Below are 47,025 nucleotides of genomic sequence, written 5' to 3' on the forward strand. Positions count from 1 at the left end.
ATCAAGCCCCTCGCGCAGCGCCCGCACCCGTTCGAGTACGAGCTCTATTACGGCGTCTGAGATGTCGGCCGCCGCCACGACTTCTGCCGCAGCGCCGGCAGAACACGAACGCTCCCGCGCCGTCATGGGTTCGTCCACGGGCCCGGTGCGGGAGCCAGAGGGGGAACGTCCTTCGCCGAGGCGTTCCCCCTCGACCTGACACTTTCGGAGGATACGCCGATGAGCGAACCACGTGGAACGGGCAAAGACCCGAACGAGCCCTGGATCACACCCGGCGTCGTCTCGATCGGGGCGGCGAGCTTCTTCTCCGATTCCGGGCACGAGATCGCCACCAGTTTGATGCCAGCGTTCCTGACCAGTGTGCTCGGAGGTTCCGCGGCGCCGCTCGGTGTCATCGAAGGGATCAGCGATGCTCTCACGGGTGTGACGAAAGTGGTGGGAGGCCCGCTCGCGAACGACCCGGGCCGCCGTCGCTCGCTCGCGACCGGCGGGTACATCTTCACCGCCGTCGCGACGGCGGCGATCGGGCTGGCGACCACGGTGTGGCAGGTCGGCGTCCTCCGAGCATTCGCGTGGGCGGCACGCGGAGTGCGCTCACCGGCCCGCGACTCTGTTCTCGGTTCGCTAGCGAACCCGAACGCGTACGGCAGATCGTTTGGTATCGAGCGGGTCGGGGATAATCTTGGCGCTGTCGTCGGCCCGCTGCTGGCTGCCGGTTTGGTCGCCTGGGTTGGTATTCGTCCCGCGATCTGGTTTTCGTTCATCCCCGGCATCCTCGCTGCGGTTGCGATCATCGTCGCGGCCAGGGAAGCGAAACGTCGCTTCGGCGACCAGGCGAAGGAGCGTGTCCGACTCAACATTGCAGGACTGCGGTCGGCGGGGCTCGGACGGCCGCTGGTGCCTATCCTGCTGTTCGAGTGCGGCAATTTGGCCACCACGATGCTGATCCTCCGCGCGACCGACCAGCTCACCGCGCTCGGGTTCGCGTCCGCCGCGTCGCTGGCGATCCTGTTCTACGCCGGCCACAACGCCATCGCAGCCGCGATCTCCTTCATCGGTGGGGTCTGGCTCGATCGCGCCGGGCCACGCATCGTGTTCGCCGCCGGCGCCGCCGCCTACGTGCTCGGGTACGCAGCGTTCTCCGTCCCCAGCGTCGGGTGGGTTCTTCTGCTAGTCGGGTTCGTTCTGGCCGGGGCAGGCATCGGTCTCGCAGAGACGGCGGAGTCTGCGCTTGTTGCGCGTACCCTTCCTGACCGTGTGCGAGGCAGCGGCTTCGGAGTTCTCGGCGGCATTCAAGCGGTCCGCAACATCGTCGGAACCGTCGTCGCGGGAATCCTCTACACGACTCTGTCGCCGACCGCAGCATTCGTCTACGCGGCCGCGTGGATGCTGCTGTCGCTGGCCGCCTCGGTCTTCTTCACCCATCCCAGTTCGGAAAGGACATCCTGATGCAGTTTGACGTCACTATCGAAATCCCGGCCGGCAGCAGCAACAAGTACGAGATCGACCACAACACCGGCCGGTTACGGCTGGATCGGACGCTCTTCTCCTCGATGGTGTACCCCGTCGACTACGGCTTCATCCCCGACACCCTTGGTGAGGACGGTGACCCGCTGGACGCGTTCGTCCTCCTCGAAGCGCCGGTAGTTCCGAACGTCGATGTCGCGTCGCGTCCTGTCGGTGTGCTGCGGATGACCGACGAGGCGGGCATCGACTGGAAGATCATCTGTGTACCCGACGGTGATCCCCGCTGGGTCAGCATTCAGGATGTTTCGGACGTCCCTCAGGGACTCCTTGCGAAGATCGAGCACTTCTTCGCTCAGTACAAGGAGTTGGAGCCCGGAAAGCATGCGGAGCTCGCGGGATGGGGTGACAGGGTTGAGGCCGAACGGATCGTCGGCGACGCATTGGCTCGCGAACGAGGTCGCGGCGGCCACTGATTACTCGTACCGTCATGCCAGAGCGGTCACCACGACGATGACCGCCAGCAGCGCGATCAGCATGTATGCCATGTACGCGTCCAGCCGACCGGACTGCAGCCTCCGGGCAGCGGCGACAACGGCACGCACGATCGGAAGCAGCGGGCGGTACAGGTAGCGCTGCACCACGTCGGTGACGTCTACGACGTAGCCGAGCCGGGCCGATGCCGCGGCGGGTCGTCCCGTCGATGTCTCGGGATCCGGGTTCAGCTCACGGAGCTCATGCCGTGTCATCAGCAGCGCGGCGAGCACCTTGCGGATCGGGTTGGCGAACCCGTAGGACGTGTACCCGGTGCGCCCTGGCGCGCCTTCCGAACCGGAGGTCCAGGCGGTCGTGCGTCGCACCCGCCAGAACCGGCGACCGGAGAACAGCACCGCCAAGATGATGGTGAGCACAGCGTAGGCGGGGATCACGATCCACAGCCAGGTCGGCGACAGGGCGGAGAAGTCCGAGAACACCGGTTGGAGGATCCACCCGCCGACCAGAGCCCCCTCGGTCGCCGTCCCGACGAGCGGCCGGACGCCGGCAGCGATCATCGCGACCACCAACGGTGCGAGTGCGGCGACCCCGAGGCAGACGGCGGCCAGGAGGATCGTCGCCACCCGGTGACTCCATGACCGTTCGATCGCGTCGCGGGCGGGATGCGAATTCGCCGGCTTGCCGAACGCGGTGAGCCCGACGAGGCGGACGAACGCGATCCCGGAGACGCCGATCGTGAGCGCGACGAGGATGCCGCACACCGCCATGCACAGTTGCAGCGGCAGCTCGTCGACCCGGAACTGCTGCATCAGCGCCTCCAACGTCATCCACTCGGAGGCGAACCCTGCCGTCAACGGCATGCCGGCAAGTGTGAGCCCGCCGATAACGAGGCCGACACCGGCGAACGGCAAGGTTCGGGCGACCCCGCGAAGCTGACCGAGGTCGGTGGTCCCGAGCCCGGCCTCGACCGCATTCGCACTGATGAACAGCAGCGACTTCGCTGCGGCGTGGGTGATCACCTGGAGGGTTCCCGCCAACAGGCCGACGGCGACGAGCCGTTTCGAGCCGACCGCCTCGCCGACCATCGCGACCGCGAATCCGGCTCCGATCACGCCGGCGTTCTCCACGCTCGACCAGGCGATCAGGCCGCGCAGATCGGCGTGGACGGCAGCATGGGCGATCCCGAGGATGGCCGACGCCCCGGCGAGCAGGAGGACGACGCAGGTGAGCCAGATCGGTCGTGCGCCGAGGACCTCCAGGGTTCGCCACAATCCGTAGAAGCCGGCGTTGACGGCCATGCCGGCCAGGAGGGCGCGGACCGGTCCGGGAGCGGCCGAGTAGCTGGGCGGCAGCCAGACATGGGCAGGCACGAGGCCGACCTTCACCGCGAACCCGGCGAGGAGGAGTGTGTAGCCGAGCGCCGTCCACGGGCCAGGATGCCTGCCGAGGTCGGAGAGGGCTATCGAACCGGACTGTGCTGCGAGGACGCCGCCGCCGAGCAGCAGCAGAGCGCCGCTGGTCTTGCTGAACCCGGCGGCGAGAACCGCTGCTCGCCCCCGTCCTGCTCGAGCCCGGTCGTAGCCAACGGCCAGGTAAAAGGAGAAGCCGAGCAACTCCCAACCGGCAAGCAGCAGGAACAGGTCGTTCGCGGTCAGCACCATCCCGACGGCGAGGCCGACGAGCGCGGCGGCCGAGCCGAGCCGTGGGCGGGTCGACCTGCCCCGGGTCAGCCCGGCCAGGAACGCCGGGACGGCGACACCGAAGGTGATGACCAGGAAGAGCCCGGTCAACGCGTCCACGCGCAGCCCGATCGCGCCGAGGGGCGAGGAGGACTCCAGCGTCACGAGCTCGCCGGCACCGGCGAGTGCGCGAGCGCCGACGAAGACGAGGAGGACCGATGCGAGCACGGAGAGCGTCCACGATGTCGCTGCCGCGACCCTCGACCAACGCTGTGCTGACGCATCCGCCCGCAGCGCTGCCCAGCCGATGCCGCCGGCCGCAACGAAGAGGAGGAGCCCGACCACGGTCATCAATTCGTCTCCTTCCGGTCAGGCAGCCGGTCGAGCGCCAGCAGGATCCCTTGCAGGATCGCGAACGGGGTGGCCGGTGAGCCGGGCACCCACACGTCGACGTCGAGAAGGCCGCCGATGCCGCCGGAGACGGCATAGCCGGCGCCGACGATGCCTCCGCTGATCGCATCCACTCCGGTGGCGATCACGACGGTCGGTTCGGGCATCGCGTCGAGGGTTGCTCGAAGCGCCGCCGTCATGCCGTGCGCACCCACCCCGGTGACGAGCAGGATGTCGGCGTGCCGTGGGCTGGCGGTGAAGAACAGGCCGAGGCGGTGGAGGTCGTAGACGGGGTTGGTCAGCGCCTGCACCTCCCACTCGTCGGATCCGTCCGAGCCGGTGTCGATGTGCCGCAGGTGGACGGATCGCCGCAAACGCCGGACGCGGGCACCGAGTTCGGCGCGGAGGGCGCGAAGCGTCTCGTCGGTCTCGACGGGTTCGCCGACCACGATGCTGCGGCGGGTCAGCCCGGCGATGTCGGATCCGTCGCGCCACGTGAAGGTGTGCGGAGCGATCAGCGGGCAGCGTCCACAGAGGACGCACCGGCCGCGGTCGAGCCGCAGTCGTCCGTCGTCTCCGCGATAGATCGCCTGCGTGGGGCAAGCGTCGATGGCGTGCTCGGTGTCTCGGTCGGCTGCCCCTGGCGCGGTGACGTCGATGCTGCCCGGGAACGCGTCGCCGTACTCGTCGGGTCGTTTGGGCCACTGGGTGGTGATCACCCCGTCGCGGAGTCCTCGTGTCGCCCACGGCATCTACATCGCCACCCCTGCTGCGCTGAGTCCGAAGCTGAACTCGATGAAGGCGAAGTCGGTGAGGACGTCGCCGATGAACACGTCGTGGAAGAGGACGAGGTTGTGCAGGGACGGCGTCCGAGCGAAGCAGCGCACGATCCGGCCGTCCTCCACCTCGGTGACGTAGACGATCTCGCCATGCGGCCCTTCCGCCCAGCCGATCGCGCTCCCCGATGCGGCGGAGACATGCGCGCGGGAGCTCTCGCCGGCTGTGTCCCGCAGCGCGGCACACGCGCGTTCGATGAGCAGCATCGAGGTCTCGACCTCCGTCCAGCGAACCCGGGTGCGGGCCAGAACGTCAGCGGTCTCCTCGACGGCGGGCTCCAACCCGTCCACCAGCAGCGGGTACGCATCGGTCGGTCGGGACCACCGGTTGTCGTCGACCGTCCCGCTGCCGCGGCCGACGGGGCCGAGCGCGCCCCACTCGGCGGCATGGGCCGGATCGAGCCTGCCCGTCCCGCGAAGCCGGTCGAGGAACGACGGGGTCTTCATCGCCAACACCGCATCCGGCCGGATCCGGTCGGCCAGGTCGTGGACAGCGTCCCTGACCTCGTCCGGGCTGAGCCGCAGCGGTCGTGTGATTCCGCCGGGGGCGACGAAGGAGCGACCGAACCGGCTTCCGGTCAGGGCGCTCATCAGCCGCAGCGTGGACTCCTTGTGCCAGGAGAACCGGGTGTTCGCCACTGCCAGACCGGCAGCCTCCGTGAGCTTCATGGCCACGTCGAGGTGGTTGGCGATTCGTTCGACCTCGGCGACGACGACCCGCGACAGCTGCGCCCGCAGCGGCGGGACGGTGCCGGTGAGCGCTTCGATGGAGTGGGCGTACGCCGTCGCGTGGGAGACCGAAGCGATTCCTTCGACCCGTTCGGCGACCAGCGCGCCGTCCTCGACGCTGCGGCCTTCGAACGCTTTGGCGATGCCGCGGTGTTTGTAGTGCGGGCGGATGTTCAGCCGGGGGATGTCCTCGCCAGGGGTCTCGACGAGGTACTCGATCGATTCGGCGACGCCGGAACGTACCGGCCCGTAGGCGATCGTGAACAGCCCGCGGCCCTCCACGTCGATCGGTCCTGGCGGTGTTGCGGTGCGCACTGCAGACGACGCCGACCCGGTGCCGTTCTGACCGGGTCGGGGGCGAACGGAACCGTCGACGACCGGCAGCAGGAGCGGGTCGAGGCGGGGATGCCCGACCGGCACGACGCCGGACAGATCCGCGGCAGCGCGTTCGTACCAGAACGCACTCGGGATCAACGGCGTCAGCGACGGATAACGCAGCCCGTCACCGTCGTCGGCGACGTCCGTCGCCAGCAGTTCGAAGCCTCCGTTGACGGCGAGCAGTGCCGTCAGCCGGCAGCCTGCGGCCGTCGCGGTGCCGTAGAGTCCGGCGAACCGTGCCCCGTCCGCGACGCTGTCGCGGATCGTCTCCCGCCACTGCTCCGCCAGCTGGATCTCGCTCATCGCCCCACCCCCAGCTGTTGGGCGCCTGCGTTCAGCAGGGCGGTCAGCGCGTCCGGTGGATGCACCCCGAGCCAGAACAGTGCGGCGATCGCTACGACGACAGGGACCACCATCCACACGCTCGGCTCGCCGCGGGTCGGAAGGGGTTCCCCATCGTCTGCCGGCCGGAACAGCATCCGGGGTGACCGCCATCGACAGGCCGAAGAACGCGAAGGTCACCAGTACGACCAGGGCGGCGGCCCCGGCGGTCTTCGCCCCTTGGAGGCCGCCGATGACGATCTGGAACTCGCTGCGGAAGATGCTGAACGGTGGCAGCGCGCACAGCGCGAAGATCGCCAGCAGGAACAGCGTCGCCGACCACGGCAGCACGTCGAGCCCGTCGCGTATCCGTCGGAGCTCTTTCGTCCGGTAGTTGTGGACGAACACACCCGCGCCCATGAACGCGGCGCCCTTGCCGAGCGCGTGGCCGAGCACGTGGAGAAGGACACCGGCGAAGGCGAGGGGGGTTCCGAAGCTGACACCGATCGCGAGGATGCCCATGTGCTCGATGCTGGAGTACGCGAGCATCCGTTTGAGGTTCTTCTGGTCGAACAGGTAGAGCGCCGCCAGCAGCAGGGAAAGCACGCCGAAGATCAGCAGCATGGTCTGCGGGAAGGTCGGGCCGAGCGCGGCGACGGCGACCTGGAAATAGCGGACGATGGCGTAGAAGCTGGTCGCCAGCAAAGCCCCGGACAGCAGCGCCGAAACCGGGGTCGGCGCCTCGGAGTGCGCGTCAGGCAACCAGGTGTGCACGGGGAAGAGACCGACCTTCGTCCCGTATCCGACAACTGCAAGAGCGAACGCGAGCTGCACCGGCGTCGACGGAAGGTGCTTCGCAGCATCCAGCAGCGGCGCGAAAGCCAGGTCGTAGGAGGAGCCGAGCGCCGTGGCTCCGGCGTAGTAGAGCATGATCGTGGCTAACAGTGCGATGCCGAGCCCTGAGGAGGCGATGAGGACGTACTTCCAGGCGGCTTCCGCCGCTTCGTCCGTGTTGTCGAGGGCGACGAGGAGGGCGGAGACGACGGTCGTGATCTCCACGGCGATCCAGAGCAGCGCGAGCCCGTTGACCAGAGGTGCGCAGATCATCGACCAGGCGAAGATGTTGAAGCCTGCGTAGAACCGGGCGGAGTAACACCGGAAGCTGCGATCGACGCTGACGCTCGAACCGGCTGCCGCGCGGGCACGGTCACCGAAGTAGCCGACGGCGTAGATGCTGGTCAGCGCAAACAGGGACGTCGTCGCCAGGAGGAACACGCAGCCGACCGCATCCAGACGGAGATAGCCGGTCACCTCCACGGTGCCGGTGGTGGCTGCCGGGATGAGCACGATCGAGAAGGCGACGCAGGCGATGGAGACGACCACTGTCAGGGCGCGGGCGACCCGGTACGGAGTGACGAAGGAGATGATCGCGGCGACGAGCGGCAGGGTGATGAGGAGGATCAGCAGTGTCGACATCTCAGCCTCGCAACCGGTCGAGCGGGACGGTGGAGAGCGTGTTGGAGCGGCCGTGGTGGATGCGGATGAGCACACCGAAGACCACGACGGCGACCAGCAGGTCGAACAGGAACGCGACCTCGAGGATGAGCGGAAGCCCGGCGGCCACGACCAGGCTCGCCATCGAGACACCGTTCTCCAGCGAGAAGAACCCGATCGCCTGACTGACCACGTCGCGGCGCAGGATCATCAGCACGAACGAGACCAGGACCACCGCCATCGACAGGCTCAGTGCGGTCGAAGGGAGGACAGGGGAGTCGATGTGCAGGGCGCCGACGGCGAAGAACCCGAACGCGGCGACGATCAGGGCGATCACGACCTCGCTGGCCACGCCGACCGCGCCGCTGCCGGCGATCTCGGTTCCGGAGCGGCGCAACTGTCGCAGTATGACCAGCGGGACGATCACCACCTTGAGGGCGAAGGAGATCGCAGCCAATGCGTAGAGCTCGGGGATGCCACGGCCGGCGCCCACCACGAAGGCGAGAACACTGACCGCCGCGGATTGCATCGCGTACAGCCCCACCTGGGAGCGCAGCATCGCCGCACGCAGCATCCCGAACTCGAGCAGCAGGACGATCACGGCGACCGTGTTCGCGGTGCCCTCGTAGACGGTCAGCACGTTCTGGGTCGCGGTCGCGACGCCTCTCACGATCGCAGACACAGGGGGCATCAGCCACCTCCGAGGTAGAGGGTGAGGATGGCGAGCACGGCGAGCAGGAAGGCGGCCGCGACGAACTCGGTGATCTTGAACAGCCGGAGCTTGGCGAAGGTGTTGTCGATCACCGCGACGACGACACCGAGGGCAGTGGCCTTCGCGAGCAGCGCGATGATTGCGAGCACCACCAGGTCGAGGCGTCCGCTCGGGGCGAGACCCCACGGGGCGACGAAGACGTTGAGCAGGATCGTGTAGAAGATCAGCTGCTTCGCCGCCGAACCCAACTTCAGCAGAGCGAGGTACGGGCCCGAGTGCTCGAAGGACCGGGCCTCCTCGATCATCCCGAACTCGATGGTGCCGGTGTGAGTTTCGACGGGGATGCGCGCGGTCTCGAACAGGATCACCATGAACAGCGCCGCCGAGGCGAGCAGGTGCGCCGGCCGCACGATCTGCTCCGGCCCGCTGGTGACGGTCGCGCCCAGCACGTACGGCAGATCCGTGGTCGTGAGGATCGCGACCGTGAAGACGACCAGCAGCACGACCGGCTCGGTGATCGCCCCGAAGGTCTTCGCGCGGCTGGAGCCGAGCTGCGCGTACGGGTCCCCCGTGGAGGCTGCGGCGACGGCGACCACGAAGCTCGCGAGCGCGAGGATGAAGCCGCCGCCGAGGATGTCGCCCATGTTACCCAGCGGCAGCCCGAAGGTGGTCAGCACGGGGATCAGCAACGGGACGGTCAGGTAGCAGGCGAAGGCGATCACCGGTCCGGCGAGGAAGAACCAGCCCGCCCCGGAGGGGGCGAGCGCCTCTTTGCCGAACAGCTTCGCGAGATCGTAGTAGGGCTGCAGGATCTTCGGGCCGCGCCGGCCCTGCATCCGGGCTTCGACGCGCGCGATGATCCCGCTCACGCCCGGCGCGGCGCCGGCGATCGTGAGGACTTGGAGGAACTGGATGACGGGTGCGGAAAGCGCGATCACGGTGCCTCCGCCGCGGTCGTCGCAGCCACGGTCGGAGGTGGATCGGAGCGGGGGCTCTGCCCGGTGCTCTCGTCCTCGTCCCAGTGCGCGTGCATGCCTGTTCCCATCTCTGGTCACAGGGGCTATCAGCGCGTAGGCGGTTCGGACGAGGGTCGTCCCGGCGAGCTCCATCGCCGGATGCTCAGTGAATCACGGCTCTTCGAATGCGGTCAAGGACATCCGTTCGGCGGGTTGCGGATCCTCCTGCTCGCCGAATACGCGTCGGTAGACGTCCCAGCCGAAGCTGGTGGAGAGCGGCTCGCCTTCGGCCAAGGTGAAGTCGCGGCCGCCGTGCTCGCCCCGGTGGGCACGGAGGAACAGGATGTCGTCGCGGTTCTCTTCACGCAACCGGTGGGCGAAGTCGAACAGGTGCGTGACGAAGGCGACGGTCACGTCACAGTCTCGGAACGCATGGACGACGTGGCGGGCGATCTCCGACCCCTCGCGTTCGTTCGTGGAGGCGAACGACTCGTTGAAGAGGACCATTGCGCCGGGTGCGACAGCGTCGACGACCCGGCTCATCCGGCTGAGCTCCTCATCCAGCTTGCCGCTGACGAGCTGTTTGTCCTCCTCCCGCTTGAAATGGGTGAGGATGCCGGTGCGGACGCCGGTGCTGAACGCCGCGGCCGGGGCGAAGAGCCCGCACTGGGTGAGCAGCTGCGCCTGGCCGAGGCTGCGCAGGAAGGTCGACTTGCCTCCACGGTTCGCACCGGTGATGACTACCAGCGGGGTCTGTGGGGCGTCGATCGTGTAGCCGACCGCAGGGCGTCCGCTGATGAGCACGAGCGCGACATCGTAGAGTTCGTCGCTTGTGAACCCGTGCGTCTCGGTCAACGTCGGAATCGCTGTCGGTTCACCGTGCGCGGTCAGAGCATCGTGCAGGTTGATGGCGCCGAGGTAGAACGCGAGCTCGCGTTGCAGCATGGTCAGGAAACTCTTGATGTGGTCCGTGGACTGGATCAGCGCGTTCGCGACCAGGTCGACACCGCGGTCCTGCAGCTCGTGGAGGGCGCTGAAGCCCGCCTCGTCCCGGTCCGGGATGGTCATCGTGTGGGCGGGATGGGTGAAGCCGAGCCGCTGCAGCAGCGGGATGCGCTTGCCGGAAGGGCGGCGGAGGGTGATCTTGGTCGCCGTGTTCGCCTCCCCGAGGTGCGCGCTGCTGAGCACGCCGTGCCGGAATCGCAGCTGGGCGAGGTGCTCGTCGATCTCCTCGAAGTACTCGTCCGTCAGCTCGGCTTGCAGCATCTGGAACAGAGTCGTGAACGCCGGCGACTGGAACGTGGGCGCGTTCTCGTCGGCGAGCAGCCGAAGACTGCGCAGGTAGCGGATGTAGACCTCCATCAGCTGCGTGCCGTGATGGACCATCCCAGTGGGGGAAGACAGTCCCCAGCTGTAGATCCGCTTCGCCTCGGCTAGCGCCTGGACGGGCAGGGCGTAGAACGCGCGGATCGCGTCCGGGTTCGAAAGCGCGTCGGTGAGCGCCTGCTGACGGTGCCGGATCTGCTCCGCGTCGGTCAACGGCTGGTGGAGGGCTGCGGTCGCCGTTTCCGCGAGGAACGCGTCATCGGCTGCCATTGCGTGCACGAGGGCGCCGAGTTCGAGGTCGGCGAACCGGTCGTGCTGGTTGTCGTCGGGGTGGTCGAGGAGTGCGAAATCGGCGTTGGTGAACAGCAGGTGTGCTCTCATGATCCGATCCGTTCGGTGATGCGAGTGGTGGAGAGCCCGTACCGGTCGGCCAGCGCGGTCGCGTGCGCCAGCCCGTCGGCGGGGCGACGTTCGATGTGGAACGTGCGTCTGGTCACGTCGTCCGGGTCGACTTCGGCGACCATGCTGACCGTCTCCGGGCCGAGGTCGGTCAGCTCGTCGATGAACGTCACGTAGACACCCATCGCGCCCTCGTCGATCAGCGTGCGCAGGATCCGTTCCCCCAGCTCCAGCGCGTCCTGGGCGGTGGTGGAGGTAAACGTCTCGTTCATGATCACGATGCTGCGATCGTCTGCGGCGGCGATGATCGCGTGCGCGCGAATCAGGTCGTCTTCGAGTTTGCCGGCCAGGTTGGTGAGGTCCTCCTGCCGTTCGAAATGGGTGTAGAGCCGGTCGAACAACGGAAGGGCTGCTTGGCGAGCGGGGACGGGCAGCCCCAACGCGGCAAGATAGTGCAACTGTCCGAAAGACCGCGCGAACGTGGTCTTTCCGCCTTGGTTGGCGCCGGTGATGACGAGGAACTGTTCACCGCGGCGCAGCTGGAAGCCGTTGGCCACCAGCGGCTTCGCGTCGGTCTGCCGCTTGTACGCCAGCGCCAGGTCATAGCCTTCGACAGCTTCAATCAGACGTTCGTCCGTAACTCGCGGAACGCACACCGGTAGGCGAGTGCCTGAGGCGCGGGCGAGGTAGTCCTGGTAGGTGAAATAGAACTGCAGCTCGTGATCGAATCGGGCGAGGGAAGCGGATTGGAACGTGGCGTGCTCAGTGCAGAACTCCGCCAACGCTGCGAACGGCTCGGGAAACACGTCAGCGACGAGGCCGAGGATGCCTGCCTCGACATGGTTCATATCGACCGAGTCGATGAACTTGGTCCGATGCGAGCCGGCGTCGGACTGGCGGAACTTCGCGAACGTCGCTGCGACGTCGGCGCTGAAGTCCGTCTCCCCTCCGAAAGGAATCACGGTCACGCTGTTGCCTTCGATGTGGAACTCGTACTCGATGTCATCCAGCTGCTCGGTGACACGTTCGGCGTCTTCGGCCAACCGGGTGAACCCTTCGGAGGCGACGTAGCGGTCCAGATGATCCTGGAACGCCAGCATTCCCGCCGACTCGAGTGGAGCATCCATGAGGCCGCGGGCGAGGTTGCCGGTAATGGTGACATAGTGGCTGACGGCGTCCAGGAACACTCGTTGCCGCTGCAGCACGTAACGGAGTTTGTCGACGAGAGCGAGCTGAGCGCGCAGACCCCGCATCCCTTCAGCGAAGGCGCGCCCGGACTGTTGCACCCGCTCATGCGCCAGGTCGGCCAGGACGGCGTGACGGAACTCAACCTGTTCCAACGTGGACAGCGGAGTCCAGAAAACGGGCCCGAGTTCGTACTCGTCGGTGCCGAGGACACGGTCGACCACCTGGTCGAGGGCGAGATCGGGGAAACAGTCCGGTTGCGTCGTCGCTAGTTCGACTGTCGCCGCGTCTGCGGCGGGGAACAGGATGCTCGTCAGTTGTGCGCGGTTCTCTTCCACGTGGTCCTCCTACCTGGACGCGATGCAAAGCAAGGGTGTTCAGGTAGAAGCCATCAGCGGGGACCCCGCGGTTTCGGTGAGCTTCATCACCGTGTTGAGAGCACCACGATACACCCGTGGCCGGTGTGGTTGAACTCATCGAACCTTCTGGCACACTGTGAGGTGACGATGAACTCGTCGCGGTGGTGGGGCTCACCGTGAACAACCTCGGCGCCGCCGACAACAGTCCCTATCTCGCCAGAAGCGCGCGCCCGCCGCCGAGATAGGAGACGTTCAATGTCCGATCCGCAGACCCCGGACCACAATCGTTCCGTCATCCTCGTGGGTGTCGAGCACGGACTCGCCGACGCCGTCCTGCTGGAAGCTGCCCACATCGCCCGCGATCTGGGCTGCGAACTGATCTGCGCCCATGTGGACCTTGGCCGCTACACAGTCGATGAGAATCCCGACGGGTCCGTCCACTCGCTTCCGTTCGATCCGGACCTGCCTGAGCTTGACGAGGACGTCTTCGACGCCGACCTGGCCGCTCACATCGAGAAGACCCTCGCGAAGACCGGGGTCAGCTGGAGTAAGCGGGAACTCGCCGGAGACCCGGCCCATGCGCTTGGTGACCTCGCTGAGACGCTCGACGCTCGCATGATCGTCGTCGGCACGCACGAAGCCGGCCTTCGCGCCGGTCTGCGCGAGTTCTTCCGGTCCTCCGTTGCCGTCCACTTGGCGCACCGACAGCACCGCCCGGTGCTTGTCGTGCCTTTGTCGCCGGTGACGGACGGTCGGGCGCTGCCGTGGGAATGACGCCCAGCCACAATCTGTACCTACTCCGACACGGGGAAAGCACTGCCAACGCACAGGGCCTCTTCACCGGATTGCTCAACCCGCCGCTGACCGAACGCGTCCGCGCTGAAGCCCAAGGGGCCGGCCGCCTCTTGCGCGAGGAGAGAATCCAGCCCGCTGCGATCTTCGCTTCGGTGCTGGAACGGACAATCACCACCGCGCTTGAGGTGAAGGATCTTCTGCACAATCCTGCGGAAATCCGGACCGATCGGCGGCTGAACGAACGCAACTACGGTGCGCTGACCGGTCAGTCGAAAATTGCGGTCGCCCACCGTTACGGTGTCAGCCAGTTTCTCGCCTGGCGGCGTTCGTTCCTGACCGCTCCGCCGCCGATGAGCGACGAACAGCTCGCAGCTTTCCGCCGCCAGGAACCGTTCCGATCCCTGCCCTCGGGCGCGCTGACACCAACCGAGTCACTGCACGACGTGGTCCGCCGGATCCTGCCGTTCGTCACCGAGCAGCTCTTCCCCGCGCTGGTCGATGAGCCCCCCGTCCTCGTGGTCGGTCATGGGAACTCGCTGCGAGCACTGAGCATGGTCATCGAAGGGCTGACACCTCGGCAGGTTGAAGAGCTGGCGATTCCGACCGGGCAACCGTTGCGGTATCGTTTCGTTCTCCGGTCGGGAACGCCCACCCTAATAGCGCGCGACTACCTCGACCCCGACGCCGCTGTCGAAGCCACCGAACTCCTCAACCGGCAAGGGGGCACCTAGGTGTCACCCGCGCGAACAGAACCGACCATGAACCCAGACTCCAACGACATCCTCCCCATCGACCCGGACATCGAAGTCGATAACATCCGCACCCGCGTCCCCCGGCCGGTTCACTTGCGATGGCGATACATTGCGCTCGTCTTCGTCGGCGGCGCGATCGGCACCGCCGCGCGGTACCTGATTTCGCTGGGCATCGCCGCCTGGAACGGCCTGCCAGTGGCCACCTTCGGGATCAATGTGACGGGTGCATTCGTGCTCGGCTTGCTGCTGGAGAGCCTCTCCCGTGGCGGACCCGACGAGGGCAAGCGTCGAGCGATCCGGCTGTTCGCCGGGACCGGGATCATGGGCGGCTACACCACCTACAGCTCCTTCGCCGTCGACACCGATGGGCTCATTGCCACCGCTCACCTGGGCGACAGCGTCCTCTACGCCCTGGCCACCGTGCTCGTGGGCGCGGCCGCATCGGTCGGCGGGATCGCGCTCGGCGCAGCAATCCACCGGTCCCGCGCACGCAAAGGGCAGACCCGATGATCGCCCTCCTGGTACTCGGCGTCGCCCTAGCCGGCGGGCTCGGCGCCAGCTGCCGGCTCATCGTCGACGGGATCCTGAAGGCGTGGGTCCGTGTCGCGTACCCGCTCGGCACCACGGTGATCAACATCACCGGCTCTTTCCTGCTCGGCCTGGTGACCGGCCTCGCGGTCACCCACCTGCTCCCACCGGAGTGGCGGGCGATCATCGGAGTCGGCTTCATCGGCGGTTACACCACCTTCAGCACCGCCAGCTTCGAGACAGTCCGACTCGCCCAAGAAGGCCGCTACGGCGCCGCTGTCTCCAACGGATTCGGGATGCTCGCCGGAGCTCTACTCGCTGCCGGGCTCGGGTTGTGGCTCGGCGGCCTGTTCTGACAGGTCACTGAGAATCACCACGCGAAACACTTTCGCTGTGGAGATTTCTCTGGCACACTCCTAATCAGCGCTTCGGCGCTTCGGCGGTGGGGCTCGCCGACACCAACCTCGATGCCGACAACGGTCCCTATCTCACGTGATAACGCATGCCCGTGGGCATGCCCTGAGATAGGAGAAACCGATGCACGCCCACGGCTACACCGGTCACATCGACAACGCCCACCAGGGCCACTATGTGAGCCACCCCGAAGGCCACCCTGTCGTCATCGACAAGGTGACCGCCCGCCAAATCCTCGACTCTCGCGGTTACCCGACCGTCGCTGTCGCCCTGCACCTCGATGACGGCACCACCGTCGAAGCCTCGGCACCCGCTGGCGCATCCACTGGGGTGTTCGAAGCGGTCGAGCTGCGTGATGACGGTCCGTCGTACTCCGGCCGCAGCGTCCACAAGGCCGTCTCGTCCGTCACGGACGAGATCTCGCACGCCCTTGTCGGCAAGCACTGGCGCACCATCCGCGACCTCGACACCGCCATGCGGGAGCTCGACGGCACCGACAACCTCGCCCGCCTCGGCGCGAACGCGGTCGTCGCGGTTTCCATCGCGGCCTCCCGCGCCTTCGCCCACGCCGCCGAAGTGCCGCTGCACGTCTGGCTGGCCCGAGTCACCGACAGCGCCGAACGGATGCCCGTCCCGCACTTCAACGTGCTCAACGGCGGCGCGCACGCCGCGAACCCGCTGGAGTTCCAGGAGTTCATGATCGCCCCCGTCGGCGCGGCTGACGAGGCCGCAGCAGTCGAGGAAGGAGCCGAGATCTACCACGCGCTCGCTGCCCGGGTGAAGGCCCGCTTCCACACCGCGGGACTCGGCGACGAGGGAGGGTTCGCGCCCGACATCGCCAGCCCGGAGGACGCGATGGACCTGCTCGTCCAAGCTATTCAGGACGCCGGGTACACGCCCGGCGTCGACGAAGTCGCGATCGCAATCGACCCGGCCGCGAACGGCTTCTACGAGCGCGAGGGCCAGTACAAGATCGCCGGTCGCCTGATCGGACGCGACCAGCTCGTCGACTACTACGTCAAGCTGCTCGACGAGTACCCGCTGCGCAGCATCGAAGACGGATTCGCCGAGGACGACCACGCCGGCTGGAGGCTCCTGTACGACGCGGTCGGTGACCGGACCCAGCTCGTCGGGGACGACCTGTATGTGACCGACATGCGCCGTATCGCTGACGGGGCACGCAACCATTACTCCAACGCCGCGCTGATCAAGCCCAACCAGATCGGCACGGTGTCGGCGACCCTCGATGCGATCGAGACGGCGCGCCGGCTCGGGATGGCGTCGATGGTCTCCCACCGCTCAGGCGAGACCACCGACACGTTCATCGCCGACCTCGTCGTCGGTATGGGCGTCGGCCAGATCAAGACGGGTGCGCCGGCCCGAGGGGAACGGGTGGCGAAGTACAACCGGCTCCTGGAGATCGCCGACGAGAACCCCAGCCTGCCGTACGGGCTCGCGCTCGCAAGCGCAGAGGAGCTCGCCGCGATCGAACACTGAGCTGACCAGACGTGGGGCGGAGGCTTGTGCGAGCTGCCGGCCCACCGGTTCGTGGACACGTATCGGAGCGCCGCCACAACCGTAGTGGTGGCGGCCCCGACCACCTTCCTTGGGGCCGTCACCGCATCATCCGGCTAGTGTTCGCCTCGCTCGATGAAGCCGAACCGCAAGTTGCTGAAATAATAAATAGTATGAGTGATCGCCCGCTCTCTTCCGATGCCACGTATCCTCCGTTACACTAGGGCGTAGGAATTGGAGGATGGTATGACGACTCTCGACCACAAGCCGGGGCGTAAGGGACGGAAGGGCTACTCGCGCGTGCGCGAGGCGCTCCTGCAGGACGCCGGCGTGAATCTGACGGCTGACGAGGTGAGCGTTGTGGTGGAGCTCGCACGTGAACGCAGCGCTTTGGACGCGTTGTCGGCGGCGATGACGCGCATTGGTTTCTTGTCGCCGGCGACTGCCCGTGCAGCGCAGGCTGGTGAGAACGCGGTGAAGGCAGTTGAGGATGAATTCGGACTGCTGTCGAGTGTCGAGGTGGCGAACCTTCTCGGGTCCAGCTCGAGCGCGGAGTCTAAGCGTTCTCTTGCGAAGGACATGCGGGATCAGGGCCGCCTGCTCTATGTGCGCCGGCTGAATAAGTTCCTCTACCCGGGCTTCCAGTTCGACACGGCTCGGGGGCGGGTGGCGCCTCTGGTGGCCGACCTGATGGCGCTGGCAGTCGACAGTGGCTGGGCGGCCGAGGATGTCGTGTTGTGGCTGTGCTCGCCGACCACGTACTTCGCGGACGGCTCGCGTCCGGTCGACCACTTCGTTGCGGACCCTGCACGGGTGCTCGAGGTGGCCAGGCGCGCTTGGAACGTGGAGTGGTAGTCCCCGACCCGCCCCACCCGTTCGACCCTGAGCTGCTCGAGCTGCCCGCTGGACAGACGCTGTACCGCGTTCACGGCAAGGACCGTGAGGGGCACGCCTTCAACCCGGGGATGGGGACGCCGACACGGTTCGCGTTCTTCGGCGACCCGGTCGTCCCGATCCTCTACGCGGCCGAGACCTGGCAGGCCGCGATCGCCGAATCGCTGTTGCACGACGTACCGGTCACGGGTGGCCAACTCACCGCATCGGCCTACACGAACCGGCGGATGTCGCGCCTGAAAACGACCCGCGGTCTCCGCCTCGCTTCGTTCATGGGCCTGGGGCTGCGCAAGCTCGGTGTGACCGCCGACCAGGTCACGACCACCCCGGCCGCGGAGTACGAACGCACGGTGCTCTGGGCTGAAGCCGCCCACCAGGCCGGATACGACGGCGTCGTCTACATGAGCAACAAGTGCAACTCGGACCGCGCCTGTGCATTCTTCGGCGACCGCTGCCAGGACGCCTTCGATCTGGATTCCGGATACCGGTGGAACTTCTCGGACCCGCTCGATGGCCGACCGGAGCTCATCACCTTCTGCGGTCGCTTCGGTGTCGAGGTCCTTCTCCGCTGACCCAGTCGTGGACCGGGCGCACCCGATCCGCTGGGGCCACTCGGCGGGCGCGAGCCGTCGCGCTGCTGTTCTCCACTGGCCCTCCAACTTGTCTGCTGCAGTTACGATACCACCGGTATCGGTTCTATGGCCGAGTTCTGCGGGAGCGGTCACGTACTCAGCGACGGACACGGTCCAGTGCACGCGCCCGGTACACTTCCCAGCGCTCCAGCAGCGGCTGTGACTGCAGATCCTCGGCCGCCGCGGCGCCGGCCTCGGTGGCCACGGTCAAGGCCTCGGCGGGATGGACGCCCCCGGCCAGTGCGACTGTCAGGGCTGCGCAGAACGCGTCCCCGGCGCCGACCGTGTTCGTCGCGATCGCGCGCCGGGCGGGAGCCTCTGCAATCTTGACACCGTTCCGATACAGAGTGGCTCCGGCTGCACCGTGTGTGATCGCCAGCATCGTCGCGCCGAGCACTTCGGGGAGCTGGCGCGCTTCGGAGTCGTTGACGATCACGAGGTCGGCCCGAGATAGAAGCTCGGCCGACATGACAGTCGCGGGTGCCGCGTTGATGGCGACAAAACCGTTCGTCGATGCGCACGCCGCGTGCACCACGTGCTGGGGGATCTCGAACTGCAGGAGGACACAGGTGGTGTCTTGGAGGTCTTCGCGGGTGACGGTGACTTCGTCGTTCGCTCCGGCGCAGACGGCGATCTGGTTCTCGCCGTCGCGAGCGACAGTGATGAGGGCGGTCCCGGTGGGCGAGGCGTCCGTCGTTCTGATGCCTGTCGTGTCTACGCCCGCGTCCGTGAGCGTCTTGACCAGGAACGACCCCGCGTCGTCTCGACCGACTGCCCCGATCATCCGCACGGATGCTCCTAGTCGTGCCGCGGCTGCGGCCTGGTTGGCGCCCTTGCCTCCGGCTTCTCTGCTGAGGACCCCGCCGCCGATCGTCTCGCCCGGCCGGGGAAGGGTCTCGACTCGGGCCGTAAGGTCGACGTTGAGGCTTCCGACGACGGTCAGTCGAACATGTGAGAACGCGGCGGCCCGACCGGCGGTCATCGAATCGCCGCCGTGTGCTGGCGGCGGCCGGGTGCGTCCGAGCGGCACGACATGAGCCGCTCCATCAGTCTGGGTCCGGCCGGTTCGATCGTCTCGAGGACCACGCGTCTTGGCGGGCCGCTGCTGTCGATGCTGTGCTGCGTGCGACCTCGGCATGCTCCTGCGACCTCGACGGTGATGGAGCCGCCGACGAGTTCGTGTCCGGTCGCGATCGCTTCCACGGCGATCATCGCTGCGAGCGGGTCGTGAAGGGCGCATCGTCGATCGCCGTAGCGCGTCTCGTAGAAGCGGAAGTACACGTCCAGGATCTCGCCCAGTGCTCTGATCAATCCGTCGGGAGAGCCGAGAAGTTCCTGACGGTCCGCTTCGGTCAGCGCGTTCTCCATCGTGACGTCGAGTGGCACGAAGGTCAGCGGCCACGCGGCCTGGGCCACCAGCGCTGCGGCGCGCGGGTCGTTCCAGATGTTCGCCTCCGCGCTCTCCGTGACGTTGCCGGGCACCAGGAACGCTCCGCCCATGACGGTGAGAGAATGCACCAGCTGCGGGAGTTCCGGCGCCGACGTGATCGCGATGGCCAGGTTCGTGAGTGGGCCGATCGCGATCACGCGGAGCTCGCCGTGGTACTTCTGTGCCATGGTCAGGAGCAGCTCGGGCCCGCTGAGCAGACTCGGAACAGCCCCTGACCGCGGAAGGGTGACGTCTCCGATCCCGTTCTCACCGTGGATGTGCGGCACGGCCCCGGTGTAGCCGCCGACTAACGGGCCGGGTTCGCCGACCGCGACCGGGATGTCGCTGCGACCGGCTAGCTCCAACAAATCGAGGGTGTTGCGTGCACCCTGCGTGGCGGTGATGTTCCCGCTGACCGTCGAGATCCCCACGAGATTCACGCTCGGGTCGGCTAGGCGGTAGGCGATGGCGAGGGAGTCGTCGATGCCTGTGTCGCAGTCGAGGAAAACGGGGACAGGGTAGGTCACGAGTGCGAGTCCTTTCTCGGTCAAACGACCGTGTCTTCGGCGGCCGGCTCGGGCCGCTTAAGGAACAGGGTGGCGACTCCGGCGAGGATCGAAACGCCGACCCAGATGAGCAGGCTCACGGTGTATCCGGCATGGGTCCCCATCGAGACGAACTGGGCGACGAGGGCAATGCCAAGGCCGGCGCCGATGCCGAAGCAGGCTCCGTCGAGTCCGGCCAGCACACCAGGCGCCTCCTTCGGGGAGAGCAGGACGCTCAGGCCGTTGACGATCGTCATGACCATCGCGGTGAGCGTGATGCTGGTAACGGCGGTGAGAGCGAGGACGACCCACATGTTGAAGGTGACCAGGCTGAGCGCGATGAGCACGGCGATGCAGGTCGTTCTCGATGACGGCAACCGTCCACACCAACGGCACCATCTCCGGGGCGGGCGCGAGCGTCGGCTAAGTCCGACTGAAGGCGGCAGGAGCGAAACTGGGGGAAGGTCTCACTTCTGCCACGACTTCCGGGAAGGCCGCTCCCTCGGGTCCGACACGACCCGAGGGAGCGGCCGACTGACATCCTTGCCGCGCCGTGACATTTCCGCCAGCGAAGTGACAGGACTAGGAAAACGGGTCAGGCTCCAAGTAACAGCTCCTCACCGTCCTTGCGAAAATCCTAAAGCTGTCGCCCTTGTCCTCACCATCGTTTGGATTTGACAGCGTCGAAATCAGGCTCGACGCAGGCGTATCGCCATGTACGGGCGCCCCGGGAGATTGATTGTGAATCGACCAGAATACGTTCCTGGAAGCGTTTCGACCGTCATGTTCCAGGTGTCTATCACATCCGCTCTCCAGGTGAACGCCGGGTCATGCACGAAGTGTCGGAACCGCGGCTGGCTCAGGCCGTAGTACGTGATGAGATATTCGCCCTCGATGCCGGCGCTCTGGGCGTCGAAGTCCTGCGTCAGCGGCTCCCAGAAGCCGCGTGGGCTTTCTTGCACCAGTTTGGCGAGGAAACCAATGCGTGCCGGGCTCGTCCCGCGGAGAACGCCGCCCTTGGCCCAGAACAGTACCTCGTCGTCCTGATAGTAGGTTTCGCCATGGGTGGCGTACCCCCCGCGGATGAAGGCTTCCCAGAATCTCCGTGTCAGCTCCTCACCGGTGATATTGCCCCAGCCCAGGTCAATATCGCCTTCGTAGACAGCTTCATCGACGACCACAGGCTTCCCCCATTGTGCACGCCATTCGGTCACGAGTTCGGTGGATTTGTAATTGTCCGTCCGCTGCACGCTGGCGTGCGTTGCCCAGCTCTCCGAGTAGTCATAGAACCGGAGGCCGTTGTGAATGGAGATGAGGTGATCACTCGGGTCCCAGCGCCGAAGAATGCCTGCCCAGCGCCGCCAGTCGTCAGCGGATTTGGCGAGAACGAAGTCATACTCGTTGGCCAGCGACCACCAAACATTCGCGAAGGACGACAGCCGTGCGGCGACGTAGCGAACATAGCGGTCGTCGATCTCGGCGTCCAACGCGGAGAAACCCCAGCGGTCGTAGCTGTGGAAGAGAATCAGATCAGCTTCGATGCCGAGTGCAGCGAGGTCATCGATGCGCTTTTCGAGGTGAGACCAATATGCGGGATCGAAACGACTGAAGTCGATGCCTTCGTCGTCGGACGCGAACGGGAAGGAATCAGGATCGTTGTGGTTATAGACGTAGGACTTTGGGAAAACGCACATGCGGACCTTGGTAAAGGGGCTCTCAGCGAGCGTGCGCAGCGTCTCCTGCTGAAGTTCTTCGGGTTGGTGTGTCCAGGCGTACGCGGTGGTCCCGACGGCAAGGTACTGGCTACCATCGGCGTAGCGGAAGTGGAAGCGGTCCGCAACGCGAACCGGCCCGCGACGGAGGCTCTCGCCGACGGTGAAGGACCCGACGATTCCGTCCAGCGATCGCGCGTTGCTTCGAGTTTCGAAGGTCCATTCGCCGGGTGTGGGCGGCATGAAACGCAGGAGGAAGCGACCGTCCCCATCATAGAAGCCGAGCGCTTCGGCAGAGTGATGTCCTCGGCGGAAGGTTCCGATCAGTTCGACGTCCAGGTAGGGGTTCCCGTGTGATGGTCCGCTGAATTCGATCTCGAATCGCCCCCAGACCTCAACGAAAGAGACTGCTGTCGTAGCGGCGGATCCGCGGGGGACATCGTCGGTTTCGTAATCGTTGCGGTAGATGGCGGGAGAGGGGGCTGGGCGCGAGCTTTCGGCTCCTTCATCAGGTCCGAAGCCTTCGATGGATGCGATGATCCGGTCTCGATCTTCGTCGCTGAGATCGGGCTCGGTGGCCAGCACCACGCGTAGCGGTTTGTGAAGCATCGCTGCGGCCATAGGCGATGAGAGCAGGTTGGGCAGTTGCATTCCGAGGGTGACGATGGCAGCAGGGCTTGATGTGAATTCGATCAATGTGGTCTCGCCGCTGAAGTGCGGGGCAGATGATGGCATGAGGAAGACTCCTTGGGTGGTTGGAAGGTGGGGAAGGTCAGGGCTCGATGCTGTCGACGCCAAGGTCAATGGTTATAGGCTCACTGCCGTCGGCCTCGACATACAGCGAGGAGGTGCCGGCCATGGACAGGCGGACGATCGCCAGCGCACGTCCACGGAAGAACTTTGTGTGCCCCGCCGAGAGAAAGGTTTCTGGACAGGGATCCGCAGAGCCGAGGGCGAGCAATTCCCCCGGGCCGTCGAGCCGCGCCCGTACGTGGCTCGCTGATTCGTGGAGGAGCGTCCCGGCGGAATCAGTGACGCTGAGCTCGACGAAGGCCAGTTCGTTGCCGTCGAAGGCCGAGAAGTGGCTTGTCAGCTTGGCGCGCAACTCTGGCGCGCCGGAGGCTGTACGTAAGGTGAAGACCTCGCCGGACTCGCCAGCGCGGACGGCTCGCGCGGTGAGCGTTCCTTCGCGATAGACCAGCGTGGTCGTTCCGCGGAAGGCGTTGTTCGGACCGGTCTCCACCACGGCTACCCGCTCGTTCTCGAGCAGTAGCTCGACCTGATCGGCGTCGCTGTAGACCTCCACGCGCAGCTGTTGAGCACAGTGACCCGGCCATGTCCAGCTGGGCAGGCCGTCGGGCCAACTCCACGGAGTCGCGAGCTCGGTAACGTTCGGGTCGGCCTCGGCATGGACCATGACGTAAGGACTGCGTCGCCGCCCGAAGACGATCTCGCGATAGTAGGACTGCGGTCGGCGGTCGCCGATGAGGTCGATGTCTCCGCACCAGGCCGCGATCCACGGATAAGGTGCCGCAAGGACTGCTGTCTCGCCCGGGGTGATTCGCTGGACGCGACCGATGCCGACCTCGCCCAAGTAGTCCCATCCTGTCCACGTGAAATCGCCGATCACATGCGGGAGATCTGTGACCAACTGCCAGTTCTTCGCGATGGTTGCTGGAAACGTTTCGGTACCGAGGATCACACGGTGGGGGAAGGTCTCGGGATCGGTCTCGTAGCGCGCTTCGAGGTAGTTCATCCCTGCGACATCAAGGAGAGCGAACGACTCGGCCGTGCGTTCCGTTGCGGTATCCGATGAGCCGACCATGTTCACCAATTCGCCCATGATCGACATCATGGTGTTGATGTCGGCGGATTCGCCGGCGGCTCCGATACCCATCGCCGCGGCCATCTTGCGCACCTCGTCCATGATCGAGAGCATTGCGTTGATCGAGTTCGTGATCGGGCGTGATTCGTCGAGATCGCGAGTTTTCTCGGCTTGTCGCCGGCCGAGAATGCCACCCCAGGGTGATCCCGTTTCGCCGATCTCATTGCCAATTCCGTAGAGGATCACACTGGGATGGTTGAGGTCTTTGCTGATCATCGCCTCCACATCGGATTCCCACCACTGCAGATAATCTTTCGAGTAGTCGTTGGGCGACTTACCCGTGGTCCACATGTCGAAGGTTTCGTCGAGGACATACATTCCGTGACGATCACATGCGTCCAGAAGGGCCACGCTCATCGGGTGGTGGGCCGAGCGAATCGCGTTGAACCCGGCGTTTTTCAGGCCGATGACCCTGCGCTCTTCGGCAGCCCCGTAGGTCGCTGCCCCGAGCAGGCCGTTGTCGTGATGGATGCACGCACCTCGCAAGTTTACGGGCTCACCATTGATCCGAAGTCCGTTCTTGGCGTCGACGCGGATTGTGCGAATTCCGAACGGCTGGGTCTCCGTGTCTAACTGCTGTGAGCCGTCGTGCACGGAGGCGGTGACCCGGTAGAGCGCGGGCGTGTTTTCGTGCCAGAGCAGAGGTGCATTGATGGTGAACCGGCTTCGCGAGCGTGCAGGTTCACCAGGCAGAACCGTGATGGGAGTGGAACTGCGGGCGACTTCAAATCCGTTTGGATCGGTAACGACGACACGCAACTCCACCGTTCGGATGTTTGAGGCGACGCTCGCGACGTCCACTCGGGTTTCGATCGTGGCGGAGACGGGATTCGCATCCATCGTGCGCACGCTCACTGCTGTTGGCGCTATATAGACCTCACCAGCGGTGAGGAGGCGAACCGGCCGGTAGATCCCCGCACCTGAGTACCAACGCGAGTCTCGTCCGCAGCGGGCCTCAACGATCAGCTCATGCTCGACCCCTGGCGGGCAGAAGCGCCCTAGGTCGGCTGTGAAACCGGTGTAACCGTTGGGGTGCTGGGCCACCAGCGCACCGTCGAGAGTCACACGGGCATCGCGGTAGACACCCTCAAACTCCATGAGGATTACGGAGTCTTCGGCGCTGCGGGTGAGTGGGCGTCGGTACTCCCAGACGCCGCCGGGGAAATAGCCTACGGCTGGATCGCCTTCGGGGTCACGTTCGAGGCTGATGACGGCGTCGTGTGGGACTTCGACGTCACGATACTCCTCCGAGACTGCAAGTGACTCAGCGAACGATTCGCTTCTGGACCGCACCTGCCAGCCCGATTTGAGCAATGTCTTCTTCATCTCATTGTTCCTTTCGCACCCTTCGCGCGTCGGGGGTGGAGTCGGCTATGATCGCGGTCTCAAAGCGCGCCCAACTGAAGGGTCCCAAGTGGAGCTCATGCTCCTGGCCGGACGTCAGGATGCGGATAGGGCGAGCCGAATCGTCGATATTGGCCGCGAGGACATTTGCCCTCCCCGCGTTTGCCGCACCCACCGCCCAGACCTTTCCATCGGGGCTGTCTGCCCAGAGGAGGGTCCCGTTGCCAGCTGACAGCTCTGTTAGGGCATGGAAGGCTTCGTGGGCTGGATGCGATCGCCCCGTCGCATCCATGAAGCCACGCGCACCCCAGCTCTCGAACCAAGCAAGGGACGCTACACCAGGCACGAGGTGTGCCGCCGCCGAGGCGATAAGCCACGCCGCCAGCTCGGGAGACTGGGTGCGCGGGTCTCCTGCATCGTGAAAAGCCGCGCCGTAGCCTTCGACAAGATCGGTTCGAGTCGGCCGGGCCGGTGCGGTGGTGGCCACACTATTGAATCGCGGGCGCAGTGTTACGGGGCCGACTACAACGGGCGAAGGTCCGGCGATCTCGGTCGCCTGCTGAGCAGATAGCCGTTGCATGGCAACGGCCTCAACCAGCTGAGCCGTCGTCTGGTCATGGAAAAGGGGCGTGGAGCTGAATGAAACTTCGTCCAGGAACTCGGGGAGCTCAGCGACGAAGCGGTTCAGCTCGGTGAAATGAGCGCGGCTCCCACCGGCGATCCGCGTCACGAGCTGGTGGGCGGCGAGAGCATCCCGCAGCGCCGTCGCTGCTGCGTCTGTGCTCACATGCGATTCGGCGTCGTACACCCCGATGCGCTCGATCGTCGTTCCTCGCTCGGCAACACGAGCGAGCGCGGCGACTGCGAGATCGATCGCCGCGAACTCGCTCTCGCTGGCCACCAATCGAACATCCAGCACGGTGGCCTCCGCGACTGCCCGGTTGAGCGCAGCCGACCAGTTCATACTCTGGAGGTCCAGTTCCACGAGTTGCCGGCAGAAGGCAGCGGCGGATTGTGGAGCCGGATCTGGATCGTTCGACGCGGTTGCGAATATCGAGGCAAAGGGTGCTCCTGAGAGCCGCAACTTGAGCGACGAAGTGTCGGCGCGGGGCGGTGCTGCGAAACCGTCAGCGGTCGGCTCGACGGACAGCCTCAGGCATTGGCGGATCTTCTCGCCGGCGGCGATTCGGTAAGGAAAGGGATCGGCAAGCGGACGTGAGTAGGTTTTGAACGACGCGTCCGTCCAGTTGCGCTGATCTTCCATCTCAAAGACCTCGCCCAGCAACGTGAGAGAGAAGTCCGCTGCCCTGCCCCTCCACCGGTACCCTGAGACGTCCGTCGCGGGCTGATGCGGCTCGATCCTGGTCGGGAATACTCTGCGGGTGATGGACTTGTCACTGTGTATGACGGTCAGGTCGTTTCCGGACAGCGCGGGGGAGTGCAGAACGACGAGGCCGCTTCGGTTGGTTCGGAGCCCAGCACCTGCTTCGAGTTCGAGCGTCGCACCAAACGTCGGGCCGATCGCCTGAAGCTCGAGCCGGGCGGACACCGGGGAATAGCCGTCGCTGTGAGCCATCAGTGTCAGTACGATCGAGGCATCGCCGCCCGCTCTTTCGGAGACGTTCACCTGTTCCCACTCGAGGGTCTGCCAATCTGCGTCCCTGACGACGACGCGGATCGCGCGCAGCGCAGGAACGTTCTCCCAGAAGAGGTCTGCGATCTCGGCTCCCCGTCGCCGGAACGACCACGCGCCGAGACGGCACTCCACGTCTTCGAGGTGATGCCAAATGGTATTCACGAGACAGGTCACTTTCAGATCGTGGTCATGCCGCCGTCGACGTGGAAGAGGCCCCCCGTTGCGAACGCAGAGTCGTCCCCTGCGAGGTAAACCATGATTCCCGCGACGTCTTCGCCGGTTCCGGGACGTCCCATCGGAATACGCCCGATGATCGCGGCACGCGCCCCCGGATCGGTAACAATTGCATTCACGAGTGAGGTCTCCGTGTAGGCCGGTATAACTGCGTTGACCCGGATAGCGTGTTTTGCGTAGGCGGCTGCCACGGTTCGTGTCAAACCGTGGATTCCGGCCTTGGTAGTGCTGTAAGCCGTGAAGTCCTTTCCCTCGCCGTTGATACCGGTAGGGCTTCCTGTCACGATGATCGAGCCGCCCCCTTCTGCCAGCATTGCCCGGACGGCGTACTTGACGGTGAGGAATGTGCCGGTGAGATTGACGGAGAGGGTGTGCTGCCAGATGTCCAACTCGAGTTCAGCGATCGGGGCGTCCTGCCCGAATAGCTGAACTCCCGCGTTGGCGACCACGACATTCGGGGTCCAGCCGCTTGCTGAAAGTCTCGTGTACGCCGCGGCGACGGACTCCTCTGCGGCGATGTCCATGGCCTCGGCCCGGGCGTGCTCGCCGATCGTTCTGGCGGCGCGCTCTGCCGCCGATGCGTCGCGATCCGCGATAATCACTCGGGCACCCTCGAGTGCGAAACGTTGGGCGACCGCGAGGCCGATTCCCGTTGCCGAACCAGTGATGAGAGCGGTCTTTCCAACCAGTGTCGTCATGACAGCTCCTCAGCGCTCGATCCGGCTCAGATGCAGCATCCTGGCCAGGTTCCTATCGAGCTCATCGTCTCGGAAGATCTTCTTCCAATCTTCTTTAATGATCGACTCGCGTCCATAGTCCATCGCGATCAGGCAGGCGTCGCTGAACGGATTGTCTCCCCGCAGCCCGTTTGCGAGGGCGACCTGGGTGTGCCCGTACAGAATGCTGCGTGCTGCTTCCTCTGGTACGCCCATCGTGTGGACTGCTTCGTGCAGGGCTTCGTTCAGGAGGCGACCGATCATGCATGCGACAGTCTCGACGAGAGTGGGCTCTAGTTGGGCGAGTTGCTTCACGCTCACCCAATGCACGTCGATCACAGGGGCGTAGATCGCTCGGATCGTGGCTTCGGCAATCGCGGTAGCGGCTGGATCCACGCGATCCAGAGCGGCGATGGCGTCCTGGGGGGCAGCAATCCCGCCGAAAGTGTCCGCCCACTCCTCCTTCGTAGTGCGCTCCAAAAAGACGGACGGGTGGCAGGGATGGGCGACTGCCTGGATGACATCGGGACGAGTTGTGAGCAGCCCGGCGTAAGCCGCTGCCGGGTCGAGGGTGAGCACCAGCGCACCTGGGCGAAGTTGAGGCACGAGGTCGGCGGTCACCTCCTTAAGGGCGAGGTCGGGGACCGCCAGCACGAAGATCTCCGCGTTGGCGATGGCTTCCTTTGCTGAGGAGAGCTCGTGACCGGCTGCCGCGACGCGTGCTTGTCCGGCGGGAGATGTCTCGACGTACCAGACGTCGTGCTGGCTGTTTGCGAGGTTGTTGGAAACCCGGATTCCCATCTTTCCCCCGGCGCCGAAGACGGCGATCTTCTGGTTGTAGTGCGCGGTTGCAGTCACGGTAGTCTCCTTAGGTAGTCGATGGTTCTACGCGTCCATTCGCGTTCGATGCCGATGGTGGTCTGAGGGTCGCCGGCCCACGTCACCCAGTGCTCGACGATCTCGTCGATTCCGCGGTCAGCGGGCGAGCATCGGTCGCGTAGCGCAGGATAATCGTGGAGGCCTTCACCCATGCGGGCACCTGAGTAGGTGAACCCGACGAAACCGTTGCGACGCCGGAACGCGAAATCTTTCACATGGATGTTTTTTGTGTGGCCGGCAGCCTGCTCAACGCAATCCTGGGGATTCTCCAGACGAGCCACGACGTTGGCCGGATCGAGGCAGATGCCGAGCCATTCGCTGCCCACGCTGTCGACGAGAGCAACCAGGTCTTCAGTTGCGACCTCCTCGTAGGTCTCCAAAGCCAGCGTTATGCCGGCGGCTTCGAAGTCGGGCATGATGTCTTCCAGGATGCGCGCCGCCGCCTCGATGGCGGGCCTCCCGGCAGAACTGGGCAGCATCGAACGGACCAGGGACGCGTCAAACAGCTCCGCCAGACGCAGGTAACGGGTCAGCCCTTCCGGTTCGATTCCCTTCGTCCCCAGTTGGATCCGTACGCCGAGGTCGCGAGCAAATCGCGCGTGAGCGGCAAGTTCGCTCTTCGAGAAGGTCTCGAGGGGGCGATAGTCGCAGATCTGGAAGAGATCCACTCCCATCGATCGGGTCTGCTCCAGTTCGTCCCGGAGCGTCAGCGGTTCCGGGGCAAGATTCGAATGCTGCCAAAAGAAGGCGTAGCTCCCCAAGCCGATCATGCGTTGGCCTGCGTCTGTCGAAGCGCCTCATCGACCACTTGGATGAGTGCGGTCGGGTCGTGCGCGAAGCGACCGAGAAAGAGACCATTCACGGAGTCCCCAAGACGCCCCAACAACCCTGGACCTGCTGAGCCGCCGTACAGGACGGCTGAGCCCGCGCGCGCCGGATCGGCATTGAGGCAACGCCGGAGCGCGGCGGCGACTTCTGAGATATGGTCCGGTTCCGCTGGCAGAGATGCTCCGATCGCCCAAACCGGTTCGTAGGCCACGACGACGGGCCCAAGTGGCGCACCACGAAGGGATTGCTGCAGTTGCAGGCACACTTCGGTAGCGGCCGCCCCGGTCGATATCTGAGAACTCTCCCCAAGGCACAAGATCGGAGTCAGGTTGTGGCGCAAAGCAGCGGCCACCTTGGCCGCCACGACCTCGTCATCCTCTCCGTAACGGGCTCGACGCTCGGCATGCCCGATCTCTGCGAAGCGAACTCCCAGCTCTGCAAGCTCGGATGCCGTCACCTCGCCGGTTGCCGCTCCCGCTTCTTCTGAGGAAACATCCTGAGCCGCGATCTGGACGCGCGTGCCGGCAAAAGCGGTGAGAGCGGCCGGAATCTGAACGAATGTGGGCGCCACGAAGAGGGACACATCCCCGGAGCGCACAGCGGGGTGCTTCCCGGCCGATCGAGCTACCGCCGAACACCACTCTACGGCGCGCGAGTATCCGAAATAGGCCTTCAGGCTGACACCAACAGTAATGGGCCCATTCAGCACGACCCGGTCTCCTCGTAGCGCGTGATGACGCCGACTTTTGCCGCGCTGGCTGACGAGGGGTCGAAGCGGCAGCTCAACCACTCACGCACAAGACGACGCGCCAATTCGATTCCGATGACCCTCTGCCCCATGGTGAGTATCTGAGCGTCGTTGGAGAGGATCGACCGTTCTACTGAGAAAGAGTCATGCGCGGTGACGGCCCGGATACCGGGCACCTTGTTCGCGCTGATGGCCATTCCGAGTCCGGTTCCACAGATCAGGAGCGCCCGATCTGCGTTTCCGCTCGCGACGGTTTCCGCTGCAGCAATCGCGACCGCCGGGTAGGGGGTCTGACCGTCCGCAGCGACTCCAACGTCTTCGACGCTTGCGACCAGCGGGTTGCTTTCGAGGTCCCGCTTCAGGACTTCTTTATAGTCGTATCCGGCCTCGTCGCACCCGATCACGATACGTAGGGGGTTTTTCATCAGCGAGGTTCTCCTTCTGGGCAGATCGGCAGATGTTCGGCGAGAGTGCCCCCCACCGCCGAGACGATCAGTGCGAAGGAGTGTGCCCCCGCATCAGGCGTCCCGACAGCGCGCTGACCGTGGGTGCGGGCGCGTCCCTTCCGCGGCGTGAGCTCGGCCGTCGCCGCAGCTGCGAGCGTTGCCCGCTCGGCCGCCAAACGCCAGGCTTGAGCGAGCTCGTCGCCGGCCTCTACTCGAGCGTTGAGCTCCTCGGTGAAAGGAACCAGCGCATCGACCATGGTCTTGTCTCCGGGGCGCGCACCACCTTGCCGCATGACCCTTTCGCAGGCATTGCGGACGCCGCGCGCAACCGTGCGTGTGTCGGGTATCCCGTGGTCGGTGACGGCGACTCCGATGGACTCCAGAATCGCACCCCAGAGAATCCCGGAGGTGCCGCCGGCGCGATCTGACCATGCGTGGGCGGCGGCGGTCAAAGTCGATCCTGCTCCCGCTCCTTCAGCGACTGCACGGGTTGCGGCCTCACTGGCCGCAATGGAGCCGCGACGCATGCCGATACCGTGGTCGCCATCACCAGCGATCGCATCGATACGGCCGAGATCATCCGCGTTAGCGTCGATAACCCGGGCGATCGCTGCCATCGTTGCTGCGACCATGTTCGCGCAGACAACGGATTCCTGGTCTCCCGGGGTTGTGGCCTCGGTCATGGCCTCACCAAGAGGCTCGAAAGTTTCTGGCAGCGCATCTCCTCCCCGCCTAGACGGGTTACCTCGCCGGAATGCGGGTGCGTTCACCGGATGCTGCCAGAGGTCCTCAAGTTCGTCGTCCAACCAGAGGAGAGTGAGGGAGAGCCCGCGCATATCAAAGCTCGTGCAGAACTCGCCGATCTGAGGGTCGACAATCCCAACCCCCGCGTTGCGCAGCTTTGCGCTGACGGCGGAGTACACCACGAAAAGCTCTTCGGCTTTGAACGCCCCGAGCCCATTCAGGAATGGAACAGCGCGCATCCCGCTGTCCGGGGGTGCCTCGGCAAGCAGCCGATCCACGAGCATGGTGGCAAGTTCGCTGGCATCCGGGCTGTTTACCAGGTCGATCCCCGGCTCGCCGTGAATGCCGAGCCCGAGCGCCATCTTCCCGGCGGGCACATGAAACAACGGCTCAGTGGCGCCGGGAAGGCTGCAGCCGCTGAACGCCACCCCGATCGAGCGAACCCGGTCGTTTGCGTGACGCGTGAGTCGGGCCACCTCCTCGAGAGAGCCGCCACGCTCGGCGGCGGCGGCGGCGAGGAGGAAAACCGGCAGATCGCCGGCAATCCCACGGCGTTCCTGCCGACGCTCGGGGGGAGCACTGCAGATGTCATCGGTAACGGCCACGGTGATGCAAGGAATCCCCTCGCTACGGAGCTGGTCAGCGGCCGCTTCGAAATTCAGCACGTCTCCGGCGTAATTGCCGTAGCTCAGCAGAACCCCACCGTCCACATGCGCGGCACGCGCCACCGCAGCCACCTGCCGCGCGGAGGGAGATGCGAAGACGTCTCCGAGAGCGGCCCCGTGGGCCAGCCCTTCTCCGACGAGGCCGGCAAAGGCAGGGTAATGCCCGGAGCCTCCACCGACCACAAGTGCGACTTCACCGTGAGGCGCAGGACGTCGTCGAAGAATTCCGCCAGTCGTGCGGCGGACCATTGAGTAGTGTGCCGCGATGAATCCCGATGTCATCTCGTCGACGAAACGATCGGCGCTGGTGAGAGCAGAGTTCATATTCCGTATCTTTCGGTCGGTTTTATCAGCTGCGTCGGGCTGCCAGATCTCGATGGATCTGCGGCAGGCTGCGGTCGAGATCCATGAAGAAGACCACCGCGCCAATCGCCACGGACAGGATCGCCGGGAGGCCTGCGAAAATGAAGATCTGCATGTTCAACGCCTGCGGGCTTTGCTGGGCGGCGTTGGGCATGTATCCGCCAACGGCCAATAGCCACCCGACGGCCGCTGACCCAAGCCCCGCACCGAAGTTCTGCCCGGCTGTCGCGGCAGCGAACGTCATGCCGTCAAGCCGCTTCCCCGTTCGCCACTCTCCGTAGTCGACGGCGTCGGCCACGAATGTCCATGCGGTAATGGACAGTGGCATGAGCGCTAGTGCGCGCACGATGGAGCCGGTGACCAGCAATCCGACGCTGTGTGGATCGATGTAGACGACTCCGGTTCCCAGAAGCGACAGGATGACGCCTGCCAGAACCAGGTTTCGTTTCCCGTAGCGGTTAACCAAGCCCGGCATGAACCACATGGTGGCCATCGCAGGAAGGAGGCCAATCAAGGCGAGGACGCTGAAGAAGCTCGCGTTTCCGATCACGTCGCGCGCGATGTAGATGCCCACGGAGCCGAGACCGTTCTGAGCATAGAAGAGGAAGAACATCACGAAGGCAAGGAAGAAATAGCGATTGGTAAAGAGGTGTCGCATTGACGCGCCAACCTTGACCCGCTCTCGGACGAGAGCGTCGAGAACTCGCTCGCGAGTGCCCCAGAAGGTAACCAGGATCGTAGCTCCCGCGAGGAGGGCATAGCCGATGGCGACGAAGGCCCAGCTAGAGCGTTGGTTCCCGAGAGCTGTGATGAGCGGAATGGTCGCAACCAGCACGAAAATACCGCCGAGGCCAGAACACACTGTTCTGATGACCTCAGAGGAGACTCGCATCTTGGTGTGAGTCGTCATGAGAGACAGCAGGGTGTGGTAGGAGAGGTTCGAGGCCGTGAAGCCCACTCCCAAGCAGAGGAAGTAGAACACGAACACGTAGATGCTTGCCCCTTGCTCGCTCAGCCCCTCCGGTACCGCGAAGAGCAGGACGAAGGAGATCAGCAGCACGGGCATGCTGAAGAGAACCCAAGGACGAGCTTTTCCCCAGCGCGATCGGGTCTTGTCGATGAGGCTTCCGACGACGATGTCCATGGTGCCGTCAAGAACGCGCCCGAACAACAGGAGGGTTCCCGCGATGGCCGCGCCGATGCCGACGTAGTCGGTCAGATAGAACAACACGAATGAGCCGACGTAACTGAAAACGATGTTCGCGCCCATGTCTCCGAGCCCGTACGAGATGCGTTCGCGAACCGTCAGGAGGTGCCCAATGTCCTCCTGGGGTTGTGGTGTTGGCTGCTGTTCGGAATCTGACGTGTTCGGATCGATTGTGGTCGGTGGCATCGAGATCTCCATTGACTCGCGACGGGTGATGCATGGACAATTGGACAAGATTGGACAACCGGTTGGCTGATTTGATCCGATCTTCTCGCGCCGCGGCGTGATTGTCAAAGCCGTTTTTACGTTCAGTCGTCCGCTACGACGACAGAGCGGTCAGTCTCCACCGCGGCACAAGTCATCGGTGGCCGGCGAGAAGAGTGATTTCCGCGATCAAGAGAAGAGGTTCCATGGAATTGGGCCAGTTCGATCCGAGCCTGCAACCGTTGCTTCGTCGGATCCCGAGAGTTCCGGTGGAAAAGCCCTGGGTGCGACGTCTGGCGGCAGGAGTATCGAAAGTGATGCCGGGAGGTCGCACGCCCGGCGTAGACCGCCGCGTTTTCAGGGAAGCGGGCGCGCGTGTTCGGGTCTTCCGCCCGGCTGAACCAAGCGGTGCGGGTCTCCTCTGGATTCACGGCGGCGGCTTGATCGGAGGCGCGGCGTCTCAGGACGACTGGTTCTGTGGTGAGACGGCGTCGTCGCTCGGAGTGACGATTGTCTCGGTGGACTACCGGCTCGCGCCAAGGCATCCCTACCCAGCAGCCATCGATGACTGCGCCGCCGCATTCGCCTGGCTGCGAGAGAAGGCGGATGCTATCGGCATCGATCCGGAGAGGCTGGCCATCGGTGGTCAGAGCGCCGGCGGAGGGCTCGCAGCCTGCCTGGTGCAACGTCTTACCGACCAGGGAACGCTCGTACGAGCCCAGTGGCTCTTTTGCCCCATGCTCGACGACCGCACCGCTCTCGATCGTTCTCTCGACGCCCTCCGGCATCCGGTGTGGGACAACACGGCTAACCGCGCCGCCTGGGCGTGCTACCTCGGTGGTGCGGCTGCGGCCCGCGCTCCTTACGCCGCAGCAGCACGCCGTACGGACGTGAGTGGACTCCCGCCCACTTGGATCGGGTTCGGGGATGTGGAACTTTTCGCGGCGGAGAACGTCGGCTACGCCCGACGACTGATCCAGGCGGGAGTTCCGACAGAGGTGGACTCGGTGCCAGGCGCACCTCACGCATTCGAGACCTGGGCGTTTAGGGTGCCGCTGGCCCGGGCCCTGCGTCAGCGTGCCCGAAGCTGGCTGGGGGCTCAGCTCGCTTCGCGATGATCGTCCTACACCGTCGGCCGCCCGGCCGACCGAAAACTACGCTCGTTGCACGCGAGGATCTCCTGCCTCGATGGCGAGGAAGGCCGATAGGCGTGCGGTCGCCGTATCCATGTGGACCGCCATCGCTGAGGCAGCCGCATCCGGATCCTGTTGGCGCAGGGCCTCGAGAATGGTGCGGTGCTCGAGCGCGGCCACGCGCGCCTGCTCCGAATCCTCCACTGCACGCTCCATCCATACCCTGAGCAGCGAGTGAATTGTGTTGATCTGACCGGTGAGCACGCTGTTCCCTGCGGCGGCAAGCATGCGCCGGTGATAGGAGCGGTCCGCCCTGACGAACGCGTGCAGATCGGTGACGGAGGCCTCCATCGCGTCCACTTCGCGTTCGAGCTCTTCGAGGTCCGCTACGCTTGCCCGTTCGGTCGCTAGGCGTGCGGCGAATATCTCTAGCCCGCAGCGGAGTTCGAGGAGTTCTTTCGTCGGCTGGGAGCTGATGAGTAGTCCCCACGCCATTGTGTTCGGCAGCAGATCGCTTGCACCATTGCGCAAGTAGGTCCCGGATCCTGCCCGAACATCGACGAGGCCGAGGATCTCCAGAGCAGCCATGGCCTCCCGGACCGCTGAACGGCCGACGCCGAGTGACGAGGCGAGCGCACGTTCTGCGGGTAGCCTGGTTCCGGGTCGGATCCCGCCCGACGTGAACAAATCGAGAAGTCGATTTGCGACCGCGCTGACGGGGCTGACCGAATCCAGCTGTGCGAGCGAGGGGAAGGCGTCGGTCTCTTCAGGCGCAACGTGTGCTGGCGAGGACATGGCGCCAGCCTAGTCGAGCATTAGAGACTACTGAAGAAGTGCCCGTCAGGGGTTGAGAAGTTGGCGTGCTGGCGGGGGTTTGTGAGAGCGATCCGCTGACCGTCAGACGTGTTCGATCGGAACCGGTTCGCCTCTCGTGACGCCAGTCTCGCCGAACGCGTCGACCGCTACCCAATACTCGTAACCGGCGTTCAGAGTCGGTAGCCGGAGCTCGGTTTGACCGTAGACTTGCCACGCGTGGTAGAGCCGGTCGGGATTCAAGCCGTACCGAACAGTGTATCCGTGCGCCCTCTCGGCAGTGGGCCAAGCGACCAGAGCAGTCCGTTCATCGAGGCGTCGGGCCCGAGGCAGGACGCAAGCTGGAGCCTCACCTTCCGCCGTTCCGAACACTCGCACTCCGGAGAGTGACAGGGGGGTCTCGAATGGTGTCGAGGCGGCCATCACGCGCACGTAGCGGGCGCGGACCCCGTGCGAGACGACGATGAAGCGGTGTGGGGCGTCCCGCTCGTCACCGCGCGGGTCGGAGAAGGCCTGCCAGGAAACGCCGTCGAGCGAGGTCTCGACGGCGACTTGGGCAGGAGCGTTCGTCGGGAAGATCGAGCGGTGCAATCCTGTCACCCAGGCACCGTCTGAGCGCCGAGGCGCATGGTCGGCGACGCTGTCATCGGCATGATTCACCTGGATAGCCCGGATGTCGTACTCGGCACCGAGGTCTATCCTCAGCCACGGTCCTGCATCGTGCTGGTCAGCGGTCCACCACGTTCGCGCGTTCTCGTCGACCGCGAAGGTCGCCGGATGAGCGGAAGAAGCGGAAGAAGCGGTGACGTCTTTGTTCAACGACAGCAGCATCCAGCCGGCGAAGGTATCTTCCCAGGGGTCGAATTCTCCCTCGGGGACCAGCATCGGATAGTCAGCGAACACTTGATTGCAGAAAAGTGCGCCGTCGTCATCGAATCCAGCGGGGAAGAGACCGACCCGTCGTTCGAACATGTGGTTGATCGAGATGCGGAGCGTTCCGACATGCCACCAGTTGCCGAATTCGTCTTGAAACGTGCTCCCATGGCCGGCGCCTGTGATGAATCCGCCCGGCTTTGACGAGAATGGGCTATGAGGCGAGTACTGGAATGGACCGAGTGGGTTATCGCTCGTGAAGTACCCATCGGCGTAACTGTTGCTTTCTGTTCCAGGGGCGGCGTACTGAAGGTAGTACCTTCCGTCGTGCTTGTTCATCCACGACCCCTCGATAAAGGGAGCGTCCCCAACGACCGCAGCGAGAATCTTCGCACCCAAACCTTTCGGGGGCACGCGCTGATAGTTCTCACCCGTTCGCTCCCATCCCCGGTACTCGGGGTCGGCTCGTCCTGTGACAACCTTTTTGGCGAGCGGAGCGAATGTGGTGCGATCGAGCTGGACGCCGTAGAGCGGTGTCCGGTTCGAGCAGCCCCAGTACAGGTACACCGAGCCATCATCGTCTTGAAACAGATTTGGATCGAAGAACGGGAACGACCCCTCACTAACGAGCTCGAAGTCGTCCTCCAGAGGACTCGTACTCCGGTAGAAGGGCCCGTTCTTGCGCAAGCGCGAGGCGCAGATGATGAGTGCGCCGTCGATGACGCGGGCGTCGGGTGCGTAGTCGAGCGCAGGGAGTTTCTCTGTCGGCTGGTACGTCCATGAGACCAGATCTGTCGAGTGGAAGAACCCTCTCGACATCGATACAAACATGTAATAACGGCCGTTGTAGCGCACGACCGTCGGGTCAGCGCCCTCGCGGTGCACAGATGTCGCACCGATCGGTGGCCGGATCTGCTGATAGCGATAGGGCAGATCGATGGGGTTGCAGATGGTTCGTTCGGGAGACAGCGGACGGGGCATGTGGTACTCGATTCGATGTGGTGAGAGAGGGAGAAGTAACCGGGGATCAAGTGACTTCGGGCGATCACCGGACGTTGCGCAGTGGGAGGACGGCAACGATACCGAGACCGACGATCACGAACGAGACCAACCAGATCCCGACGTAACCGCCTGTGATCGTAACGACAAGGCTCGCAGCGACGGGTCCCAGAGTCTGACCGAGGTTGGTGGCGATCCCTGCCACCCCCAAATCACGGCCGGCTGCTTCCGGATCAGGCAGCACGTCGATGAAAAGCGCCTGGTCTACGGGGAGGTAAATCCCGAAAGCGGCGTAGGCAACAATCGACTGGGCGAACAATCCCGGCAACGTGGGGGCGAAGACGGGGATGAGAAGGGATAGGGCCATCAGCCCGGAAGCAATCATCACAAAAACTACTCGCCGATGAATTCTGTCGGAGAGCCAGCCGGACACGAGCACTGCGACAACAGCCAGCGGAAGCCCGGCCAATTGCAGGAGGGGGACTGTCTCGCTTGCTTCGCGCGCGCTGAGCGCGGGCGTGATGTAGCTCTGCATCATGTACAGCCCGAGAGCTCCGGACACGGTAAAACCGAAGAAAATCAGCACGCGTGCGACCCAGACCCAGCGGAAATTCCACGATCGCAAAGCGATCGCATAGCTCGCGAAGACCGCCCTCCACTTCAGCCGGTCGGTCTGGAGGTCGAGCGAAGAGTTATCGCGGGCGACGAACACGAAGAGACCGCAAAACACGACGACGGCGACCGCAATGACGTAGTAGAGTCCCAGGCCCACGTAAGCGAATGCGAAACCCGCTCCAGCGGCACCGATTATCCCACCGAGGAAATTGGCAAGTCCGGACAGCCCAGAGACGGCTCCCCTCTGACGCTCGACGACCCGGTCGGCCACTGTTGCGCCCAACGGGTTCAGCGCCATGTTGAGTACGGCTTGGGCGAGAACGACAAGAACCGCGAGCAGCGCGAGCGTCGTGGCAAAGCTAGAGAGCACGAGAAAGACTGCTCCGACCAAACTCCCGTAGAGGATCCACGGCGCACGCCTTCCCATCCGGCTGCGCGTTCGATCGGACAAAACCCCAATGATCGGTTGGAGAAGCATTGTCACCAGTGCGCCGATCGAGCTGATAATTGCCAGCCCTTGCGCCTTCGCAACGTCGTAGCCGGAAAGCAGCCCGAGCAACCGAGATTGATCAGCGTCGGCCGTCGCCGTTCCTGCATGGATATTCTGCTGGAGCTGTGAAAGCTGTTGCAGATCCACGAGCGAATCCGCGCCGGTGAACCATTGAGCGTGAGCGATCAGCTGAACCTGATTGGGCAGGATGATGCTGAACAATGCTCCCCAGACTGACGTGATGGCGAGCAACGAAAGTGTGTAGTAGAGACGATAGCGGCGATTGCGGGGGCCCGAGACGTAGCGAGCGGATGTTCCCGGTGCGGTCGGCGGTTCGAAAAGATTCGGACCGTCCGAGACGGTTCCCGCATCCGTAGGGGAGGAGGCTGAGGGAGAGAGAGCAGACATCGACGTTCTCCTTCGATCGTGATGTGGTGTGCGGGGCGGGAGGGGAGACCGCAACGCCGACCCCTCCCGCGTCATGTCAGAGCTCAGCCACCCGGCGGGTGAAAGCTGCTGCGTCCTCTGGCGAGATCTGGCCGCCGGCCATCTTCAAAAGCGCAGGCAGGGGCAGCTTCTTGGCCATTCCCAGCATCGGGTGCGTCAGGATGTCGGGAGCAAGCTCTGCGATGAGCGCGTGGCCGTCGTCATCGGCCAGAAGCTCTCCGAGCGTGACTTTCTCAACGTTGAACTTTCCGGGCATGGTCGTGTCCTTCCTTCTGGGTGTCGTGATGTAGGGGTGAGGGAGCAGGTGTCGAACGCGACCGCATCGATCGCGGCCTTTTCGGCGCTGAGGCGGCGCGTACAGCAACCCCGCGTGTGCCGCGGGTGCTGCACTGTTGTTAGTTCGTCAGCCGAATGTGAGTCGTGACGGCATCGGATGCGCCCGAGTAGGATGCGGCTTCGATTCGGGCGGTTGCGGCGGAGGGCAAAAATTCGGTTCCGGTCCACCGTTGCAGAGGGCGGATGGAGCAGGGGACGGTCACCGCCGCGCTCTGCCCGGGATCGAGCGGTACCGTGGTGAAACCAAGCAGCTGTCGATGAGGAAGGTCATCCACGTCTAGGAGTCCATAGATCTGTACGACCTGTCGGCCCGCCCGCTCGCCGGTGTTCTTGACAACCACGTGAGCCGTGAAGGTGTCGTCGCTGATTTCCGATGCGGTGACACCGCCGAAGGCGAAGGTGGTGTAAGAGAGGCCAAAGCCAAGGGGGAAGGCCGCCGCGTTGCCGTCGCGATCCAATAGTCTCTGGCCGAACCAGCGGTCGTAGCGAATGCTCGTAGCGTCCCGATCGAAGAACGGCAGATGATCCTCCGACGTGGGAATCGCGTACGGCAGCCGTCCGGTAGCATCCACCGTGCCAAGGAGTAGATCCCACAGGGCGTGTCCACCCTCAGCCCCGGAGTACCAGCTCACGACGACCGCGGGTACCTCGGAACGCCATTCTTCGGTTATGACCGCACCGGCAGTCACCACCACCACGACCGTGCGCGGGTTGGCGGCGGCGGTGGCTCGAATCACGGCCACGTCCTCATCCCGCAGGCGGAGGGATGCCCGGTCGCCGCCCAGTGGCTCGCCGCTTTCGGCGAGAGCTTCCAGAGTGGCGCGAAGGGACTCTTCCGTCATGCCGTCGGGGAGTGGAGGGAGGACACCCATCAGAGCTGGGTCGTTGAGCATGTCAGCGATGACGAACTCGCCTTCGTCGGCCGCGGTGTAGCCCACCACCACGACGGCGACGTCTGAGTTCGCGGCAGCCGCGGCGGATTCGCCCGGGTCCCCGTTGTCCACGATGTTCAGCCTGACTCCAGGAAGCGCTGCACGTAATCCATCCGCGGGGGTGACGACTTCGGGCGATCGGACATCTGAGGAGCCGTGATCACCGGTGTTCGCTGTCGATGCGAGCCGACCAACCAAAGCGATCGAAGCAAGGGACGAAGAATCCAGCGGCAGCACAGGGGTGTTTTCCACGAGCTCGTTTTTCAGCAGCACCATGGATCTTTGCGCAACAGTCCTGGCGAGCTCGCGGTGCGCTGGCGAGAAGACGACATCGAGAGAGGTGGCATCTTCCTGAAGAGTGGCGAGGAAGGCTAGCTGTGTGCGGAGAATTCGACGAATAGCGCGATCGACATCAGCATTGCTGGCTTCACCCCTCTGGATATCGTCGGCAAGGTGCTGCGCACGCTGCTGGCGGAAGGGTTCTTCGACGTCCAAGCCGGCCCGCAGGGATCTGCCCGCGTCGCGAAATCCCCACATGAAGTCCGAGACAGTGACTCCTTCAAAGCCCCAGGTTGACCGAAGAACTCCCTCCATCAAGTACTCGTTCTGGCCCGCCCACTCGCCGTTCACCGAGTTGTAGGAGGTCATGACGCCGTCTGCACCAGCTTCCAGTGCGCGGCGGAAGTGTGGAAGGTACACCTCGTGCAGCACGTCGTCGTCCACGTCCACATCGACGGAGAAGCGGGCGTTCTCCATGCTGTTCAGTGCGTAATGCTTGACGACGGCCATCGCATTCTCACGGACACCTCTGATCAACGCTGCACCGAACTCGCCAAGGAGGATGGGATCCTCTGCATACGTTTCCTGAGCTCTGCCCCATGCAGGGTGCCGGGGAAGATTGATGCACACTCCCGCGAAGAAGTTCGCTCCCTGCGCGCGCACTTCTCGACCGATCGCGCGCCCGACCTCCTCCTCCAGGTGGAGGTCCCATGTCGCACCTCGGGCCATCGAAACCGGAAAGGCGGTCGACGCTCCCATCACCACTCCGCGGGGGCCATCGCTGAATCGAAGTCCCGGAATACCCAGACGCTCGATCGCGCCCATGACAATTGGCCGGAAATTGTATCCTTCCACCATCATTTCGCCGAGGCCAGCCCAGAAGTCGGTGTCTCCGTCCAAAAGCCACAGGCGCTCCTTGGCCGTCAAGAGTTGTCGAATGCGTTCTGCCTCGGCCTCAGGGGTGGATAGCCCATCTCGGATTCGTCGGACAGATGTCTCGAACTCGGTCTTCTCGGTACTGTTCACGTTTATTGCCTCTTCTTTGATAGCTGTCCGAACAAAGCCCACGAGCATTTAGTGTCACGTGACACTAATACTTGCACAGTCTGCGACAGAGGGCGACCACACCGAATATTTGCCACAGGTACTCGGCCGATCCGACCGCTCCAGCTCATCTGAAGTCGAGTGCGCGGTCAGGGCCTGGGGGAACTCGTACGACCGTGCGTGGACTGTTCCTGCTCCCGCTCGGAACGTTGAGCCGTCGTCGCAATGGTAGGAGGGCGTTCGGGCGGACGGCCCGTCAGGTGGTTTGCCCGCTCACCAACCGAGCCAGGTCGGCAGGAGGGTGACTGGCGTGGAAATTCCCGATGCGCGGCTTGGGTGATCGAAGATCGCCAAGTTCGAGGATCACGGCTTCAATGAGCTGCGCTAAATCGATCTCTACACTCGTGAGCCGAGGGCTGACCAGCTGGCCGACTTCTGTGTTGTCCACCCCGATCACGGAGATATCCTCCGGAATGCGTCGGCCCAAGCGGCGAGCGGCAGCGATCACTGCTAGAGCGACTTCGTCCTTATAACAGCACACCCCGATCGCGTGCGTTCCGGTTGTGGCGAGCGTTTCCGCGAGAATGTCCGCTGCTCGTTCCGCAGAAAGAGGCACGCGGATTTCGAGAGGATCTTCGACTCCTCGCTCTCGGGCTTCGCGGCGAACCCCCTCGAGACGGTACGGTCCGAAAGGATCTAGTCGTTTATCTGCAAGCCCGGCATACACCAGCCGCCGAGATCCGTTGCGGAGGATCTCCCGAGCCTGTAGCCGTCCGATCCAGATGTCGAGACCCTCGTCTTCCCCCTCCTCGTCGCTGGGGGGCACACTTGGAATGATTCGGGTACCGAGCTTGCGGATTCGACTCCGTTGAGATTCATTGAAAACGCCGAGGTCGACGATCGCGATAGGGCGCACGTCCAGGACCGAGCTGAGGGCCGACTCGTCTTCGAAGCCGGCGAAACGTAAAACCACGCTCAGCTTGGCGAGCGAAGTCGCCTGGGTGATTCGGTCGACCGAGTCTTGAAGGCCGGGGCCGAATGTCACATTCGGAACAATCACGATGACGATGTCGCTGAGCCCACTGACCAACGCTCGTCCAGCGTGAGATGGTCGGTAGTCGAGTTCGGAGGCTGCAGCCAGCACGCGGGCCCTGGTCCTTTCAGGGAAGCGATCATCGCCGTTCAGTATCTGACTCACGGTCGAGCGTGAGACACGAGCTCGTTCCGCAACGTCCGCACTCGTTGCTGGTCGGGTGCGCGGGACCGGAGTACTCATTGATACAGTTTCGCATGGACGGCGCGCACTTAGCGGGGCCGCACGTAGGCTTGCTCGGAATCGTCGATTGGTTAATGCTGGAGTTAGGTGTCGCGTGTCACTCAAGCGCCACCCGGGGTTGCACTTCTCACTTCTGGCGACGAGAGGGGTTGGTTCATTCTGCGAGGAGGAACAAGACGATGTTAGCCATTTCCGTACGATCGAAACCTCGGTCGTTGAGTCGATCGGACGTGCTCGAGTGGGTCTTGGCTGGGGTGGTCTTGCTCTCGTTCGGATTTTCGAACTTCTGGGGTCCCGGGATGAATGCCGAGCCCCTTATCGGCCTCGTAACGTTGATTTGCGGGTACGGTTTGGTCATCTCGCATGGCGTGCGACGCTATGGGTGGCGTATGCTGCTCTTCTTCTTCGTGGCCACGTGGGTTGTGAGTAACCTCTTCGAGAACCTCTCCATCCTGACGGGTTTCCCGTTCGGGCACTATTTCTATACGGGTGGGCCCAAGATTCTTCTCGTGCCATGGTACATAGGTCTGGCCTATTTCCTGTTCGGCTACGGCGCCTGGGTACTAGCCAACACGTTGCTCGATCGAGCCGATACCGATCTTGATCTTCGTACTCGCCGTGGACGTTTGAATCTTGTGCTTTTGCCTTTCTTCTCAGCGGTCGTGATGACGTTGTGGGATTTGGGTATGGACTCTCGCAGTTCGACCATCGAAGGCGGGTGGATTTGGCGCGACGGCGGAGGCTTCTTCGGGGTTGCGCCGCAAAACTACTACGGGTGGGTCTTCGTCACGTGGCTTTTTTATCAGCTAGTGGCGTTCGTTCTGGCGATCCGGCAGACTCGCGGTGAGCTGAAGGATGTAGTCGTCCGCACCACCCAGTCCGGTCCGCCGATCCTGCTGTATATGAGCACGGGAGTTGCTGCAATCGGAACTGCTGTGAGCGCGCGCACAGACCCCTCGACGGTCGTGGACAGCGCGGGATCGGTCTGGCGCGTAGCCGATATCGATGGTTCCCTCATGCTGGTGAGCACTCTGACGGTTGTGTCGCTGTCGCTCGTAGGTTTGGGCAAGATTCTCCGAGGAGACGAGCGGCGCAAATCGCGTGAGTCTACCGACGATGCTCTGGAGCGCTATCGCCGGAAATGAGGCAGCTGCCGGGAACCCGCGCTGTACCGAGAATCACCCGAAGGTTCTCGGCACAGCGCGCACTCGCCACGCTGCCCGACTTACGTGCCGCAGTCGCCGATGCAGGGTTCAGCGGAAGTGATAGAGGAGCCACTGCGTCGCAAGAGCGAACTAGGTCGCAGCGCGGCTATAGCAAACGTCAAAGCTTGGTGATGCCATCTGTGCAAGAGATTCGCAACTGGCCCGATAGCCCGCTCTAGATGTACTGACCTCGACCGAATCAACAACGGTCGAGGTCAGTACAGCTAGGGCACTGGTACCGGGAATCTTCGCGGGCGGGTCTTGCGACTTGTAGTCGTCAGCGATAAATGTCCGGTACTCGAACGTCGTCATCTCGACAATCGCGTGATTGACCGACGGTCAGTCATGTGAGAAGGTTGCCACATGACTGAGGTGAGCGATGGGGTGAAGCCCGCGGTGTTGGGCGTGATCGTGGGGAGCCTGCGTGGTGAGTCGGTGACTCGCCGACTGGCTCAGAGGCTGATGGAGGTGGCTCCGGCATCGTTGTCGCCGCGGTTCATCGAGATTGGTGATTTGCCGCTGTACAACGAGGACTTGGATATCGAGGTCTCGGCGGAGCCACCTGCCCAGTGGGCTCGGTTCCGTGACCAGGTGAGGACGTCGGACGCAATCTTGTTCGTGACACCGGAGTACAACCGTTCCGTGCCCGCACCGCTGAAGAATGCAATCGATGTTGGCTCAGCACCACACGACCAGAACGCGTTCGACGGACTGCCGGCGGCCATCGTGTCGGCGTCCCCTGGGCGGATGGGCGCGTTCGGAGCAAACCATCACCTCCGACAGTCGCTCGTCTTCCTCGACATGCCCACGATGCAGCAACCGGAGTTGTACCTCGGCGGAAGCTACGGCCTCTTTGGCGAGCGCGGCGAGCTCTCTGACCCGAAGGTCGCGGACATGCTTACGGCTTACATGTCCCGCTTCGGGCTGTGGGTGCATCGGCACTCGAGGGTCGCGGCGTGAATGCAGGAATGAGCAGGAGAGCGCCAGAGTCACGCCGGGAGGCGGTGATCGAAGCAGCGCGAGAGCTCTTCATCCAACACGGCCAAAGCGGCACGAGCGTTGACGCGATCGCGACTCGTGCTGGAGTGGCCAAAGGCACCGTGTATCTGTACTTCTCGTCGAAGGAACACATCGTCGAGGCGATCGAGGCGCAATTCAACGCCCGGATCCTCGACCGGGTCCACTCGGCCGCGCGCAACGTTGCTGCGGCAGGCACGGATGCGATCACCGCGTGGTGTGTGGAGCTGGCCCACGCCTATCTAGACCAGCTCGACACCCACGACATGCTCTTTTTCGGTCGCGCTGCTTCCCGCGAAACCGATGACCCGTTACTCGACGACCTCGCAGGCCTTCTTACGGCAAACGAACGCCTCACCCCTACATCCACGGCCGCGTTCCTCCTCGGGGGAACCACCCTCGTCATCGACCGAGCCATCGCTACTGGGGACCCGCAGCGCGAACAAATCACCCAGACCCTGACGCCACTCGTTCATGCAGTCATCAACGGGCGCGCAGTCATCTCATGAAGGACCCTCATTCGTTCTGCTCGCTTGCAGGTGCGGCCCGCAGGGCAGGAATATACGGGTGACCACTGAGACCTGAATCCGAGCGTGCTGAGAATTCCGATTCTTTCTCGGTGCTATTGCGCCCATCAGCAGGACCGCGTTTGAATCCTCCTGAGCACGGTGCGAGTGGGAGCCATTTGTTTGCCTGTCCGCATTTAAGTGGACACTGCAGAGAAGATGCTGATCACTCAGTCGCGTAGGGCTTCGCCGCGGCGGCGGAGGCTCGTACGCGCGTTCACGTCTCCACCACGCCGTCAGCCGGTGCCAGAAAGTCGCCATGTGCCGTGCCTGCAACTGTGATGGAACTCAACGTGGAAATGGCGCGAATTCTCGGAACGGAGCGTCCGAATGATACCCCCAGGGCCTGTTCACGACGCGTGTTGTTTGCAGACGCTCATGGCAACTGCTTCTGTCGCCGGAGAGCGATTTCGGGGGCAGTAACCCGGTGGATCTGGCCGCTATGCTCGTTGATGTCCCCACCAATAGACACCCTTCTTCTTGTCCGGCCGGAGATTGCGCGCAGTTGAACCGAGTGGCTCACTGATCTCCTCGTAAGCCCCGCGCCCGTTGGTGGTCGGGTCATGGTTCATGAAATGGGGTGGAAACACCCTGCGGTACCCGAGAATGCCACGGGAGAAGTGCGGACTCGTGTAGATGAAGCCGAAACGCAAGAGCCTTCGATCCTGGTGACTTGCCTGCGAGGCGCCGGAACGGAGTTCTGAGACGCCGATTGGGCCGACTTTCGCGCAGGCGCGCGCAGCGAGAATAGGATCCTTGAAACACGATGATGGATTGCAAGAGCACAGATCCGCCACCGGAGGTGGCGGACGTGTATCGGTCCGTCCCGTTCTTCCAAGGAGGCTACCGGTGAGGGTCCCAGGTGCGCGCGGGATAGCCGCCTCCCTGTTCGCACTCGGTCTGGTGCTCGCTGTCGTGTCCGTAGTTCTGTTCGCGATTCCGCGTCCGACAGCGAGCTTCGGCTGGTACGCCTACGCCCCGTTGAGCTCCACCACCTTCGTCCCTCCTGAGGGTGACACGCGTCAGGCTTTCGCTTTCGGCGCGGCCGCAGCAGCGTTGGTTCTCATTGCGGGATCGGTGGGTTGGTGGCTGGGCCGGCGAAATCGCTCGTAGCCGTGGTCAGGGAGTCCGAAGTGGCTGCGTGTCGAGTAGGGCTGTGATT

Annotated in this window: 39 protein-coding genes and 1 riboswitch; of the genes, 13 read left to right on the top strand and 26 right to left on the bottom strand. The window is 64.3% G+C overall.

Going from position 1 to position 47,025, the window contains the following annotated elements; all coding sequences use genetic code 11:
* The first annotated feature begins 219 nt into the window (after window positions 1–219).
* Together U870_RS0120140 and U870_RS0120145 are read left to right on the top strand one after the other, a co-directional pair.
* Window positions 220–1,449 carry an MFS transporter gene (locus U870_RS0120140; protein WP_025159164.1) on the top strand — a complete coding sequence of 410 codons (1,230 nt, stop codon included), beginning with the start codon at window positions 220–222 and terminating at the stop codon, window positions 1,447–1,449.
* Window positions 1,449–1,940 carry an inorganic diphosphatase gene (locus U870_RS0120145; protein ID WP_025159165.1) on the top strand — a complete coding sequence of 164 codons (492 nt, stop codon included), beginning with the start codon at window positions 1,449–1,451 and terminating at the stop codon, window positions 1,938–1,940. Before U870_RS0120140 ends, U870_RS0120145 begins: the two co-directional genes overlap by 1 nt.
* A gap of 12 nt (window positions 1,941–1,952) precedes the next feature.
* Here U870_RS0120145 and U870_RS0120150 read toward each other — a convergent pair whose 3' ends face one another.
* From U870_RS0120150 to U870_RS0120190, 7 genes are all read right to left on the bottom strand, one after another.
* Window positions 1,953–3,989, bottom strand: a complete 2,037-nt coding sequence (locus tag U870_RS0120150) for a proton-conducting transporter membrane subunit (RefSeq protein ID WP_025159166.1) — start codon at window positions 3,987–3,989, stop codon at window positions 1,953–1,955.
* On the bottom strand, window positions 3,989–4,747 hold the full coding sequence (locus U870_RS0120155) for a hypothetical protein (RefSeq protein WP_205288803.1): 759 nt from the start codon (window positions 4,745–4,747) through the stop codon (window positions 3,989–3,991). Before U870_RS0120155 ends, U870_RS0120150 begins: the two co-directional genes overlap by 1 nt.
* A 33-nt stretch (window positions 4,748–4,780) precedes the next feature.
* The gene (locus tag U870_RS24715) at window positions 4,781–7,768 is read right to left on the bottom strand and encodes a proton-conducting transporter membrane subunit (RefSeq protein WP_205288804.1); all 2,988 of its coding nucleotides are present in this window, start codon (window positions 7,766–7,768) and stop codon (window positions 4,781–4,783) included.
* A gap of 1 nt (window position 7,769) precedes the next feature.
* Complete coding sequence (locus U870_RS0120170; RefSeq protein WP_029947929.1) at window positions 7,770–8,477, bottom strand: hydrogenase; 708 nt, start codon at window positions 8,475–8,477, stop codon at window positions 7,770–7,772.
* Window positions 8,477–9,436, bottom strand: a complete 960-nt coding sequence (locus U870_RS0120175; RefSeq protein WP_025159170.1) for a respiratory chain complex I subunit 1 family protein — start codon at window positions 9,434–9,436, stop codon at window positions 8,477–8,479. Before U870_RS0120175 ends, U870_RS0120170 begins: the two co-directional genes overlap by 1 nt.
* Window positions 9,437–9,625: 189 nt before the next feature.
* The gene (locus U870_RS0120185; RefSeq protein ID WP_025159171.1) at window positions 9,626–11,161 is read right to left on the bottom strand and encodes a MutS-related protein; all 1,536 of its coding nucleotides are present in this window, start codon (window positions 11,159–11,161) and stop codon (window positions 9,626–9,628) included.
* Window positions 11,158–12,702, bottom strand: coding sequence for a MutS-related protein (locus U870_RS0120190; RefSeq protein WP_029947930.1), 1,545 nt, complete (start codon window positions 12,700–12,702; stop codon window positions 11,158–11,160). Before U870_RS0120190 ends, U870_RS0120185 begins: the two co-directional genes overlap by 4 nt.
* Window positions 12,703–12,739: 37 nt before the next feature.
* Window positions 12,740–12,802: riboswitch (Fluoride riboswitch) on the bottom strand.
* Window positions 12,803–12,978: 176 nt separating this feature from the next.
* Here U870_RS0120190 and U870_RS0120195 point away from each other — a divergent pair.
* The 7 genes from U870_RS0120195 to U870_RS0120225 all read left to right on the top strand — a co-directional run bounded on the left by U870_RS0120195 (window position 12,979) and on the right by U870_RS0120225 (window position 18,193).
* A complete protein-coding gene (locus U870_RS0120195; protein ID WP_025159173.1) occupies window positions 12,979–13,497 on the top strand; it encodes a universal stress protein in 519 nt (172 codons plus the stop codon).
* Window positions 13,494–14,249 carry a 2,3-bisphosphoglycerate-dependent phosphoglycerate mutase gene (locus U870_RS0120200; RefSeq protein ID WP_025159174.1) on the top strand — a complete coding sequence of 252 codons (756 nt, stop codon included), beginning with the start codon at window positions 13,494–13,496 and terminating at the stop codon, window positions 14,247–14,249. Before U870_RS0120195 ends, U870_RS0120200 begins: the two co-directional genes overlap by 4 nt.
* 27 nt (window positions 14,250–14,276) lie before the next feature.
* The gene (locus tag U870_RS0120205; RefSeq protein ID WP_205288805.1) at window positions 14,277–14,780 is read left to right on the top strand and encodes a fluoride efflux transporter FluC; all 504 of its coding nucleotides are present in this window, start codon (window positions 14,277–14,279) and stop codon (window positions 14,778–14,780) included.
* Window positions 14,777–15,154, top strand: a complete 378-nt coding sequence (crcB, locus tag U870_RS0120210; protein WP_025159176.1) for a fluoride efflux transporter CrcB — start codon at window positions 14,777–14,779, stop codon at window positions 15,152–15,154. Before U870_RS0120205 ends, crcB begins: the two co-directional genes overlap by 4 nt.
* 181 nt (window positions 15,155–15,335) lie before the next feature.
* Complete coding sequence (gene eno, locus U870_RS0120215) at window positions 15,336–16,709, top strand: phosphopyruvate hydratase (RefSeq protein WP_025159177.1); 1,374 nt, start codon at window positions 15,336–15,338, stop codon at window positions 16,707–16,709.
* Window positions 16,710–16,973: 264 nt separating this feature from the next.
* Complete coding sequence (locus tag U870_RS24120; protein WP_025159178.1) at window positions 16,974–17,582, top strand: hypothetical protein; 609 nt, start codon at window positions 16,974–16,976, stop codon at window positions 17,580–17,582.
* On the top strand, window positions 17,576–18,193 hold the full coding sequence (locus U870_RS0120225) for an RES family NAD+ phosphorylase (RefSeq protein ID WP_025159179.1): 618 nt from the start codon (window positions 17,576–17,578) through the stop codon (window positions 18,191–18,193). Before U870_RS24120 ends, U870_RS0120225 begins: the two co-directional genes overlap by 7 nt.
* A gap of 157 nt (window positions 18,194–18,350) precedes the next feature.
* Here the strand turns inward: U870_RS0120225 and U870_RS0120230 are convergent, their stop codons facing one another.
* From U870_RS0120230 to U870_RS0120290, 13 genes are all read right to left on the bottom strand, one after another.
* Window positions 18,351–19,283 carry a PfkB family carbohydrate kinase gene (locus tag U870_RS0120230; protein ID WP_025159180.1) on the bottom strand — a complete coding sequence of 311 codons (933 nt, stop codon included), beginning with the start codon at window positions 19,281–19,283 and terminating at the stop codon, window positions 18,351–18,353.
* The gene (locus U870_RS0120235) at window positions 19,232–20,209 is read right to left on the bottom strand and encodes a nucleoside hydrolase (RefSeq protein ID WP_025159181.1); all 978 of its coding nucleotides are present in this window, start codon (window positions 20,207–20,209) and stop codon (window positions 19,232–19,234) included. The genes U870_RS0120230 and U870_RS0120235 overlap by 52 nt, the downstream gene beginning before the upstream one ends.
* A gap of 20 nt (window positions 20,210–20,229) precedes the next feature.
* Entirely contained in the window at window positions 20,230–20,604 is a 375-nt protein-coding gene (locus tag U870_RS0120240; protein WP_162819207.1) for a hypothetical protein, read from the bottom strand.
* A gap of 312 nt (window positions 20,605–20,916) precedes the next feature.
* Window positions 20,917–22,674 carry a DUF5605 domain-containing protein gene (locus U870_RS0120245; protein WP_205288806.1) on the bottom strand — a complete coding sequence of 586 codons (1,758 nt, stop codon included), beginning with the start codon at window positions 22,672–22,674 and terminating at the stop codon, window positions 20,917–20,919.
* Window positions 22,675–22,711: 37 nt separating this feature from the next.
* A complete protein-coding gene (locus U870_RS0120250) occupies window positions 22,712–25,150 on the bottom strand; it encodes a glycoside hydrolase family 2 TIM barrel-domain containing protein (protein WP_025159184.1) in 2,439 nt (812 codons plus the stop codon).
* A 1-nt stretch (window position 25,151) separates the two neighbouring features.
* Complete coding sequence (locus U870_RS0120255) at window positions 25,152–26,978, bottom strand: hypothetical protein (protein ID WP_025159185.1); 1,827 nt, start codon at window positions 26,976–26,978, stop codon at window positions 25,152–25,154.
* A gap of 2 nt (window positions 26,979–26,980) precedes the next feature.
* Window positions 26,981–27,736 (bottom strand): SDR family NAD(P)-dependent oxidoreductase, encoded by a 756-nt coding sequence (locus U870_RS0120260; RefSeq protein WP_025159186.1) that lies wholly within the window; start codon window positions 27,734–27,736, stop codon window positions 26,981–26,983.
* A 9-nt stretch (window positions 27,737–27,745) separates the two neighbouring features.
* Window positions 27,746–28,612, bottom strand: a complete 867-nt coding sequence (locus U870_RS0120265; RefSeq protein ID WP_025159187.1) for a phosphogluconate dehydrogenase C-terminal domain-containing protein — start codon at window positions 28,610–28,612, stop codon at window positions 27,746–27,748.
* A complete protein-coding gene (locus U870_RS0120270) occupies window positions 28,609–29,403 on the bottom strand; it encodes a sugar phosphate isomerase/epimerase family protein (RefSeq protein ID WP_025159188.1) in 795 nt (264 codons plus the stop codon). Before U870_RS0120270 ends, U870_RS0120265 begins: the two co-directional genes overlap by 4 nt.
* Window positions 29,400–30,170: a triose-phosphate isomerase gene (locus tag U870_RS23825; protein WP_081815387.1), complete on the bottom strand. Its 771-nt coding sequence runs from the start codon at window positions 30,168–30,170 to the stop codon at window positions 29,400–29,402. The genes U870_RS0120270 and U870_RS23825 overlap by 4 nt, the downstream gene beginning before the upstream one ends.
* A complete protein-coding gene (locus tag U870_RS0120280) occupies window positions 30,164–30,634 on the bottom strand; it encodes a ribose-5-phosphate isomerase (RefSeq protein WP_025159189.1) in 471 nt (156 codons plus the stop codon). Before U870_RS0120280 ends, U870_RS23825 begins: the two co-directional genes overlap by 7 nt.
* Window positions 30,634–32,388 carry a dihydroxyacetone kinase family protein gene (locus U870_RS0120285; RefSeq protein WP_025159190.1) on the bottom strand — a complete coding sequence of 585 codons (1,755 nt, stop codon included), beginning with the start codon at window positions 32,386–32,388 and terminating at the stop codon, window positions 30,634–30,636. Before U870_RS0120285 ends, U870_RS0120280 begins: the two co-directional genes overlap by 1 nt.
* A 25-nt stretch (window positions 32,389–32,413) precedes the next feature.
* Window positions 32,414–33,820 carry an MFS transporter gene (locus tag U870_RS0120290; protein ID WP_025159191.1) on the bottom strand — a complete coding sequence of 469 codons (1,407 nt, stop codon included), beginning with the start codon at window positions 33,818–33,820 and terminating at the stop codon, window positions 32,414–32,416.
* Window positions 33,821–34,044: 224 nt separating this feature from the next.
* Between U870_RS0120290 and U870_RS23830 the strand changes: the two genes are divergently transcribed.
* Complete coding sequence (locus tag U870_RS23830) at window positions 34,045–34,956, top strand: alpha/beta hydrolase (protein WP_081815389.1); 912 nt, start codon at window positions 34,045–34,047, stop codon at window positions 34,954–34,956.
* Window positions 34,957–34,992: 36 nt separating this feature from the next.
* Here the strand turns inward: U870_RS23830 and U870_RS0120295 are convergent, their stop codons facing one another.
* From U870_RS0120295 to U870_RS23835, 6 genes are all read right to left on the bottom strand, one after another.
* Window positions 34,993–35,766: a FadR/GntR family transcriptional regulator gene (locus tag U870_RS0120295; RefSeq protein WP_025159192.1), complete on the bottom strand. Its 774-nt coding sequence runs from the start codon at window positions 35,764–35,766 to the stop codon at window positions 34,993–34,995.
* 102 nt (window positions 35,767–35,868) lie between these two features.
* Window positions 35,869–37,638 carry a family 43 glycosylhydrolase gene (locus U870_RS0120300; RefSeq protein ID WP_025159193.1) on the bottom strand — a complete coding sequence of 590 codons (1,770 nt, stop codon included), beginning with the start codon at window positions 37,636–37,638 and terminating at the stop codon, window positions 35,869–35,871.
* Window positions 37,639–37,702: 64 nt separating this feature from the next.
* The gene (locus tag U870_RS0120305) at window positions 37,703–39,013 is read right to left on the bottom strand and encodes an MFS transporter (protein ID WP_162819208.1); all 1,311 of its coding nucleotides are present in this window, start codon (window positions 39,011–39,013) and stop codon (window positions 37,703–37,705) included.
* A 232-nt stretch (window positions 39,014–39,245) separates the two neighbouring features.
* Complete coding sequence (locus U870_RS0120310; protein WP_025159195.1) at window positions 39,246–39,464, bottom strand: hypothetical protein; 219 nt, start codon at window positions 39,462–39,464, stop codon at window positions 39,246–39,248.
* 139 nt (window positions 39,465–39,603) lie between these two features.
* On the bottom strand, window positions 39,604–41,781 hold the full coding sequence (locus U870_RS0120315) for a glycoside hydrolase family 3 protein (RefSeq protein WP_025159196.1): 2,178 nt from the start codon (window positions 41,779–41,781) through the stop codon (window positions 39,604–39,606).
* A 274-nt stretch (window positions 41,782–42,055) separates the two neighbouring features.
* On the bottom strand, window positions 42,056–43,075 hold the full coding sequence (locus U870_RS23835; protein WP_081815392.1) for a LacI family DNA-binding transcriptional regulator: 1,020 nt from the start codon (window positions 43,073–43,075) through the stop codon (window positions 42,056–42,058).
* A gap of 299 nt (window positions 43,076–43,374) precedes the next feature.
* On the opposite strand from U870_RS23835, the gene U870_RS0120320 reads away from it, so the two are divergent.
* The 3 genes from U870_RS0120320 (at window position 43,375) to U870_RS23370 (ending at window position 45,806) form a co-directional block, all read left to right on the top strand.
* The gene (locus U870_RS0120320) at window positions 43,375–44,220 is read left to right on the top strand and encodes a carotenoid biosynthesis protein (protein ID WP_162819209.1); all 846 of its coding nucleotides are present in this window, start codon (window positions 43,375–43,377) and stop codon (window positions 44,218–44,220) included.
* 423 nt (window positions 44,221–44,643) lie between these two features.
* Window positions 44,644–45,240 carry an NADPH-dependent FMN reductase gene (locus tag U870_RS0120325; protein ID WP_025159198.1) on the top strand — a complete coding sequence of 199 codons (597 nt, stop codon included), beginning with the start codon at window positions 44,644–44,646 and terminating at the stop codon, window positions 45,238–45,240.
* Complete coding sequence (locus U870_RS23370; protein ID WP_162819210.1) at window positions 45,237–45,806, top strand: TetR/AcrR family transcriptional regulator; 570 nt, start codon at window positions 45,237–45,239, stop codon at window positions 45,804–45,806. Before U870_RS0120325 ends, U870_RS23370 begins: the two co-directional genes overlap by 4 nt.
* The last annotated feature ends 1,219 nt before the right edge of the window (window positions 45,807–47,025 follow it).

This window comes from Leifsonia aquatica H1aii (assembly GCF_000633535.1).
Taxonomy (GTDB): domain Bacteria; phylum Actinomycetota; class Actinomycetes; order Actinomycetales; family Microbacteriaceae; genus Leifsonia; species Leifsonia aquatica_A.

Coding starts and splice junctions, on each gene's coding strand:
- U870_RS0120140 (WP_025159164.1), top strand. CDS start 220: ATGAGCGAACCACGTGGAACGGGCAAAGACCCGAACGAGCCCTGGATC.
- U870_RS0120145 (WP_025159165.1), top strand. CDS start 1,449: ATGCAGTTTGACGTCACTATCGAAATCCCGGCCGGCAGCAGCAACAAG.
- U870_RS0120150 (WP_025159166.1), bottom strand. CDS start 3,989: ATGACCGTGGTCGGGCTCCTCCTCTTCGTTGCGGCCGGCGGCATCGGC.
- U870_RS24715 (WP_205288804.1), bottom strand. CDS start 7,768: ATGTCGACACTGCTGATCCTCCTCATCACCCTGCCGCTCGTCGCCGCG.
- U870_RS0120170 (WP_029947929.1), bottom strand. CDS start 8,477: ATGCCCCCTGTGTCTGCGATCGTGAGAGGCGTCGCGACCGCGACCCAG.
- U870_RS0120185 (WP_025159171.1), bottom strand. CDS start 11,161: ATGAGAGCACACCTGCTGTTCACCAACGCCGATTTCGCACTCCTCGAC.
- U870_RS0120195 (WP_025159173.1), top strand. CDS start 12,979: ATGTCCGATCCGCAGACCCCGGACCACAATCGTTCCGTCATCCTCGTG.
- U870_RS0120200 (WP_025159174.1), top strand. CDS start 13,494: ATGACGCCCAGCCACAATCTGTACCTACTCCGACACGGGGAAAGCACT.
- U870_RS0120205 (WP_205288805.1), top strand. CDS start 14,277: ATGAACCCAGACTCCAACGACATCCTCCCCATCGACCCGGACATCGAA.
- crcB (WP_025159176.1), top strand. CDS start 14,777: ATGATCGCCCTCCTGGTACTCGGCGTCGCCCTAGCCGGCGGGCTCGGC.
- eno (WP_025159177.1), top strand. CDS start 15,336: ATGCACGCCCACGGCTACACCGGTCACATCGACAACGCCCACCAGGGC.
- U870_RS24120 (WP_025159178.1), top strand. CDS start 16,974: ATGACGACTCTCGACCACAAGCCGGGGCGTAAGGGACGGAAGGGCTAC.
- U870_RS0120245 (WP_205288806.1), bottom strand. CDS start 22,674: ATGCCATCATCTGCCCCGCACTTCAGCGGCGAGACCACATTGATCGAA.
- U870_RS0120250 (WP_025159184.1), bottom strand. CDS start 25,150: ATGAAGAAGACATTGCTCAAATCGGGCTGGCAGGTGCGGTCCAGAAGC.
- U870_RS0120260 (WP_025159186.1), bottom strand. CDS start 27,736: ATGACGACACTGGTTGGAAAGACCGCTCTCATCACTGGTTCGGCAACG.
- U870_RS0120270 (WP_025159188.1), bottom strand. CDS start 29,403: ATGATCGGCTTGGGGAGCTACGCCTTCTTTTGGCAGCATTCGAATCTT.
- U870_RS0120280 (WP_025159189.1), bottom strand. CDS start 30,634: ATGAAAAACCCCCTACGTATCGTGATCGGGTGCGACGAGGCCGGATAC.
- U870_RS0120285 (WP_025159190.1), bottom strand. CDS start 32,388: ATGAACTCTGCTCTCACCAGCGCCGATCGTTTCGTCGACGAGATGACA.
- U870_RS0120290 (WP_025159191.1), bottom strand. CDS start 33,820: ATGCCACCGACCACAATCGATCCGAACACGTCAGATTCCGAACAGCAG.
- U870_RS23830 (WP_081815389.1), top strand. CDS start 34,045: ATGGAATTGGGCCAGTTCGATCCGAGCCTGCAACCGTTGCTTCGTCGG.
- U870_RS0120295 (WP_025159192.1), bottom strand. CDS start 35,766: ATGTCCTCGCCAGCACACGTTGCGCCTGAAGAGACCGACGCCTTCCCC.
- U870_RS0120300 (WP_025159193.1), bottom strand. CDS start 37,638: ATGCCCCGTCCGCTGTCTCCCGAACGAACCATCTGCAACCCCATCGAT.
- U870_RS0120310 (WP_025159195.1), bottom strand. CDS start 39,464: ATGCCCGGAAAGTTCAACGTTGAGAAAGTCACGCTCGGAGAGCTTCTG.
- U870_RS23835 (WP_081815392.1), bottom strand. CDS start 43,075: ATGAGTACTCCGGTCCCGCGCACCCGACCAGCAACGAGTGCGGACGTT.
- U870_RS0120320 (WP_162819209.1), top strand. CDS start 43,375: ATGAATGCCGAGCCCCTTATCGGCCTCGTAACGTTGATTTGCGGGTAC.
- U870_RS0120325 (WP_025159198.1), top strand. CDS start 44,644: ATGACTGAGGTGAGCGATGGGGTGAAGCCCGCGGTGTTGGGCGTGATC.